The sequence below is a fragment of the Parasphingorhabdus sp. genome (assembly GCF_048267785.1).
GTDB lineage: Bacteria > Pseudomonadota > Alphaproteobacteria > Sphingomonadales > Sphingomonadaceae > Parasphingorhabdus.
The window spans coordinates 1-54,934 of sequence record NZ_JBLWWU010000011.1; the positions used below are offsets into that span (position 1 = coordinate 1).

The following is a 54,934-nucleotide window of genomic DNA, read 5'->3' on the forward strand; positions in this document are numbered from 1 at the left end:
GAAGCTATACGCGTGTTCGCCGTCTGTTAAGACGACCCGCGTGATCAGGCTGCCGGAAAGAAAGAAGCAATGAAGGCGATAGGTTCGAGATGATCTTGTCACCTCTCACGCAGAACTCTCGCCAGACGGTCAATATACACTGCCGCCTTTGCTGCGATGCAACATAGGTGTTTTTGCAATTATGTCAAGCGTTGTGAATTTGGGAAAGGGTTTCCGCTCGAAATTGCTATACCTGATTCATCGCGCTGTATGACTTGTTCGCCAAGGCCGCGTTTAATGCGAAAATTAATGACGTTAATCCGTGCACGGCGATGGTCGCGGCCCGCAAGGAGGTGGCCCAAACATCCAGTTCAGACCATCCCCCAAGAACGGACTTCGACAGTCAGGGGATCGAAGGCTATAACCGGATGGAGAACAAACCGATGGCTAGCTTTAATTTCCGCAGGGCCTGCCTTCATATTCCTTCCGGTTCAAAGCATATTCTTGCCCGTTCCAGCGAATAACGGGGAAACAGAACCCCGGCCCTCCTACCTCTATGTCAGGCCAACCCTCGGAACCTTTTGTCGATAAAAACCGGGGTATTCCGATGCGCTCGTCCATCATCATCCAGTTTCCATCCGGTTTCCGACTTACCAGAGTGTAACCGGTGCCAGCCATTCCGAAGCAGTAAGTCCCGCCTTCCGTGACCAGAGCATCGGGAGACCCGTCATTGTTGAAGTCGCCACGCTGCATTATAGTGCCGGATTCATAGCTCAATGTACCGGGATCTCCGCACTTGCTCCAAGCTCCGTCCGTTTGTTCAAATCCGGCAGCGATGAAAATTTCTTCGTCCGGAACTGACTCGACCATGGTCGCCGCATCTCCCGACGGTTTCTCCTGAGCGCAAGCATTTTGCGGAAGTAAAGCCAAACAGAAAACCAGATGACCGTATCGCATAGCAAGAGTGTCCTGCAAATTTACAACCTCAAGGAATTTATCACTCAATCCGTACCATTGCAATTCCATATAATCAGGCTCAATTTCCACCAGAGTCCATCAGCGGGAGTGTAAACCGGTAGGCTATTATCGTTCCTACTTGATGCGAGAGGCAGACTGGTTAGAGTGAGCCTATCACTGGCCTCGCACCGAGCGGGGAACCAGCCCCTTCGAGACGGATGATCTTATGCGCAATCTACTTGTTTCTACCTTCGCCTTGACCGCACTGGCTCTGCCTCCTGTCCATGCACAGGAAAAAGCCACGCCGGACCAACCATCCTTCGGAATCGGCGCTGGCGGGCGACCGGTGGGCGAGGCCTGGTCGCGCAGTCCGGTGCATGCCCAGCATGGCATGGCGGCGACCGCCCATCCGCTGGCCAGCCAGATCGCGATCGATATTCTCAAAAAAGGGGGCACCGCGGTCGACGCCGCGATTGCGGCCAACGCGGCACTCGGCCTAATGGAGCCGACCGGCAACGGCATTGGCGGAGATCTGTTCGCGATCATTTGGGATCCGAAGACGCAGAAGCTCTATGGCCTGAACGGATCAGGCAAAAGCCCAATGGGAACCAGCTACAAGCAGTTCATCCAGCAGCTCAAGGGCAGCAAGACGATCCCGCCTTTCGGCCCGATGCCGATTACCGTTCCCGGCACCGTCGATGCATGGTTCGAGATGCACGGAAAGTTCGGGAAGCTGAGCATGGCGGATATCCTTGCGCCAACCATTGCCTATGCCAAGGACGGTCATCCGGTCGCGCCGGTAATCGGCTATTATCTCGACAGCAATCTCAAGAGATTCGAGCAAAGCCTGGATATGATTGGAAATTTCGACAATGCGCGGAATACCTATTTCAAAAACGGCGCGCCCAAGGCGGGCGAGATTTTCAAAAATCCTGATCTCGCCAACACGCTCGGCAAGATAGCCACCGGTGGCCGCGATGCCTTTTACAAAGGCGACATCGCGAAAACCATCGACAGCTATTTCAAACGGATTGGCGGCAATCTGCGCTACGAAGATTTCGCCGCTCACAGCAGCAAATGGGTAGAACCGGGCTGCGTCGCCTATCGCAAGGGTTACGAACTATGCGAGTTGCCACCAAATTCACAGGGTTTTGCAGCACTGCAAATGGCGAATATCCTCAAAAATGTCGACCTGACGCAATGGCCGCGTGGCAGTGCCGAGGTGCTCCATTATATTACCGAGGCCAAACGTCTGGCCTTTGAAGATGTCGCCCGTTTTTATGCCGATCCGGATGTCTCCCCTGCCCCGCTGGATTGGCTGCTGTCCGATGATTATGGCAAGGAGCGTTTCGCTTTGATCGATCCGGCCCAAGCCACCCCGGAATTCGGCCCGGGCGAGCCGAAGCTGGAAGGCGAAGGCGATACGACCTATCTGACCGTCGCCGACAAGGATGGCATGATGGTGTCGCTGATCCAGTCCAACTATCGCGGCATGGGCAGCGGTCTGGTCGCCGATGGGCTCGGCTTCATGTTTCAGGATCGTGGCGAACTCTATTCGCTCGATCCCGACCATCCCAATGTCTATGCGCCCGGCAAGCGCCCCTTCCAGACGATCATTCCCGCCTTCATGAAGAAGGACGGCAAACCGTTCATGTCCTTTGGCCTGATGGGTGGTGGCATGCAGCCACAGGGCCATGTCCAGGTGATGATCAACATGGTCGATTATGGCATGAACCTGCAGGAATCCGGCGACGCGGCGCGACTAAACCATGACGGTGGCCGCCAGCCGACCGACGATCTGGCCGGGACCGGTGTCGATCCTTTGGGCGTACTCAATGTTGAACCCGGCATATCGACCGAAACCATTGAACGCCTCAAAGCGATGGGACATAAGGTCGAAATCATAAGCAATGGCGCGATGTTCGGCGGCTATCAGGCGATTAGCCGCGACGCAGAAACCGGCGTCTACACCGGTGCCACCGAAATGCGCAAAGACGGTCAGGCAATTGGCTACTGAAGCACTGTCAGGATTAGCGCCCATATCAAACAGAATTGGAACAAAAATGCAAAACCCCCGCCTCCTGTTATTGCTCCCTCTCCTGGCTCTCACCCAACCCGCCTCGGCTCAGATGGAAAACTTCACAACCGGGCCGGTTTTTGAAGATTTCGGCCCCACCGCGCCGGTCCAGCAGGACGAACCGGTGGCGGCTGACGCGACGTTCAAAATCGCTTTCGACGCCAATAAAGAGGCAGAGCCAGACAAGATCAACCGCACCATCGAAAGCGCTGCGCGTTTTATCAACATGCAGGTCAAAGCCGGGGTAAAAGCGGAAAATGTCGAGCTTGCCATTGTTGTCCATGGCGGTGCCTCGTTCGACCTGACCAATCAGGAATTTTTCGCGGCGCACAAAGACGGTAGGGAAAACGCCAGCGCTGCCGCGATTGCACAATTGCAGCAACATGGTGTCACATTTTATCTTTGCGGCCAAAGCGCTGCGGCGCATGGCATTACCAATGCTGATCTTCTTCCCGGGGTCAAAATGTCCCTTTCCGCGATGACCGCCCATGCCTTGCTGCAACAACAGGGCTATGGCCTCAATCCTTTCTGAGCGGACAAAAATCCTGATGATCAAGGTCGCCAGTTACAATATTCACAAAGCCATTGGTACGGATCGACGACGCAATCCCGGTCGGATCATCGATGTCCTGAATGAAATCGATGCCGATGTCATTGCTCTGCAGGAGGCAGACCGTCGCTTCGGGGCACGCGCTGCTGCAATTCCCGAGAAACTGCTGGAAATGCAGAGCGACTATCGTGCGATCCCGCTGGACGTGCAGATCGATTCCATGGGCTGGCACGGCAATGCGATACTGGTCAAAAAATCGGTGGAGGTGCTGGGACATGACATCATGCACATCCCCTGCCTCGAACCACGCGGCGCGATCATGGCCCATTTTCAAATTAATGGCCAACCGCTGGCCGTTTTTGGTATGCACCTCGACCTGTCGGGTCTGTGGCGCAGACGACAGGCGGCGGCAATCGTGAAACTGGCGCAAGACAAAGAGCAAGACGTCCCGGTCGTGCTGATGGGTGATCTTAATGAATGGAGCGCCGCCCGCGGCTGTCTGAAGGATTTTACACGGGCATTTGAAATCGTGGACTGCGGCCGCAGCTTTCATTCCCGCAATCCGATAGCCACCCTGGACCGGATCATGCATTCAAGCAGCATCCGGTCATCTAGTGCGGGCGTCCATGACAGCCCCACCGCGCGCAAGGCATCCGACCATCTGCCCGTGTGGGCCAATATCATCGTCGACACGGTACAAGATGCATAATAGTATAAGGCCTATGTAGGACTACGTATATTGACTCATTCTGCTTGCTGATAGCGCGGGTCCGACAAAACGGGGAAGGACGTTATGGACAATTTACTGCTGAAGGCTGGCGGATGGCTGGCGCTCGTGTTTCTGGCATTCATTGCGATGGTATTGGCTGTGGACGGCGGCTTCGCCATCCATATGGCAATCATCATGCTTACCTGCCTGATCGCGCTCTGGGTTACCGTGAGCAAGGCCGATTATGCTGCCATCGGTCGCGGAATATTGAAAGCACCTGCCGATCCCGGAAAATATGACGACGATCCGATCCGCTGGGGTGTGATCGCGACAATTTTCTGGGGTATCGCCGGCTTTGCGGTAGGTCTTTATATTGCCCTTCAGCTGGTCTTTCCTGCCCTCAATCTGGGCCTCGAATATACGACGTTCGGACGGTTGCGGCCGCTGCATACGTCTGCCGTCATTTTTGCTTTCGGAGGCAATGCGCTGATCGCGACGTCTTTTTATGTCGTGCAGCGCACCTGCAGGGCGAGGCTGGCCTTCCCCCGCCTCGCCCGTTTCGTTTTCTGGGGTTATCAGCTGTTCATTGTATTGGCTGCCACCGGCTATCTGCTTGGTATCACCCAATCCAAGGAATATGCCGAACCGGAATGGTATGTTGATCTGTGGCTGACAATCGTGTGGATCGTGTATGCCGTGGTATTCATCGGCACGCTGGTGAAACGGACCGAACCGCATATTTACGTCGCAAACTGGTTCTATTTGAGTTTCATTCTGACCATTGCGATGCTGCATGTCGTTAACGGCCTGTCGGTGCCGGTCAGCCTGTTGGGCGCAAAAAGCTACAGCGCCTTTTCCGGCGTGCAGGATGCCCTGACTCAATGGTGGTACGGACATAATGCAGTGGCGTTCTTCCTGACCGTACCATTCCTCGCGATGATGTATTATTTCGTGCCCAAACAGGCGGAGCGGCCGATCTATTCCTATCGGCTATCGATCATCCATTTCTGGTCGCTGATTTTTCTCTACATCTGGGCGGGCCCACACCATCTGCATTATACGGCGCTGCCCGACTGGGCGCAGACGCTCGGCATGGTCTTCTCGATTGTCCTGTGGATGCCAAGCTGGGGCGGGATGATCAACGGCCTGATGACGCTCAACGGCGCATGGGACAAGATCCGCACCGATCCGATCATCCGGATGATGGTGCTTGCCCTTGCTTTCTACGGCATGGCAACCTTTGAAGGTCCGATGCTGTCGATCAAGGCCGTTAACAGCCTTTCCCATTACACCGAATGGACAATCGGACACGTCCACGCCGGTGCGCTCGGCTGGAACGGCATGATCACATTTGCAGCCATCTATTATCTGGTTCCGCGACTTTGGGACAAGCATCGGCTCTATTCGTTGCGCATGGTGAACTGGCATTTCTGGCTCGCGACGATCGGCATCGTGCTTTACGCCGCTGCCTTGTGGGTTGCCGGTATCATGCAGGGCCTGATGTGGCGCGAATATGGTGATGATGGCTATCTCGTCTATGCGTTCAGCGAAGTCGTTTCCGCCATGGAGCCGCTTTATCTGATCCGTGCCGCTGGCGGATTGCTCTACCTCGCGGGAGGCGCAGTCATGGTTTACAACGTCTGGATGACCATTGCCGGTCACGAACGGGCGGAGAAGCCGATGACCGAGACTCCGCATAATGTCGAAACAGACCGGCCGATCGTCGCCGAGCCAGCGGAATAGGGGGCGGAATATGTCAAAACTTGCACATCACCACAAAAAGCTTGAACGCAACATAACCTTGCTGGCCGTCTTTGCCTTTATCGCCGTGGCCATCGGTGGAATTGTCGAGATTGCCCCTCTGTTCTGGATCGACAATACGGTCGAGGAAGTGGAAGGGGTGCGGCCCTATACGCCGCTCGAACTGGCCGGACGCAATATCTATGTTCGCGAAGGCTGCTATACCTGCCACAGCCAGATGATCCGGCCTTTCCGCGACGAAGTCGAACGCTATGGCCATTATTCGCTGGCCGCGGAATCGATGTATGATCATCCGTTCCAGTGGGGCTCGAAACGCACCGGACCGGATCTGGCACGGGTGGGCGGACGCTATTCCGATGAGTGGCATGTCCAGCATCTGACCGACCCGCGCGCCGTGGTGCCGGAATCGATCATGCCGCCTTATGCCTTTCTGGCCGAAAAGAAGCTTGATCCGGGCGATATGGCTGCTCACCTCAGAACCATGACCCGGGTGGGCGTTCCTTACAGCGAAGATGACATTGCAAAAGCCAATGAGGATTTGGCGATACAGGCCGACCCGATGGCCAATTCCAGCGATCTCGAAAAACGCTATCCCAAGGTACAGATACGTGATTTCGACGGCAATCCGAACAAGCTGAGCGAGATGGACGCCGTGATCGCCTATCTCCAGATGTTGGGCACGCTGGTCGACTTTGAAAGTGGAGAAGCACAGGAGCAGCCGAGATGAGCTATGATGCCATGCGGCATTTTGCTGATAGCTGGGGTCTGATATTCATGGGCCTCGTGTTCCTGACCTTTATCGGATGGACATTCCGCCCGAACGCCAGCCGGCACCATAAGGACGCCGCCAATTTGATCTTTGATGATAGCCATGAAGAAGGTGGCAATGATGACAAATAAGAAGCGCATTGACGAACCGACAGGAACAGAAACCGTTGGCCATGAGTGGGATGGTATCGAAGAACTCGATACACCCATGCCACGCTGGTGGCTATGGACGCTCTATGCGACCATTGTCTGGGCCATCGGATATGTGATTCTCTATCCAGCCTGGCCGATGGTACATTCCGCCACGGAAGGCGTATTGGGCTGGAGCAGCCGGGGGCAGCTCGAACAGCAAATGGCCGCACGACAAATGGAACTGGAGCCTATTCGACAGGCGCTGGTGTCGACCGATATGCGCTCCCTCGAAAACAATCCGGACCTTATGCAACAGGCCATTGAAGGCGGAAGATCAGCCTTCAAGGTCCATTGCGTGCAATGTCACGGATTCGGTGCAGCCGGTTCCAAGGGCTATCCCAATCTCAACGATGATGACTGGCTTTGGGGCGGCGATCTCGAAACGATTGAATATACGCTGACCCATGGCATCCGCAATCCCGACCATGACCAGACCCGTTTCTCGCAAATGCCGGCTTTCGGCAGGGATGGCATATTGCAATCGAAAGAGATTCAGGATCTCGTCTCCTATGTACGGGTTTTGTCCGGTCGTGAAAAGGAAAGCGCCGCATCCACGCGCGGAGCCACCTTGTTCGAAGCCAATTGCGCGGTCTGCCACGGAGCCGATGGCACCGGTGACCGCACTCAGGGTGCGCCCAATCTCACCGATGCGATCAGCCTTTACGGCCTCGACCGTGCATCACTGACCGATACGATCACCAACGCACGCTTTGGTGTGATGCCGCGCTGGGGTCAGAGGCTCGATCCCGCGACGATCCGCATGCTCGCTGCCTACGTGCATTCTCTGGGTGGCGGTGAAAAGCTTCCGGCCGCTGAAACAACGGCTGAGGTAAAAACTGAGAGCGGGGATGATGAACAATCCTGAGAATGTCCTGGATCCCGATCTGAAGCTTTACGCGGCGCGCAAGGATGTCTTTCCAAAGGCTGTCAACGGCACATTCCGCCGGCTGAAATGGGCGATTATGGCGATCACGCTCGCCATATATTATATCACCCCGTGGATCCGGTGGGATCGTGGTCCCTATGCGCCTGATCAGGCGGTCCTGATAGACCTCGCCCACCGGCGCTTTTACATGTTCGGCATCGAAATCTGGCCGCATGAATTTTATTATGTCGCCGGTATGCTGGTCATGGCCGGAATCGGGCTGTTCCTTGTTACCTCTGCTGTCGGCCGGGCATGGTGCGGCTATTCCTGCCCGCAAACCGTGTGGACCGACCTGTTCCAGCATGTCGAGCGGGCGATCGATGGCGACCGCAATGCGCAGTTCCGCTTGCAGGATGCCCCCTGGGGACCAAAAAAGATCGGCAAGCGTCTGCTGAAATGGTCGATCTGGCTGTTCATCGGCTTCTGGACCGGCGGCGCGTGGATCATGTATTTCGCCGACGCCCCCACTTTGGTGGTCGACTTCTGGACCGGTCAAGCCGCCTTTGTCGCATATGCGACGGTCGGCGTATTGACGATGACCACCTTCATACTGGGCGGTTTCATGCGCGAACAGGTGTGCATCTATATGTGTCCCTGGCCCCGTATCCAGTCCGCAATGATGGATGAAAAGTCGCTGACTGTCACCTATAAGGACTGGCGCGGAGAACCGCGTGGCAGCGTGAAAAAAGCGGAGGCCAATCCGGGCAGCTTTGGCGACTGCATCGATTGCAATCAATGCGTCGCGGTTTGCCCGACCGGGATCGACATTCGCGAAGGACCGCAAATCGGCTGCATCACCTGCGCTCTTTGCATCGATGCCTGCGACAAGGTGATGGATCAGGTTGGACGTCCCCGCGGGCTGATCGACTATGCGACACTGGAAGATGCCGATCTGGAAAAAGCCGGCAAGCCACATAATCCTGTTCTGAAAACGCTATTTCGTCCTCGTACGATCGCCTATTTCTCGATCTGGGTAGCAATTGGCCTGGCAATGCTGTTTGCGGTTGGCAATCGGACGCGCATCGACATCAGTGCCAACAAGGACCGCAACCCGGTCTATGTACAGCTCGCCGACGGACACGTCCGCAACAGCTACACGATCAACCTGCGCAATATGGAAAACCGGCCACGCGAAATGACGATCGGCATGACGGAACTTAAAGGCGGAGTGATGTGGTCCAATAACGGCTCGCGCGAATCCGCAGGACAGACCCTGGTCACCAAAGTCCCCGCCGATAGTGTATCCCGACTGCGCCTCTATGTTGCGGCACCCGGAGAAGGACCTGTCCGCGAGGACTTCGCCTTTACGGTTACCGCAGTTGACGATGCCGAGGCCACCGATATCGACGAGATATTCTTTGAACGACCGGAGACAGGTGAATGAGCAAGAGTTCCGACGAAGTGAAGAAATTCACCGGTTATCATGCCACGATCATAATCGTTTCGTTTTTTGCGGTCGTTATCACGGTGAATATGATCATGGCGCGGTTCGCGCTTTCGACATTCAGCGGCACGGTGGTCGACAATAGTTATGTCGCAAGCCAGAAATATAATGAATGGCTGAAACAGGCGCGTGATCAAAAAGCCTATGGCTGGACCATTTCACCCGCGCTTCGGAAATCTGGCAAGGCCAGTATTGCCATTACGACCAAGGATGGCCTCCCGTTAAACGATATGTCGATGACCGCCGTCGCGGAACACCCTATCGGTCAATCTGATCCGTTCGAGCTCAACTTCGTCCAGGCAGAAACGGGTGAATATCATAGCACCCGGACATTGCCCGAGGGCCGTTGGAAACTGAAAATCATCATCACTCAGGGTGACAAGAGCATGCGCGTGGTTCGGGATATCTGGTGAATGCCATCGCGCCTATCAGCAGCGACCGGTCGAAGACGGTTGTTTCGCGTTTTGCCGTTCCGGCCATTCGCTGCGCCGGTTGTATTGCGAAGATTGAAAATGGCCTCAAAGACACGCCCGGCATTCTGTCCTCGCGGGTCAATTTCTCGACCAAGCAGGTAGCCATTTCGCATCTTCCGGAACTGGATGATGACCAGCTCAGGCGCAAGATCGAGGCTCTGGGCTTCGAAGCCCAGGTGCTTGCCGACAATCCGCTATCCGAAGAGAAAGGCAGCACCGACAAGCTGATCCGCGCGCTCGCCGTGGCCGGTTTCGGGATGATGAATATCATGCTGCTGTCGGTCAGTGTCTGGTCCGGTGCAACCGGAGTGACCCGTGACCTTTTCCACTGGATTTCCGCACTCATTGCCATTCCCGTGATCGCTTATTCGGGACGCCCATTTTTTGCCTCGGCGGCTATGGCGCTCCGCTATGGACGGACCAATATGGATGTGCCCATTTCGATCGGCATATTGCTGGCGACCGGCCTCAGCATCTACGAAACGGCGACAGGCGGTACACATGCCTATTTCGACGGTGCAGTGATGCTATTGTTCTTCCTGCTCGCAGGGCGAGTGCTGGACGGAATGATGCGGGACCGGGCACGGGAAGGCATTAGCGCGCTGCTCAAGCAAACCGCGCCCGGTGCGATGGTGCTGGACGATGACGGCAAGACCCGCTGGGTGGCTGCCAAGGATCTGCTGCCCGGGATGCAGATGATGGTTGCTGCCGGCGAAAGCCTGGCGGCGGATGGCGTGATCCTATCGGGCTCGAGCAGTTTCGACTGCTCGCTGATGACCGGCGAAAGCGAGCCGCAACCCCTCGAAAAAGGCGATCTTGCCCTAGCCGGCACGCTCAACCTGTCATCGCCCGTCACAATAGAGATCACAGCAACCGGGGAGGATACCAGTGTCTCGGACATCGCGCGGCTGATGGACGAAGCGGGACAGAGGCGTTCTTTCTATGTCCGCATCGCGGATCGCGCAGCCCGCTTTTATGCCCCCGCGGTTCATAGCCTCGCTCTCCTCGCCTTCATATTCTGGATGTTTGCCGGCGCGGGCTGGCACCAATCATTGCTGATTTCGGTCGCAGTGCTCATCATCACCTGTCCTTGTGCTCTCGGGCTTGCGGTGCCGGCGGCCCAGGTCGTGGCTTCCGGCGCGTTGCTGCGCAAAGGAGTGATGGTCAAGGACGGCAGCGCTCTGGAACGTCTCGCGGAAGCGGACTATGTTCTTTTTGACAAAACCGGTACGCTTACGCTGGGCCGTCCCAGTCCGGTCAACCTGGATGATCTTGGCCTCACCCAAAAGCAGGTCGCCCTGGCGCTGTCCCAGGCCAGCCGCCACCCGATAAGCAAGGCCATTCGCGCGGGTTTGCTCGCTCTGGGCATTGAACCGGCCGTGCTGGACGATATCCAGGAATTGCCCGGCAAGGGCATGACTGCCAACTGGGGTGGCGTAGAAGTGACGCTCGGCAAGCCCGAAAAATCCGGCGATCACCTGTCCAGCCAGCTAAGCATCGGAACCGATTCCGTCATACTCCAGCTGCAGGACGAAATCCGGCCGGAAACACCAGAGGCTATTGCAGAATTGCAGGCGCTGGGATTGCCGGCCGCGATTATTTCCGGTGACAATCGACAGTCTGTTTCTCTTGTCTCCCGCGCCCTGGGTCTATCCGCCCAGGCCGGTGCCTCGCCACAGGACAAGGTAGAAGCCATTGCCCGCCTGACCGACGACGGACACAAGGTGCTGATGGTTGGTGACGGCCTGAACGACGGCCCTGCCCTCGCTGCGGCCCATGTTTCCATCGCCCCCGGCACCGCCAGCGATGTCGGCCAGCAGGCTGCCGATGCAGTCTTTACCAGCGAGTCCCTGATGCCGGTCGCACTTTCGGTAAGGGTCGCTCGTCGGACCATGCAGATCGTCCACCAGAATTTCGCCCTCGCCATCGGATATAATATTTTCGCCGTGCCGCTGGCCCTCACCGGCATGGTCACGCCGCTGATCGCCGCGATTGCGATGTCGCTATCGTCGCTGATCGTCGTCGGTAACGCTCTTCGCCTCAATGGATCTGCTAAATGAGCGGTCTGGCAATTCTGATACCGGTCGCCTTGCTGATGGGTCTTGGTGGTCTGGCCTTTTTTTTCTGGGCCATGCGCAATGGCCAATTTGAAGATCTCGACGGCGCTGCCCAGCGTGTGTTGCTCGACGAGGACCGAGACGGGGACGAGGAAGGGGATCAATCATGATCGGCAAGATAAGACGCTCCAGCCTCAGCCAATATGCGATAGCGGTAATCGCACTTCCGCTTGCCACGATGCCGCTGTCAGCCACGCCGGAGATGATGACCCTCTCGGTTTGTACGGCGGATGGAGAAGTCCGCAGCATTTCCATTCCCTTGGACGAAGAGGATGGCGACAATCATTGCGTCAAGCCATGCCATGCCTGCCTGTCGCGCAAGAAGAACCTGAAAAACTGATATTCCGGCGCCGGCTATTTTTTCGGAGCGTTATAGCCCTCACCGTTTTCCGCCGCGAATCCGATACGCAAAGCCCCGGCAAGACTGCGCACACGCAATTTTTCCATCATATTGGCGCGATAGATTTCCACGGTCCGTGGTGAAATGCCGAGATCATAGGCGATTGTCTTGTTGGGGTATCCCGCCATCAGGCCTTCAAGCACATCCCGTTCCCTGCCGGTCAGGCAAGCCAGCCTCACCTCCGCTTCAGAGGCAGCCATTTCCTTGAGATCGCTATTTTCCAGGCGCTGAAACGCCTCTTCCATAGCGGCGATCAAAGCCTCCTTTTCATAGGGCTTTTCAAGGAAATTGATCGCCCCGGCCCGCATCGTCTGAACCGCGATGTCGACGTCGCCATGGCCGGTCAGGATCACCACCGGCATATCGATGCCTTCCTTGATCATCTGCTGCTGTACCTGGGGACCGTCCATATCCGGCATCCGGACATCCAGCAGCACACAACCCCGTTCAGCGTCCTTGGCCAGCTTGAGAAACTCAACCCCTGACTCTACCGGTCGAACCTTGAACCCGGCGTGCCGCAGCATGAATGCGGCTGATCGTCGCACGGAATCATCATCATCAACCACATAGACTATCCGCTCACTCGTCAATTTCCTGCTCCTGCTCCGCCTTCTCCAACGTTATCCTGAAGATGGTTCCCCCATCCGGATTGGGTGTCGCCTGAATCGTTCCGCCATGGGCTTCGATGATCGTCCGGCATATCGAAAGACCAAGACCCATGCCGTCGCCCTTGGTGCTGGCAAAGGGATCAAATATCCGGTCTACCATATCCTCGTCAATCCCCGACCCGCTATCCGAAATGGCAATCGCCACGTGCTTTTCATCGACCGACGTCACGCCAATATGCAGTATCTTCCGGGGGCTATTCGCCATCGCCTCGATACCGTTACGCATCAGGTTGACCATGACCTGCTGGATCTGCACGCGATCGACAAACACGTGATTGGTATCTGGCGCAATATCGATCGAGAACTGGACTCCTTTTTCCTGGGCACCGATCATCCCCAGGACCGTCGCGTCTTCCACCACCTGGGCGATGGACAAAACCCGCCGGTTGATCTCGCCTCGCGATACAAATTCCCGCAGCCGCCGGATAATGACTCCTGCCCGCAAGCTTTCGGTCACGCTTTCCTGCAGCGCCTCGCGGAAAAACTCCCGGTTCTCGTCCAGGTCGCCATCCACCATATCGCGTGCGGCCGACAGATAATTGGCGATCGCGGTCAGCGGCTGGTTGATTTCATGAGCGAGCGAAGAGGCCAATGTTCCGACCGCGCTCAGGCGGGAGGCATGGGCGAGATCGGCCTGAAGCGCCTGCACCTCTGCTTCGGTCTGCTTCTTTTCGGTCAGATCTATGATGAAGCCGGTAAAATATCGCTCGTCGCCAATTTTTGCTTCCCCGACTTCCAGCTGCAGCGGAAAGGTGGTTCCGTCTTTCCTGCATCCGACAACCGTTCGTCCAATGCCGATAATCCGCTTTTCATCGGTCTCGATATAACGCTGCAAATAGCCATCATGCTGGGATCGGAAAGGTTCCGGCATCAGCAGCTTTACATTCTGGCCGATTATTTCGCCATGCCGATATCCGAACATTTTTTCGGCGGTGGCGCTGAAAGAGCTTATCAAACCAGCCTCATCGATCACCACCATTGCGTCGGGTATGGTCTTCAGAATCGATTTCAATATTGAATCGGCCTGATTAAGCTTGTCTTCGGTGGCTCTTTGCGCGGTTATGTCCTGAAAGGATATCAGAACGGCATCAATATCACCCTCGGGATTGGCCAAAGGCACCGGACTACACAATGCAAGCATCAACCGGCCATTCGGCAAGGTCAGTTGCACTTCAAACGGAACGATATTGTCGCCCGGGCGCGCATCAAATGCGCTTTGCGCTGCTTTCGTGAAAAACGCCCGGTGGTGCGGCACCACGCAGGTTTCCGGCGCGCCCTGCGGAAGCTCCGCAAGGCTGGAAATACCCAGAATATCCAAACCGGCGGCACTGCAGTCAACCGCCTGCAGATTACGGTCCACAATCATGACACAATGCGGCAGCCCAGATAGAACGGATTCCAGATAGGAAAGCTGCTTTGCATCAAAGACCGTCGGTTCACGCACTTGCTGTGTCTATCCCCTAGATGTCCGATCGCCAATAGCGAATATCGGCCGCCTGCACAAAATAAGGATATAGTCATAAGCAAATCTGATCTTGCTGGAATGCCATTCCTGATTATTCAGTGAGACACGACAAGCGGTATCGGGCTTTCCTTGAAAAGGTTGCGGGTGACACCGCCAAAGAGAAATTCTCTGGCTCTGCTATGCCCATAGGCACCCATCACCAAATATTCCGCATGGATATTCTTGGCTTCCGACAGGAGCGTGACATCGACCGGAGTCTTGCTTTCGGACGGGCTGTGAACTTCAGATTTGATGCCGTGATAGGCAAGATATTCCGAAGCCGCGAGTTGCGGCAGATCGTGATCTTTCTCTTCCTCGACCGTCAATATATGGACATCGCTGGCCATCTTCAGCAACGGCACCGCTGCTCTCAAGGCATTTCCTGCCTCGAAGCTTCCGTTCCATGCGACCAGAGCCGGACCGCAGGCATCAAATTTCTTTACATTATCGGGCTGCACGACGACCGGAGCGGTCACGTTGAACAGAACATCGCCCAGAATTCCCAGCGGCAAGGCATTTTCCTTGTTGCCGCCGGCCGAGCTTAGAACGATAATATCAGCTAAAGCAGAGTTTTTTGAAATACCCCGAGACGGATCCATATTTTCTTCGCGGTAATCCCACGACACGTCTTCACTGGCCAAATGCCCCTCGATCTTCGCGCGCAGTTGTTTGTTCAGTTCCCGTGACATTTCGCTGACATCGTACATCACCGACATGCCGGTGACGCCATCAAAGGCAAGCGGCGTATTGTAAGGATTCACCCGCAAACAATGAAGATGCCCATTCAACGAACGGGTGAGATCAAGCGCCGCCTGAAGCCGCGCCTCCAAGCCTGTATCATCGGCGATATATAGCAGCACGGACTTCATTCACTGTCTCCTGTTTTCATGCCATCCATTCTGATGAAATGTTATGGATTGGAGATTAGCCGGACCCGGACACCGCCTATATAAGGGTTAATACGGATATAGGCGGATATCCTGCGCCATCAGTCGCCGGATTTGCCATGGGCTGCAATTTTCTTGAGCCAGCGTGCGCGGTGCTTTTCGCTGCGATCGACATTGCCGATCAACGACGTGGTGACCGGATGAATTCCGGTCAGCTTCAAAATATTGCGCTCAAAGCTGCGGACGCTGTGCGCGGCGAAATAGGCGCGATAGAATAACGCTGGCATCCCCATGCTGACAATCAGGCGCGCCGAGCGACCGCGCAGCAATTTCCTGGGCACCTGCTTGCTGCCCTCCTCGCCATAGTCGAGGGCGAAATTGGGACGAAAGGCCTGCTCGATAAACGCCTTGAGCAAGGCCGGCATGTCGCCCATCCACAGCGGATAATAGAAGACGATATGCTCGGCCCATTTGATCGCATCCTGCCCCGGCCGGACGGAAGCAGGTACATCCTCTTCAAGCCATTGCTTGCGGCTTTCCAGAATCGGGATATTCTGGCCTGCCAGACGAATTTCCCGAACTTCATGGCCCGCACCACGCGCCGCTTCAACATAAGCGGAAACAATGGCATGACCAAAGCGGCTGGGGCTAGGATCGGGATGGCCATCGATTACCGCGATACGTTTCAAGGTGCCACGCCTTCCTTGCTTTCACTGGTCGGTGTTTGCCACTGGAAGGCGGTAATCAGTTCCATGATCGCCTCTTGCGCAGCGCTGTCGATTTCCTGTGGATAGGAAGCCGTCAAACGCGCATCCCAATAGCCATAGTCCAGCGCAGTGACGCTAAAATGCCAGGGCACACCATCATTGTCCGCATCAAAAATGCCTTGATAGGCAGCAATATCGGGCCGTCCCGACACGAAATAGTCCCCTTCCGAAAGACTGGCAGCATTGGAATAACGGGAAAGCATGTCAGGCCTTACGATCTTGTAATGATCCTCGGCATTCAGCTCTTCGAGATGAATGATTCCGATTTTGATTTCGATTTCATCATCGTCAAAATCGCGGACATATCCGATCTCGAAATTATTGCCGGAAAAATCGGTTGTCATTTCGCACTGGCGGCGAAAACCCGCGATGGTCGCCGGAAATATGAAGCCGCTTTCCTTGTGAATGATGGCTCCGGGCTCTTTATAGGGCGCAAAGGGATCAAACAGCGGCGCAGATCCGATCACGCATTCCGCTGCGGCAGGACTGCTTGTCATGGTCAGCGCCAGTGCGGCGACCGATGCCAATCCGGTCAAGTTCATTTTCTTCAACATATATCCTCCCCGTGACAAATATGTTGGCCGCTATTCATGACAACTGATGACACGAAACGGCAACTCGCTGCCATCCGCTTCGGTGATGGTCAGATACTCACCCACTTTTAACGGATGCTCCTTGAGCCGGAATATGACTTCATCATCATCTTCACCAACCTTGTAGGAAAAGGCCCAGCCTTTATCCGTGGCGATGACAACGCCGCTCTGATCCGCCTCACCTGGCCAGAAACGCCTTACGACTGGCCGTTTCTCAGCTTTTTTCAGCGCTTCAGGTTCGATGAATCCTTCGTCGTTCAGGGGAACCCGAAAAACGTAAGAATGGGCTGACGAGCCATCGGGATGGTCAGCGGTTCGGGCCAGTTCAAGGCGAATTGTTTTCCAAGTCATCCTCACCATGTGGACGAATGGAAGCGCCCGCGCGATACGCAATATTGCGTAGTCGAGAGATTATTTCTTTGGTGGAAAACCGTGAACGTGGACATCATGGCCGGAATGAGCAGAGAGCAATTCCGTTGCTTTTGCCTCGTCCTCTGCGTGCCACGTCCGTACCCATAGCAGAAGACCGCCTTTTTCCAGTTGATCTGCTATATAATCGGCGTGATGCTGTTTTATGAAGCGCGCCAAGGCGACGCCAAGGGCAGTACCAGAACCGCCAAGGGCCAAGCCTGCGAGAGCGGCGGCCAAAGCGCCGCCCGACGCAACAAGCACAATCCCGGCAAATGCACCGACATACATCAAACTCCCGATAACAGCGCCCTCGGCATCGCCGATCGTCTCAAGCGGGACATACATTTTTGCTGAAATCCCCTGCTCGTCTTCGATATCCGCAACCGATTCAAAGCGATGCCCAAGCTTTTCCTCCACTGCGGTAACGGGTGCCAATACGCTGATTTCAGCGCGATCAAAACCATGGCTCAGCAGATCATCAATCGCGGCCTGCAACGTCTTTTCCGTGTCGAATATTCCGACAGCTTCCCGGACCTCGGCAATATTACCCCCTTCCATATCGATGCTCCTCAAGTCACATCGGTCAGGCGGAGATATGGACGCAACTCCTCCCATCCCTGGGGAAAGCGTTTTTTTGCTTCATCACCCTTGATCGAAGGCGGGATGATGACCTTTTTGCCGGGGCTCCAGTCAGCGGGTGTCGCGATATTCTTTGCATCGGACAACTGCAACGCGTCAATCACTCGCAATATCTCGTCAAAATTACGCCCCACATTCATGGGATAGGTCATCGTCAGCCGGAGCTTTTTATCGGGATCGATAATAAATACCGAACGCACGGCAGCGGTCTCGCTCTCTTCGGGATGGATCATGTCATAGAGTTTGGCAATCTTGAGGTCCTGGTCCGCGACAATCGGAAACTGCAGGTTGGTATGCTGCGTTTCATTGACATCCGATATCCATTTCAAATGTTCCTCTGCGGTGTCCGTCGACAGCCCCAAAGGTTTGGTATTACGGGCCGCAAACTTGTCGGCAAGTTGTGCGGTCCGGCCCATTTCGGTGGTGCAAACCGGCGTGAAGTCGGCAGGATGGCTGAAAAAGAACACCCAACTATCGCCTCCCCATTGGTGAAAGTTAATCTCGCCAATGGTGCTGTCTGCGGTGAAATCCGGTGCGGTGTCGCCAATATGCAATGACATCTGCTGGGGTCCTTTCTGATCTGGATGAATATGGGATTCAGATAGGCATGAAGAAGAGAGGGAAAACTCCGTAATCCTACCTAAATATGACGTGGCCAAATTCTCTCCAGCCTCGCCCCGGCCCGATCAGCGGCCATTTTGAAACCGTCCTTTCCTACATATAACCAAATAGGTTATTATTGGTCTCATTCCACTCAGAAAGGTGTTTGTACCATGCCCAATAATCCAGATGTCGATATGCTGATTGAAAAAGTCATGATCTTGGAAGGGGATTTCTCCGATCATCCCGCCGACCGGGGCGGACCAACCCGGTGGGGAGTGACCGAAGCGGTCGCGCGGGCGCATGGCTACGCTGGCAATATGAGAGATTTTCCGCGCGAAAATGCCGCGGCGATTTACAAACGCAAATATTGGGTTCGCCCCGGCTTTAACCGGATCGCCCGACTTGCGCCGGATATTGCGGCCGAACTTTTTGATACCGGAATTAATATGGGGCCCGGGACGGCTGCTGGCTTTCTTCAGCGCGCGCTCAATGCGCTCAATCGCAACGGCCGCGATTATCCGGATATCGCAGTCGATCGCGACATTGGCAGAAAGACGCTGGCTGCGCTTGACGCCTTTCTCCGCAAACGGGGAACCAGAGGCGAAGCGGTGCTGCTTAAAGCGATCGAAGCGCTGCAGGGCGCACGCTATGTTGAGCTGAGCGAAAAACGGCCCGCCAATGAAGCCTTCCTATATGGCTGGCTCACCAACCGGATCGGCTGAATTCGGCCCCGGATCAATCTTTCTCATAACAGTGTAAAGTTCGTCAGGATTAGCGAGACTCTTCAGACTCCATCTCAACAACCCTCTTAGCGAACCCCGTCCTTGGCCCGAACTTTGACGAACTTTGACATCCACCCCTACGAAAGGAACCTTGAAAAATGTCCATTATCTCAACCCTCGTCGGTCCTCTTTCCAGCATCATAGACAGGATATTACCGGACAAGGAAGCGCGGGACAGAGCGAAGCTTGAACTTATCAAACTGGAAGGTAGCCAGGAGCTGGAAGAAGTTCGCATCCAGATGTCGGCGATTCTTGCAGAGGCGCAATCGACCGATCCGTGGACGAGTCGGGCGCGGCCCAGTTTTCTCTATGTCATGTATTTTCTGCTCCTCTGGTCGGTGCCAATGGGCCTGATTGCCGCGTTCCGGCCAGAGGCTGCCCGCGATATCGCTTCCGGCATGAACGCCTATCTCGCCGGGATACCCGAACCACTCTATGCTCTCTTCGGCACCGGCTATCTGGGCTATACGGTGACCCGGCAATGGGGAAAAATACGCGGAGTCGAGCGATAAGGCCCCGCCTTGCCATCTTGACACGCCCGATTGCCTGAACTGGGTGTCCAAAATCGGGGCGCCAACTGGCCATCTCTCAGATTAATGCAATATTTACGAAATAGGCTTGCCATCTTCATATCTTTCCAGATAAAGGGAAAAGTCTAGTTCATCCAAAGGGGATATATTAAATGACTACCGAAACAAACTTTCGTAAAATGCTCGCTGTAGCTGGTGGCCTTGCACTTGCTGTTCCTGCTCTTTCTGCTTGTGCAGAACAGGCCGACGACGCTGCCGCTGTAGCTGAATGTGCTGCTGAAGAAGCGACATGTGCCGCTGAAGAAGCGACATGTGCTGCTGAAGAAGCAACATGTGCCGCTGCTGAAGCAACGGGCGAAGCTGCTTGTGCCGCTGCTGATGCAGCTGGCGACGCCGCTTGTGCAGCTGAAGAAGCTGTTACCGAGTAAGCTTTAGCTTATTTCGCATTGGAAAATGCATTAGAAAGGCTGTTTGAGCTTACCAGCCAGATAGCTAAAGAGGGCGTCTCGCTAGTACCCAGAGTGGTACCGGCAGACGCCCCTTTCGTTCAATATCAGCATTATCCCAAAGGGGATTGCATCGCGCCTGGCAACAAGTCGCGCTGGTTCTACCATGCGCACAAGCCAGAAGAGCGCGAAGAAGGCGAACATGGGCATTTCCACATGTTCCTGCCTCTCGACATGTTTGACGGTGTCGAACCCTATTATCAGCCACCCGCAAAACTGCCCAATGGCAAAAATACCCAAGGCGTCGTCCATTTTGGGGCGCTGAGCTTCGGCTTGGACGGTATGCCGATCAGTTGGTTCACCACCAATTACTGGGTCACCTATGAATATATGATGCCGGCCGAAGCCATTGCGTCAAGGCTGCGCAACTTCGACATGACGGGCGCGCCTGGCGATCCGCTGGTCAATGACTGGCTAACCGCTGCCGTCCAGCATTTTCATGACCCGATCATCGAAATGGTCCGCCAGCGCGACGAGTTGCTGATGGACAAGAAACAGGAATTTGGATCCGCCGTGTTCGAGAGCAAGAAAGTCGAAATTCTCTCGCGCCAAGCGTTTGATCTCTAGTGATCATGGCCCGGATTGGTGCGCTTCAGCTTGCGCATCAGCCCCGGCCAGACCAGATTGTCGCCCAGTCCTTTCTGAAAGGCGGGAGACGCCTGCTGGAACACGCGATGCCCCATGTCTTCACTATCCTCGTGGAGATGCTCTTCGCCGCCGACCGATTGCGCCAATATCTGAGTCTTACAGGCATTTTCGAGGAGATACATGCGAAGAAAGGCAAGCGCACAATTCTGACCGACAGTCAAAGTACCATGGTTGCGCAAAATCAGCAGATTCTTCTCGCCAAGATCATTGATCAGCCGATCCCGTTCATCCAGATCAAGCGCAATGCCTTCATAGTCGTGATATGCAAGGTCATCATGAATCTGCATCGCAAATTGGGTGTAGCGCCTAAGCCCCGCTTTCTGAACGGAGACGGCAATGCCGTAGGGCGTGTGAACGTGGATCACGCACCCGGCGTCCTCGCGAGCACTGTGAACCGCGCTGTGAATCGTAAAGCCTGCGGGATTGATAAAATAAGGTGTGTCCTGCTTGATATTACCGTCAAGATCGATCTTCACCAATGCCGATGCCGTCATTTCATCAAACAACACGCCATAGGGATTGATGAGGAACCGTTCTTCACCGTCTTCGTCCGGCAAGCGCGCAGAAATATGCGTAAACACAAGGTCGGTCCAGGCGTGCATGGCACATAGCCGGTAGGTGGCCGCCAGATCACAGCGCAACTGCCACTCCATGTCAGACACTTTGCCCCGAAGACTGTCTATATCATGGGGGTCGGGGATCGAGAACCCGGGACCAACGTCGATTGCGGCTTCATGGTTTTGGATCGCGGTTGCCATGATCGGTTCCTTTGTTTGAAATTTGATCGTCAACCCAATTAGCCATGCATTGCACAAAATGGCAACTAAACTATCAATGCCGCGCTGGTGTCAGGCATGACGGCAGATGTCCGGCCGGAGAGTAATGGCTCCGACGACTGGCCCGTTTCAATGCTATTGGCTTGAGCCGCCAAGATGTTTGTCAGATTCCGGCCAGGATATGCTGCGGTCAGACGGTTTTGCTGCGCGCAGATCAATATTCGCCTGCTTGATCCAGTCATCGCATATTCCGACCGCGGGCGAAATCTCGGAAAAGCTGACATCGAGAAAAATGCCGGCGCCCGTTTGATCCATTTTTTTCAAAAACTCCTTCGTTGCCGTCATGGCTTCCGATTGCGTGGTTGATGTGAGGAGAACAGCAAATTGTTTTCCTCCCATCCGTCCGACACAATGCGACGGCTTCAGGCACGCAATCAATGTCCTGATAATTGTTCGGAGCAGCGCGTTGCCGGACAGATGTCCGGAATAATGCCTAACCATTTTGTGCAGGTCTATGTCAAAAAGAACCATTGTGCTTTTGATCTCTTGGCGATCGTACAGGGCAATGGCCTTCTGCACTTTTACCGAAAATCCGCTGCGTGTAAGCGCTCCTGTCAAGCGGTCCTTATCCGCTTGTTGACGCATTTCCAGTTCATGGATCACCAGTTCAGCGAGTTGTTCCAGCAATTCTATTTTCGAATGGGTGAACTGTCGTGGAACGATATCCAACGCGCATAATACTCCAATATTATGCCCATCTGGCGTCGTCAGCGGCACACCGATATAGCTGCGCAAAAAAGGATAGCCAACGACCATCGGACTTTCCTTGAACCGCCGATCAAGGATTGTATCTTCAACGATCATCGTATTATTTTGATTGATGGTATAATTGCAGATTGCAGATTTTCTCGGCATTTCAGGCAATTCAAAACCGATTGTGGATTTGAACCACTGCCGTTCTCCATCGATCATTGAAATCGCGACGATTGGAACGTCGAGAGCTAATTTTACCGTTTGGGCAATATGGTCAAAGCAATATTCCTGCGGAGTGTCCAGAATATCATAACGCTCCAGGGCAAATTGCCGCGCAGCTTCCGCCTCTATTTGGAAGCTCCGGTCTATTTTCATCTCTGTCATCCAATTCACAAACACTATGATGAGAGACGGACATCTGGGAAATAAACTAAGGACCTATCTTGGTTTCTGGTGACCAATTGATATGTGGCAGATTGTGCACGGCAATCAGGATCACGCACTTGAGCAAGGATGCGCGGACTGACATCGCTCTTTCCGGTCACGCTGCCCAGTCCGATATATGGCTCCAATCAGCCGTTGAAGCCCCTGCATAACAAGTGCGCTTAGTTGGCCGCTATTTCTGCCGTTCATAGAATATGGTAAACTCGATGAGGATCGAATGATGACACCCCACACCCATGTGGAACCTGATCAGAGCGGCATTCTTACTGCGGATAGCCGGCGTGCCAATGACCGTGTGGATGTATCTGCAGAAATTTTCGTCCGGCAATCCGATACGCAACTGTTTCGCACCACATTGTCGGACCTTTCCGTGTCCGGTTTCAAAATGCTGAGCTGCACGAGCCTTGATACTGACAAATTGGTTTTTATCACTTTACCCGGATTGCAGACACTCGCCGCTCATATACGATGGGTGCGATATCAGGATTATGGTTGCGAGTTCACCGCTACATTGCATCCGGCCGTCCTCGATCATATTGTTTCAGTTCTTCGAAAGTTTTGAGGCGTTTATCTGCGCGGGCCAACCGATCCATGCTACCGCCGGGAACTAGTGCTCCAGAAGAAACAACCACCCAAAGCGCTTGGCGGGTTGAACAAACTTCATTCTTTTTGGGATTGATTCCGATATACGGAAAATGATCTCATAAACGGCCAGCGCCAGATCCATTGCGCCTTTTATCCTGGATATTCGATTGTCCGATGGGTCGATCGAGAGTATCAAACTGACCATTCTATACATTTTTATAGTTACAATCGGACAATTATAGGACATTGTTAGCACGCTAATGAATGCGATTATGCTTTTTGCAAATAATAGCAAGACCTTGGGGGGCTCTGGAATTGCAGCTAAAAGTTAATGGATAGTGTTGAAGCGGAGGTAGCGGAGCTTCGGTCGACGCTGCAGCATGCAAATGAAAGACTTGAAAAACTGGATAAGCGGATCACAGATTCGAATAAGCGAATTTGCGAAGATCAAATTATCATCGACGAGGACTTAACCCGTCTCGATCTGATTGATCGCGCCAAGAAGCATCTGCATTGGGGAAGATTGAAATCCCGAACACTGGATGCGGGGAACGGTCTGTTCGCGGACTCCTGCTGGAACATGTGTCTCGATATCTACATCTGTGGCCTGAAGGGTGAACGGGTAACTGTTTCGGCAATAGCGCACAGCTCGGGGATACCGATGACGACCGCGATGAGATATATTAACGTCATGGTCGGACAGGGCTTGATTACAAAAACCCCCAACCCTGCGGACAATCGAATGATTTTCGTTTCGACCTCGGAGGACTGCATGAATAAGATAGCATGCCTTCTGTCGAATAGTCCGCTCTGAATTTCACGCCCTGACAAGGCTTGCAAGCATTGCACATTTCAAAATTCAAATGCCGTGCCTGGTCGGATCGTTCGGTCGGTGCGGCTTATATCCACGCGTTCAATCCAGTGTCTGGCACAAATATGGTGAGTCGTTCTCGCTCCAGAACTCCGGGCGCTATATCTGTCTCGTCAGCGCCACCAGTTGAGGTGATCATTGCCTTTGGGAATTTGATGTCACGTCATTAACCCATCTTTAACCATGTTTCTCCATTTCTGACGTTACCAGGTGACGGTTCGAAGATTGCGGGATCTTCGAACCACCCTTCCCCGGCAATTCGGGGTTGCGTGTATATTTGTGATCTGGGTAGCAGAATGACCGATGTTAATTTAGAGACGTTGCTTGCTGAGAAGCTGATCGGCGATAGTCCAAAAATGCGACAATTGCGGACAATCATAAAATTTGCCGGTCGCTGCAATAGCTCGATCATGATCACCGGTCCGTCCGGTAGCGGTAAGGAAGTCGTTGCCGAGGCCATCCACGCCATTTCGGATCGCAACAACGCTCCCAATATTGCAGTGAATTGCGGCGCGCTGCCCGAACAACTGATCGAGTCCGAACTTTTCGGTCACGAAAAAGGCAGTTTTACCGGGGCCGTAAACCAGCACGTCGGGCTGTTTGAGCAAGCCGATAGCGGCACAATATTCCTTGACGAGATTGGCGACATGCCGATCAACATGCAGGTAAAGCTGCTGCGCGTGCTTGAAACACGTATTGTCAACCGGGTTGGAGGCAATCGCAATATTGGCGTCGACGTAAGAGTTATTGCGGCAACGCACAAACATCTCGGGGAATGCATCAAGGGCAAATCGTTCCGCGAAGATCTTTATTACCGTCTTTGTGTTATTCCAATCGAAGTGCCTGCACTAAACGAACGAACAGAGGATATTCCTGCGCTGATTGCGCATTTTCTGCAAAATCAGGATGGGGCAAACCCCCTCCCCATTTTCACGGCAGAAGCCTTGACTGCGATGCAGAGCTATGATTGGCCGGGAAATGTTCGTGAACTGCGCAATGTCGTTGAACGCGCTTCGGTCTTCTTTGCCGGAGAACAGATTTCAGCCAATGACGTTACCATGCTTGTACAATCCGATATAGCGCCGGTTTCTCAGGATTCTGGCGCCAAATCATCGACCGCGACAGAACGGGCAACGACGCCTCAAACCGCCGCATTTTCGGACGAACCCAGCTCCCCCGGTATCGCTCATCAGGACAACAATATTCGGGACTTGAATGAACATCTTCAATCTGAAGAACGTCGCATAATAATGAAAGCACTGGACATGTCACATGGGGTCGTCTCGAGCGCCGCGCGTTCGATCAACATCAAGCGGACCACCATGATCGACAAGATGCGCAAATATAATATCAGCTGGCATGCTGAACAACGTATCGAATCCCAGATCGCGGCCTGATCGCATAGAATATAAACTAGTTGTAAGGTGCGATCGACTCCCAGGCCTTCTCGATTTCGTGGATCATCTCCCGCGCAGATTCAACTCGCTCAATACAGGATTCCTTACCGTCCATCTGGATGCGTTTGGCGGCTTCCGTGTAGACGATGTGCAAAGTCTGGGCCAGGTCTCCCGCAGCTTCAAAGTTCAGCGATTCATCCAGACCGCCTAGAATAGCCAGCGCTTTCCCCCGATATTTGTAGATACGGGCATCGTCATCGCGGCGCGCGCTTTCTATCATCAGATCCAGCGTTTCACGCAATTCGTCGAACAGCACCGCTACAAGTTCATAGGGGTCAGCCGCCAAGACCCGACTTTCCTTGGCAACGGATTGGTAGCTGGATGCTCGCTGAATTCGAGACTGAAATGTCATATTCTGTTACTTTCCTGGATCAGTTATCGTCGTTATAGGCAGCGAATTGTTGCTCAAGATAGGATTGGGTAGAACGCAAGAGCGACAGCTGGCGTTCAAGCCCTGCAAAATTGGCTTCCAATTGTTCGCGCAGTTTTTCACCATCCGCGGTGATCTTTTCACGGGATTCCGCGAGCGAATCGCGGATAGCTTCCAGCCGTTCCTGAGCTGCGGTCAAAGCGCCACCATCGCCTTGCAATGACGTCGAAATCGCTTCGAGCGCGCCTGACAAGCCAATTTTGGTGTCGGTAACCACCACTGGTTCGAGCATCAGTTTAATCGCGCCACTGTCAGATGCGATCGCCGCATCGAGCCGCGTCTGATCGATCGTCAAGGTGCCATCATTTTCTGTACGCACACCAATATCTGCGAGCGTTTTGAATTCTCCGACATCCGTGAGTTGGGTTGACGTCAACTGACTAAGATTGCGGATGGTTTCGCGGGCACCACGGTCGCCCGCCAGGGGACCTGCAGTCGTCCCCTCCAATCCAGGCTTTGTTGCCGCGTTCAGCGAACTGCGCAGTTCGTTATAGGCGGTAACAAACTCGCTCACCAAACTGGAAATATCCAGAGGTTCGGAATCCCCGCTAATCGTGAATTGCGTACCGGGTTCGGCGGCCAACAGGGAAATCTGGACACCTGGAATCGCGCCGGTAATGGTGTTGCTGCTGTTGGTCAGTTCGATGCCATCGACTTTTATAATGCTATCGGTTGCTGTCGCAATATTGGTCAGGTTCATTGCGGGCGAAACCCCGCCTTGTGTCACCGAGAAATTATTCGCGGTACCTTCCTGCGCTTCCAACACGAGCCGGGCACCGGAATTATCCGTCAAGATCATCGCTGTTACGCCGCTATTGCTCGCATTTATTGCGTCTCGCAAACCGGTCAGACTGTTGTTGCTGCTATCGATAACAACCTCGAAGCTGCCGCCACCGTTGTTGATGGTCAGCGTTCGCTCGCCCACGGCGGCGGCGGCGCTGGCAAAGACATCCGATATTTCGCGCTGGGCAGCCGCTGTTTGTATAACCTCAACCGAGGCAGGCAATCCTTCCGGACGAGAATCTTCCAATACCGACGCATTTGCCAGATCGGTACGACTCGAAATCAAATCACCAACAAAACCCTGCCCGTTCAAAGTCTCTTTGACAGCCGCGGCGAATGTCGCGAGGGCCGACTTGGTAGCGGCCATCGCGGATATCCGTGTGGAATTGAGTTGCTGGCGTGTACTGAGTTGCGTGAGTTTCGCACCCTGAGAGGCAGCCAATAGGTCGGTAACCAGTTGCGCCGTGTCAATTCCCGATCCAATACCGAGGCTATTTGCGACATTTGTAAACATGATAAACTTCCTTTGAGTATTATTACGGCGCGTCCGGAAAAGAATTAATGGTTTGGTGAAATCTAAAATTACGCCATGCGTGTCCCATCAACGCCATATTTGACGTCGTCCGGGAGCGATATTTTCGGTTTGTGGATGGGGCTGACCAATTTGGCGTCGAGTTGAATCAGGAAGCTAAGGATCATCGCCACGGCGCCATAAAGGCGATCATCAATCACACTCCCGACATCCGACGTATAATATATCGATCTTGTCAGATCCGGATATTCCATGACGGGCTTGCCCATTTCACCAGCCATTTCACGCATGGCCAGCGCAATCACGTCGCATCCCTTGGCCAGCACAACAGGCGCCATATCCTGTTCGCGATCATAGCGCAGAGCGACGGCAAAGTGGGTCGGATTGACCAGAATGACCGTAGCTTCCGATACAGCCTTGCGCGTGGAATCGTTGAGCATTTCGCTGCGCCGCTGACGCTGGAGCGCGCGAACGTCGGGAGATCCTTCGCTTTCCTTATATTCGTCCTTGATTTCCTGTTTCGTCATTTTCAGCCGCTTGCCGCGCTGGAATAGCTGGATCGGAACGTCAATCATCGCAATCAGCACCATACTGACGCAAATACCCGCCAGAAGCTTCAGGAATAACGACGAGAAACTCTCAATCGCATTGTTGAGGTCCTGCGCGGCGAGCTGCGCCATCTCCTCCAGATGCAGATATAATATCGATCCCCCCACGGCGCCGATCAAAACCACTTTCATCATGGATTTGCCGAGTTCCATCACGCCATTTGACCCGAAAATGCGCTTCAGACCCTTTATCGGATCGAGTTTTGACGGCTTGGGTTTCATCGCCGACCATCGAAAGCCAAATGATCCCAGCATGGCAGGTGTCGCAACCGCAGCAACCATCAACAATGCAAACAGGCTCATAAACTCTGGCAGTATATCGGATAGCAAAGCGGCGCTGCGGCCGCCGACATCGAACGACTTGATATCTTCCGGGTGGATGACGAGCGCACGCGTGACCATGTCCGCCAGCGCGCGGTAAAGCAGACCGCCAAACATCAGAAAACCCATCGTCCCGACAAAGACAATCATGGCACCGCCCAGATCGCGGGACTGGAGAACATCGCCCTTTTTGGAACTATCCTGTAATTTCTTGGGGGTTGGTGCTTCGGTTTTTTCACCGCCACCGGGGCTTTCTTCCGCCACTACACGCCTCCCGTGATGAGCGTAGCCTGGTCAAGGCCCATCCCTAATGCCTGAATGACGGCGTCGCCGATAATGGGTGCTGTCACGGCCAAGGCCACCAGGCCGACGGTAATCGTCACCGGTATGCCAACAGCAAACAGATTGAGCGCAGGCGCAGTCCGGGCAAGAAAACCCATCATTATCTGAACAAGAATGAGAGCGCCGCCAACCGGAAGTGCGATGAGCAATCCCATAGAGAATAAGGTCCCGCCAAACTGGACAATGCTATAAAACATGTCAGCCCCCATCATCGCAAAACCGGGAGGAAGCGCAGCATAGCTTTTTACGATTATCGCGATCAGCAGCAGATGGCCGTCAATGGCAAGCAGCAACAAAGTCGCAAAAATCGTGAGAAACTGGCCGATTACCGGTGTAGACTGACCCGTTTGAGGATCCGACATGCTGGCGAAACCGAGGCCCATCGCGTTGCTGATGGTCTCCCCGGCGATCAGCACGCTGGAATAGCCCAGTTGAAGGGCGAAACCGATCGCCAGTCCGGTGACGACTTCTCCCATGACAAACAGGCTGTTGCCCACGGTGATCGCTGTTTCGGTCGGCAATTCAAAGCTTACGCTGCTCGTCGCAACCATCCCGATCAGGAATGAAAGCAAGATACGGATCTGGACGGGCACGTTGGCAGCGCCAAAAATTGGTGCAACAACCATTGCTGCGCCCGGCCGGATCATCGCCATCAGCCAAATCCACATTTGACCTTCAAACTCTGCAAATCCCGGCGCAATCACAGCAGGAGATCCGGAATGCGATCATAGATTTCACGGGTGAAATCGGCGATCAGCAGCAAGATGGAACCGCCGAAAACCGCGACAACGACAGCAACGACAATCAGCTTGGGAACAAAGCTGAGCGTTTGTTCATTGATAGACGTGGCAGCCTGCACCATGCCCAGCAGAAGCCCGACCAGCAGTGCTGGTATAAGCAATGGGGCGGCGGCGAGCGCGGTAATCCAAAGCGCCTGTTGCGCTATGCCGATAAAGAAATCCGGATTGTCAGTCATGATCTAGACCGCAAACGAGCCGGCAAGCGACCCCATGGTCAAAGCCCAACCATCAATCATCACGAACAATAGCAATTTGAAGGGCATGGAAATAATCACGGGCGACAACATCATCATGCCCAGCGCCATCAAGACGGCCGCCACCACCAGATCAATGATCAGGAATGGAAGGAAAATGAGAAAGCCGATTTGAAAGGCGGTTTTGAGTTCACTGGTCATAAACGCGGGCAGCATGATAGAAAACGGAATCTCTTCGGCCGAGGCGAAACCGTCCTTGTCCGACAGTTCCATGAACAGCTTCAGATCGCTTTGCCGGGTCTGTTTTGCCATGAAGCTGTGCATTATGGTTCCGGATTTTTCAATCGCCTCGGTCAAACCGATCTCGTCGGCCGAATAAGGGGCAATCGCTTGCTCGTTAATCTTGTCGATTTGTGGCGCCATGACGAACATCGACAGGAACAGCGACAAGGCAAGCAAAACCTGGTTGGGTGGTGTTTGCTGCAAACCGAGGGCGTGACGCAATATCGACAAAACGATGATGATCCGGGTAAAGCTGGTCATCATCAGGATCAGCGACGGGAGGACCGTCATCAACCCCATCACGATCAATATCTGCAATGTCGTGCTCAGGGGTTGACCGTCTCCCGAGATATCATCCAGTGCACGTTCGAGTGCTACGGATGCTCCAGGGGTTGCGTCCTGGGCGAATGCCGGATCTGCTGCATAGGCTGTTGCGAAAAACAGCATCACCGCCATGAGGGCCTTCATACTAGTCCGCATGATGTACATCAATCTTCTCGATACCGGTCCGGGTTACCGCCAACAAAATCTGACGACCGCCAAAATCAACCACGGCCAGTTTGCTCTGCACCCCCATGGGAAGCGTTTCGACAACGTTCAAAAGGTTTGAATTTTGCCGCATCATCATCTGAGGCTGATATTTCCGATAGAGCCATAGCGAACCAAAGATGAGCAGGCCGATCAATGGCACCATGATAAACAGCTTTATGATGTAATAGGTCATCAGTTGCGTCTTTCCACACGAGCGCGCGCCATGCCGTTGGATACGATCTCGGCGATCCGCACACCGAATTTATTCTTGACCGGAACCACCTCTCCCCGGGCTACGAGCGTCCCGTTGACATTGATGTCGATCAATTGGTCGACCTGTCTGTCGAGTTCGACCACGGAGCCTTCTCTCAGATCCATAATTTCGGATATTGTCATCGACACATTGCCGACTTCAACCGAGAGTCTGACTTTGATATCGGATAAGAAGCGGTAATGGTCCTGGGCTGGTACCCCCTCGATATCGACGCGTGTCGCAGTGTCCAGCATTTCGCTATCATGAGTCATATCATTCATGTTCTAATCCTATAAAATTTGATTGATTTTGAAGGCTACACCGCCATTTTGTTCACCGATGCTGCCGTGGGCAAAGACCCTGTCCCCGACGACAAGTGGAACATTGTCGGTTGGTGCCACGGGTATAATATCGCCGATAGCAAGTCGGGAAAGTTCCGACAGTTGCATGGTGGGACGGGCAAGTACCGAACGGACAGGTACATAAACCTGCTTGACGGAATCTTTGAGGGCGGCGGTCCAGATCGGATCGGCTTTGTTCGCCGTCCTGTGATGGGGGCGGTTCAATTGTGGTTCAATTGCCACCAGTCCGTCCAATGTCTGGACGACATCGATCGCTGCAATCTGGTGGCCGGAAAGTTCAGCCGATGTAGCGGAAACCAGTACATTGTCATCTTCCAGATTCAGCTCGACATCGTTTTTGGCATAGAAACAGCGATTATAACGAGCCGGCAAATCAAGCAGCGTTGACCAGGCATCGGTCAATGCGGCAGCGATGCCCCCCGCCAACCGATCAATCATCGCAACTTCCGATTGTTTAAGGTCGCCGGTGCTGTGCGCTTCTCCATTGAATTGCCCACCAAAGAAACAATCTACGGACGCAGTCAAAAATATGCGGGCAATCCTAACCAATATCCGGCTCTCTGACGCACCGAGTTGAAATTCGAGATAAACAGAATCGGTTTCCAGACCGGACAGCCAGTCGTTGAACAACAATTTGGCGGCATCGCCCACTTCGACGTTCAGGTCACAATCAATGACGTCGGAAAGATATAATTTCAGAACGGAGTCCAGCTTCCGCTCGACCTTCTTGTAAGCCGATAGCAGAATATCGTCCGGACCGCCCCGCTTGAGCAGGCTGTGGTTTACCGCACCAGCAACATTCTCGTCCGTTGCTCCGGAACCGGCTGGCGATGGTTGGGAATTCGTCATGGTCTTGCTACTTTCCGACGCGCTTACTGGATGACTATGTTGGTAAAATAGACATCTTCAATTCCGCCAAAACCGGTCTTCTCCTTCAGCGTTTCATTGATGACGTCTCGCAACTTTTTCTTCAGTCTGAGCTTGCCTTCCGGCGTCTCGAGCTTAAGCGGATCCTGTTGTGACAATTCCATGAGAACCGCCGACCGAATGGCAATTTCATGATTGGTCACATTTTCGAAAACGCGTTCGTCATAAAATGTAGAAACCGCCAAGGATATCTGGGCGAAGCTGTCCGAATCTGACAGGTTCGATGTAAACGGTTGCTCGATCTGGTGATAGGTCACCTTGAAGGCACTCAGCGCAGTTGATGGCGCGGCGTTCGCCGCTTCCTTGTCACTGACAGCAGTCCCGTCTTTCATGATGATTTTCGGTTTGTTGGGGTCTTCTCCCCCATCATGACCTCCACCAATCATCCCAGCTGCATAAAATCCGCCAGCAGCACCGCCGCCACCGAGCAGTACGATCAGCACAGTGCCAAAGAGCACGGTTTTCAGTTTGCTCTTTTTCTTGCTCTTTGGATTTTCATCATCTGTTTTCGTCTTTGACATTTTGACCTCGGGGTTGATTAAATTTATGAATTCGGGACTGGGTTTCAGGCGTATCGGCTATTATCGGCTGCGGGATCTTTTTCGGCAGCGCTATCAAACGTCTGCGCCATTTGACGGTTCTGTGCCGGGCTCTCTTGCTGTTCCCGGGAGGTGCTATTTTCCTGTTGCGACAGATTTCCGCCGTCGGACCGTGATGACGAGAACATGTTCTCTTTCACGTCAACGCGCAGCGTCACATCGTCGCGTCCCTGGGACTTCAATACTTCCTGAAGCGCTTGACTATGCTGAAGAATAATGTCCTTCGCGGCCCGATGATCGGTTTGAATTTCAACAATCTCCGTTGACCCGCGCGTGGTAAAAATAATTTCCATCCGACCGAGATTGCGAGGATTTATTTCAAATTTCTTTGTTCCCCCATTGCCGGAAATATCTGCGATTTCAGCACCAAGCCGTTCGGCAAGCTGAGGTGAATTCATATCGAATGCAGCGGGCTTCTGAATGCTATCACGAACCGCCAGCTGAGCAGAAGAATTGGCAAGCGGCATTTGCTCCATCGCCGTTTCAAAGCTCTTGATCGCCGGCTGAGCATCGAACTTGACCGGCTCAGTGAATTCGGCATCTGCAATGGTTGATGTCTGCCGGGAAGAAGTAACCACCGGCGAAGCGTCCCGTTGCGACGAACGGAAACCGAACTGGCCCAGCTCGGACCGTGCAGCTTTTTGTTCCTCGCCTGTCGTCAGGAGTGGAGACAGTCCTGCCGCCTGCTTGCCTGCCTCGATCTGACTCTGTGGATCGCTGGAATCGGCGTCGGTAAGTCCCAATTGATTCGATTTCAATAGTTTGGCAGCCGCCCCTGTTAACGCGTTGCTTTCACCGCGAACTTGTTGCTGCAAGCCCTGCAGTTTTCCAAGCCTTTCGTCGGACAGTTGACCATCGACGACATCAGCCTCTCCCGAGGTGGCGCCAATATCAGAAGCAAGTTTCGCGGAATCCTGCCCCCCCTGCCCATCAGCGGCAAAGGCAATTGACGGGATATGGCGCAGCCCCCCCCGATTGATCATCGCATCCTGATTGAACGGAAGCGACGTTTTTCCTTCCGGAACGTCAGATTCAACGGGATCGGTTGCAATCGATCCTGGATCAACATTTCCTGCAAATTGTGCCTGGTTGAACATAGTGTTGCCAAAACCTTGGCTTATAACTGGCAGATCATCGGTGCTGCCCCAAAATTCGGCTGGCACGGCATCGATATCCAACGTGTCGATTTCCATTCCATCGACACCGGCCTGTGACTCGTCCTCAGAAGATCGCAACAGGGAGTCAAAATCAGAATTGAAAGAATTATTTTCCATATCCACAGGTCTTGCAGAAAACATGCCAATTACGGAGTGAGCGGCTTCAGACATGAGTTTACCAATCATCACGACGTTCCCTTCTTTTGTAATTACCTATATTATACAATATGTTACTTGATAAATCCTGTTGCCGGATATCGCGTTTGCGGAGCGAGGAAATCTTCGATTTCAACAACTTCTCCGTGCCATCGTGAATAGCCTGGGCGGCAAGATTTTGCCGCTCTGCAGCGGCAAGATTTTGCATCGCGACTTGAACGGACTCCTCAACCACATCGGAAGCTTTCAGCAAGCGGTCAGACAACTCCATCTTTGCGGCAAGGGAACCTGCCGTCGCCGCCACGTCATTCTGGCGGGTCTCGGCGTGCAGATTTTTAATTCTCTGCGCATTGTTTTCCAAAGAAGCGCAATGGTTGCCCGCTTGCATCAGCGCGCGCTCCTTCAACCGCTTTTGCGTATTGCGAACCTTCAATACTCGCTTCAGGCCCCTGACTCGCTGCTTCATGATGAAAACAGACTGGAAAGCTGGCCAACACTGGTTTGAAAATCTACCAGTTCACGCGGCTTCTGCTTGATAAACTCAATAAGCATTGGCCAGCTCGCCAGGGCCTCATCAATGCTGGAATCATTGCCTGCCTGATAAGCGCCCATCAGAACCAGATCCCGGTTTTCCTCGTAGATTGACCACAGGCGTCTGAAATGGAGCTGTGCTTCTTGATGCTCGGGTTCGATAATATCAACCGCCACGCGGCTGATTGATTTACCCACATCGATCGCAGGAAAAATCCCCTGCTCTGCCAGCGGTCTCGACAAAATGATGTGACCGTCAGCGATGGCGCGGGCACTATCAACCACCGGATCGTCCAGGTCATCGCCATCGGCCAATACAGTATAAATTGCGGTTATAGACCCTCCGCTATCACTGTCATTTCCGGCGCGTTCGATCAGTCGCGGGATCAGGGACAGGGCAGATGGCGGATAACCCTTCATAGTCGGAGGTTCACCGGCGGCGAGGCCGATCTCACGCTGCGCATGCGCGACGCGGGTTAGACTATCTATCACCAGTACCACGGACAGCCCCTTTGACCGGAAATGCTCCGCGATCGCGGTCGCACGATAGGCAGCTTTCAGACGTGAAGACGGTGAATGATCAGCTGGGACAGCGACCGTTACGGTGGGAACTGAACCCTTCAATCCGCGGCGGCGGCTGACAAAATCATTAACCTCGCGGCCACGCTCGCCGATCAGACCGACGACAACGACATCCGCCACGACACCATCCAGTATCTGGTTGATCAACATTGACTTGCCGACACCCGATCCTGCGATAATCGCCATGCGTTGGCCCTGCCCCATGGTGAGCAATCCATTGATTCCACGAATTCCAATGTCGATCGGCCTGGAAACGCTGGCGCGCCGAAGAACATTGTCTTCTTGTCCTGCCAACGGAACGGTCTCAGTGGTCAATATCGGGCCTTTGCCGTCAATTGGCTCTCCCATTGGTCCGATAATCCGCCCAAAAAGAGCTTCACCGACCGCAGCCTGATTGGACTTGGCATATGGCGACACCCGGCTTCCGCTGCGCAGCGGAGCATCTTGCACCATGGGAATCATCAGCGTTTTGGCACCCTTGAAGCCAACCACCTCGGCGCTTATTTCGCGGCCATCAGTAGCGATAACCCGGCCCGAATAACCGATCGGATATTCGAAGCCGGTTACCTCCAGCATACCATTGTCGTGCGCCGACAGTTTGCCGACATAACGCGGTTCATTTCCAATATCATCGAGACGCGCCAACACGTCGCAAACAGATGACGGAGATCCGATGGTTTCGGCAGTCGCAGTGGATATATCAGTCATGACCAGCCGCCGATGCCAAGCCGCTAAACTCGTCGATCAGAGTTCGCAGTTCATCCAGTACAACGTCTGAACCTTTTTCAATCCAACCACCGGAATGGCTGAGTTTCAGATTGCCCCGAAGCATGGTTTCGTCACCGCGCAGGGCCAATTTGCAGAGATCTTTGTCAATAAGGTCTATATCATCGGGATGGAGCACAAGTATGGTTCCTTTTTGATCCCGATCCACGAGTTCTGCCAATTGCGATGCCCAGGCTTGCAACAAGGCTGGATCGGGAATCGCCAGTTCGGAGCAACGCTTGAACAGCGACTCAACCGCCGATAAAATGAATGCATAACTGTCGGGCGATGACAGATCGTTCAAATGCTGGATCGCATCGGCCAATGCATCGCGATTCTGGTTCGATGCAGCATGTTCCTCCTCCAAAGCGGCCTGTCCGTCTTCCCATCCCTTTTTATAGGCGACATCGAATATATCCGCATTTTGATCGACGGCGGGCTCGGCTTTCTCAGGCGGATTGCGGCCGACGAAACCTGTAAAATTTTCGCCATTGCTGTTATTGCCTTCGGCGCCCAGTCCACTGGCCCAGGAAGAGAATTGCCCCTGTTCTGTGGCCATTCGCCACAAAGGTACCACTTCCCCATATTCGAGAGTTTCAGCCGGATTAAGATCAGACATAATCAGCTCCAACGCCGACCATATTTATTTCGCCATTGTCGAGCATCACTTTAGCGACGGAGATAATGGCTTTTTGTGCAGCAACGACGGCATCCATCGGTTGTGGCGGCGCGTCTTCCATATCGTCCTGAATGGTTTCGGCCGCCCGTTTGGACATAGCCCCAAAGATTTTGGTTTTGAGTTCCTTCGGCGCACCCCGCAGGGCTGGGACAAGAATGGTGGCATCGATTTTCCTGACCACGGAACCAATGTCCTTTTTGCTCAAATTCATCAGATCTGCGAAGACAAACATCTCTTCCTCGATCTTCTTCGCGGTTACCTTGTCGCGCTTCATCAATTCTTTCAGCAGCGCCTGCCCCCGTTCTTTCGGGAGATTGTTGATAATAGTCGCGGTATCGAGCACGCCTCCAACCTCCATCGGCGGCAGCACCTCTTCGTCAAGTGGCTTATTTTTCTCCAGAAGAGCATGAAGATGTGCCAGGGCCTTACCGCTGACAGGGCCAAGCGTAGCCACCCGGTACATCAAGTCTGCCTGAATTTCTGACGGCAGCAATTCTATGGTTTCGGCCGCAACCTCGGGTGTTAAAAACGACATCAGAACGGCAGATATCTGCGGCGGTTCGTTGATGATCAGATGCGCGATATCCTTTGCCGGGATCCATTTCAGTATTTCCGCAATATTGCTGGGTCTTTTCGGAGCGAAACGGTTCATGATTGTCTCGGCACGAGAGGTGCCCAAAGCCCGGCGAAAAACGCGACTGACTTTTTCATCCGTCTTATAGGACAAGGTAGTCTGGTTCATGATCAGCATGAGGAATCGATCCAGAGAACCGTCAATCTGCGTTGCATCGACATTGGCAACGCTGAACATCGCTTCGCCCAGGGCTTCAACTTCATGAGGCTCAAGCCGTTCCAGTATTTGGGCGGCTTCATCATCGTTGAATAACAGCATCAATATGGCTGCGGTCTGGCGACCGGTAAGCAGTTCCAACTGCCTGCCTTCTCCCATCGTTTCAATGTCATCTTTCTGTGCGGTATCAGGCATCTGCTTCTTCCAGTTCGTCGGATTCCTTGAGTAATTCCTTCACAACCAAAGCCGCATGATCCGGGTTCTGCTTGACGAAGTTTTGAGTCAGAACGGCACGTTCCTGATAACTTTTGGCGGCTGTAATCATTTCGATGGTCACTGGAGGACCAAGCGCACCCGCCGTCTGGTTCTTGAGCGCTCCCCCATCCTGGGTCGCATCTTGACCAGAACCGTTCATCATATCGCTACCGTCGAAAAGCATTTTTTGATCTGCATCGGAGCGCAAGGCTTTCTCGGACATTTGCCAGCGTTTCAGAACCGGGCGGCCGATGCCAAATATGATCAACAGAGCGACAACGAGGGCAGACAGATTCCGCAACAGCGTGCCGAACCATGATGTTTCATACCAGGTTTCTGAAACCGGTTCGTCAGCGACTGCCTCAAATCGACGCGTGGTGACTGCGATCTGATCCCCTCTATCAACACTATAGCCGACGGTGCCCTTGATCAGCTTTTCAATGTCCTGGATTTCCTTTGGAGACTTTTTGTTTTTCAACGCCCGATCATCAATTGCCACGGCAACGGAGAGACGCGACACCTGACCAGGGGCTTGATTGATGACCGCAATTTCACGGGCGAGTTCAAAGTTCCGGCGATATTCCTCACTGGTTTTCATGGGTTCGGTCGCATTGGCAACCTGTTCTTCGGCGCCCGCCGGCTGTTCTGCAAACTCCGCTGGTTCGGGAGGACGGTTGGCTAACGCTCCAGGAATACCACCTGCGGTATTACCAACAGGCTCATTAGATTTCTGCCCTTGTTCAGAACGCAAGACGGATCCGTCAACCGGATAAGATTCGCTGGTCGCTTGTTTTTCGTCAAAATTGACGTCAGCAGTCACTTCCGCAACAAAATTGCCGTGCCCCACCAACGGTGTCAGCAAGCTGGCAAGTGACTGACGATAACGATCTTCGATCGCGGCTTTGACTTTCAACTGGGCAGCACTTCCAGGGGAAAGTTCATCACTATGGCTCGACAATAATCGACCATTCTGGTCGATTACGGATACGTTGGAAACGGACAATCCCGGTACCGAACTGGCTACCAGATTGAGGATCGCCTGCGTCTCTTTTTCATCAAGCCTCGCCGAGCTCGCGAGATGCAAGATCACCGAAGCCGAGGGTTCATTTCTGTCCCGCAAGAATATGCTGGGTTGCTCAACGGCCAAATGCACCCGCGCCGACACGACACTGTCAATCGCCTCAATCGACCGCGCCAGATCCATTTCACGAGCATTGCGCAGTTTCTCTGATTCAACTGCTCGGCTGGCCCCCATCGGCATGCTTGACATGATAGTGTCGCCGCTCGGTGCGGATCGTGGCAAGCCCTGGCCGGCCAATTCGATCTTGGCGGAGTGATAGTCGTCTTTGCTAACCGTCAAGGTGCCGGTGTCATCGTCAACTTCATAGGGAATATTGGCGACCTGCAAAGCTTGCATAACCGCGGATTTGTCATTGTCCGGCAGACCGCGAAACAGGTCCCGTTGTGGTGCCTCACGCAATACGAGCCACACCGAAATTGCGGCCAATACCACCGCCGACAATATGATGAGTGGCATCGCCCGTGCGATCGCTGGCTGTTTGACGAACGACCGCAGCGATCCGAACAGGCTGCTTGCATCTGCAAAACTACCCGTTGCCGGCAACTGGGCATTGGGGCTGGTGGGCGTCAGTGACTGACCATTTGGTGATTGCTCGGCCATTTATTATACCTGCATGTTCATTATGTCTTTGTAGGCAGACAATAGTTTGTTGCGGACCTGCAACGTGGATTCAAACCCCAGGGATGCTTTGTGCTTCGCGAGCATTACGGCCGCGACATCATTGCTCTCGCCCATCTGATAGGCCTTCATTTCTTCTTCTGCGGTTGCCTGAAGCTTGTTGACTTCCTGAAGCGCACTGGTGAGCTGGTCGGAAAAATCATCCGAACTGTTCGGCTTTTTGGCATCAGAAGTACGCCCCGGTTCGGCCAAGCCGACATTCTTGGCGATATCCTGCAGCGCATTGTTCTGGTTGAGGATGGCGTTCCGTGCGGCCATCAGGATATTCATATTGACTGAAGACATTTTTTAGTTCCTTTCCATGGCGCAAGATCGCATATCGGCCATCCGGTAACGCAAAGTGCGCTCCGAGATGCCGAGTTCTTTTGCGGCGTCACGACGATTGCCATTGGTTTTTTCCAATGTTTGATTAATTGCTTCATATTCGACATTTTTGGAAATCGAGTGCAAATCACGCCCGCGAATGAACCGCGAGGAATGACTGGCTGAAACATCATCCTGCTTCGGCTTTGTTGCTGGCCGGGGTCCTGAAAAGACCAGATCGTCAGCCATAATTCGATCGCCGTCACACATGACCAGCGCACGTTGCAGAATATTGGATAGCTCGCGCACATTGCCCGGCCACTTATGCGCTTTCAGTCGCTCGATGCAGCAACGGGAAAGCGGAATGAATCGTTCGTTGCCCTTTTGAAAATCGATCATCATGAATGCGGCGATGGCAACAATGTCGGCAGGCCGGTCGGCAAGAGGGAGAAGATCAATCGGCATGACGTTCAAGCGCCAATATAGATCTTCACGAAACCGCCTTGCCGCGACCTCTTCGGCAAAGTCGCGGTTGGCCGCGCATATTACGCGAACATCGATTTGTTCGTGGCGAGATGAACCGACGGGAAGGATTTCGCCTTCCTGAAGCACGCGAAGCAGTTTGGACTGGCTTTCCAGCGGCATCTCAGTGATCTCGTCGAGAAATATCGTGCCGCCATCAGCTTCTTTAAACAAACCGACCGCACTGTTATAGGCGCCGGTGAAGGCACCTTTTTTATGGCCAAACAGGATGGACTCGATCATTGATTCTGTAAGAGCGGCACAGTTTACGGTGACAAACGGCTTTTTTGCCCGCTGGCTGTGTTCATGAATGAATCTGGCCATGCCTTCTTTACCGGTACCGGTCTGACCGGTAATCATGACATTGGCATTGCTGCGCGCTACGCGAGCGGCATATTTATACAAAGCTACCGATTTTGGGTCAGCATAAGCCGGCCCCTTGCCACCGCGCATCGATTCAACAATGCAAGACAGACCAAATTCTCTATCCGCTTTGCCGAATTCGATACGCAGTGGTTGGCTGAGGGTAGCCGGAACGAAATGAAATGGTCCATCGCGGTAAACCACGACAGGATCTTTTGCTCCTCTACATTCACCTTTGGATGCTTCGCGGATTGTCCGGGGTAGTTGCGTAGCGGAAGATGAATTGCGAGAGGCCGAGTGCATTGTTTCAACACCCGCCAGCAAATCGACAAGTTCTGGAAACCTAGAGACCAGGCTAGGGTTCAGTTTATCGTTGATCATGGCCATTCCCTCACGTTGCTTATCGAGCGCCGGATCTAGTCCCCCGCGCTCGCCAACCTTCTTTGCAATGGCCGTGCCAGTTTCATAAACGGCAAGAATCTACCGATCGCGGTCTATATACCTGTCGGAAAACCGTCATATGTGTCGGAAATTGGACGCTTTTTCCCTTGGTTGTCAGAAAGCCGACAGTTTGTTGCTTAATTTGCTTGCGGGGCGTCCGTTAACTTCCTCGAGGCCGCTTCATCTGACGAGGTGACCCGCTAGATGAAACGATTACTTAAACTGTGAAAAGGATGATACCATGACTGTAATAGGAACCAACGTTACCGCGATGCGCACCGCCTATGCTTCTAACCAGGCTGAAATGGGTCTCGCAAAATCTATCGAACGCCTGTCAACCGGCAGCCGCGTTAACTCGGCTGCAGATGACGCTGCTGGTTATTCGATTGCTACGCGTATGACATCTGAAGTGCGTGGACTGAATATGGCTGTCCGCAACGCAAATGACGGAATTTCGCTTGCGCAGACCGCTGAAGGCGGCATGAACGAAATTACCAGCATGCTGCAGCGTATGCGTGAACTGTCTGTTCAATCTGCCAACGGCACGCTGTCGGTAGGTGACCGCACCAACCTGCAGGTCGAAGTTGATGCATTGGCCCTCCAGATTCAGGATGTCGCGGATCGGACAACTTTCAACGACGTGGCCTTGCTTGATGGCACGAATGCTACGATCGACATTCAGACCGGTGCCGACGCCAGTCAGACTGTTGCGATCACATTGACCGACGTTAGCGCCGCTACCTTGGCTGTTGACGCACTGGACATCACTACTACGGCTGGCGCAGCGGCAGCATTGACGGCCTTGGATACCGCCTTGGATACGGTAACGACTGCACAGGCTTCTTTGGGTGCTGACCAGAACCGCCTGCAAGCTACCGTTTCCAGCCTGTCTGATCGAATTGCGAACATGACAGAATCCCGTTCGCGGATCATGGATGTTGATTTCTCCGCTGAAACAACCGAGCTGGCCAAAAACCAGATCCTGAGCCAGGCTTCGACGGCTATGTTGGCACAGGCGAACCAGTCTCAGCAGTCTGTTCTCAGCCTGCTTCGGTAAAATCAGAACATAACAAACACGAGAAAGCCTCTTCCCGATTGGGAGGAGGCTTTTTTGTTGGTTATGGACAATTGTCGGCCAGGCAGCGGATGCTAAACAGCAAACTATCTGATAGTCATTGCAGCTTGAAGTTTCTCCAGTGCCCGTTTTTTTATCTGGCATATGCGCACTGACGATACATCGAGTATCGCCCCGATCTCATCAAGCTGCATCTCTTCCACAAAATAGCAATTGAGTATAAGCTGTTCACGCTCGTTCAACTGCTTCAGATTGGCAGAGAGCAGTTCTGCCATCTGCGCCTTTTCCAGTTTTTCGTGCTGGTCATCCTCCTGGTCCGTAAACCAGCTGCTGGAATCACAATATACTTCGTCGAGTGAACCAAGATGCACATCAATTGCCCGATCTGCATGTTTGCGGAAATCACCTGGTTCCATATTCATCGCTTGGGCCAGTTCTGACTCGTCCGGCTCCCGCCCCAGCTCTTGCACCAGCTTGTCCCGACATCCGCGTACTTTCTTGTGCCAGTCGACCGACGCTCTGCGCAAATTGCATGTTGATCTTAACTCATCAATCATTGCGCCGCGAACACGCACATAGAGATACGTACTGAAACTATGTCCCTGATCGACATATTTCTTTGCGGCCTCAACCATTGCAACCAGACCGACCTGGATCAGGTCCTCAATCTCCATCTGATCAGGTGCAAATGATTTCACCTGCCACGCAATCTTTGTGACCAATGACTTGTTCTCTTCAATAAGCCGATTTTCATTAATATTCATCTCGCCATATGCTTCTGATGCGCGACTCTGTGTATTCAACATATCGTGTTTCCGATTAGTGATTAGTTTTGATTTGCATCTGTGACAGCCAATGCGGGGCTGGATTGCGGAACCCCGATCTTGGTCAGTACTTCGATCGATTTATCGTCTGGCAATTCTTGGTAAGAAAGAACGGTAATATCCGGGAAACGCTGCTTCAACAGAGCGCCTAACGGCCGCCGCACAACCGGAGAAGTGATGAGTGCCACGTTGCGGGCTTCCAACGGCAGGTTACGAGCAGCTTCGTCCACGGCCTCGATGATCTTCTGTGCCAGCTGTGGTTCAATCGGATAGCTCGCATCTTCACCGACTTTCAGCGCCTTAACCAACAGGTTTTCCAGTTCTGCATCCAATGTTACAACCGGAAGTGGCAAGCTGATGGGCACCATGGTTTGGACAATCAAATCCCCAATTCTTTGCCGTATTGCATCAACCATTTGCGCGGTGTCGGTGTGCTGGCTGGATGCTTCCAACATCGCCAGACATATTTTCTGGAAGTCCTTGACTGGCACCTTGTCGGCGAGCAGGTCACGACATATCGCGGTAATAGCGTATAGCGACAAAGGTTGCGGGGTCAGGCTGTCCACCAGTTGCGGTGAAGATTCCTTGAGGAAATCCAGCAGTTTTTGTGCTTCATCCATGCCGAATAGTTGCGCTGCATTGCGCCGGACAACATCGTTGAGATGGGTTGCCATGACCGTGGGCGCATCGACAACCGTATAACCGGCAGCAATCGCCTGGGATTTTTTATCCGCGCTGATCCAAAGCGCATCCATGCCAAATGTCGGATCCTTGCACGGACGGCCCTCGATGACCGAATCCACATTGCCATCATCCAGGGCGATAAAATCGTTGGGCCAGACCGTATCTTCGCCTAAAACCACTCCCCCCATCATGATCCGGTAACCATTTGGTTCCAACGTCAGATCATCCTTGATCCGAACGAGCGGTATGACAAAACCAAGCTCCTTGGATATCTGGCGACGAATGCCGGTGATCCGTTTCATCAACGGCGCACCCTTGCGGTCTTCCACAAGCGGAACCAGACCATATCCGATTTCGATACCAAGACGTGCCTTTTCGGATACATCGTCCCAGTCTATCTGTTCCGGGTTTTTCTCAATGACTGGTTCCGCGACCATGTCCACCGGCTTCGGCTTCCGGATCAGATAGACAGCAATGCCACCGGCAACCACCGCCGCAGAAAGAACGACAACATGCGGCATGCCCGGCAGAATGCCGAGAATCGTCAGAATGACCGCAACCGGAATCCATGCAGCGCCGGAACCAAACTGTCCCGTGATCTGATCTGCCAAATTCTGGGTTGATGAAACCCGCGTTACAATGGCCGCCGCAGCAATTGACAATATCAGCGCGGGAACCTGTGCAACCAAAGCATCACCAATCGCAAGCATGGAATATGTGCTGGCGGCTTCGCCGAAAGAAAGATCATGCGTCGTCAGCCCCAGAATGATGCCACCGATAATATTGACAGCCAGAATGAGAATACCGGCAACGGCATCCCCTTTTACAAATTTTGAAGCGCCATCCATTGAACCGTAAAAATCGGCTTCGGTGGCAACTTCGGACCTCCGTGCCTTGGCTTCCTCAGGTGTGATAAGCCCGGCATTCAGGTCAGCATCAATCGCCATTTGTTTGCCAGGCAAGGCATCCAAGGTAAAACGAGCCGAAACTTCTGAAACCCTGCCGGCACCCTTGGTGATAACGATAAGGTTGATAATCATCACGATACAGAACACGAAGATGCCGACAACATAATTGCCGCCCAGCAGCAGCCCGCCGAAAGCCTCGATTATCTGCCCTGCGGAATCGCCGCCTGCATGGCCTTCAACAAGCACCACCCGGGTAGAGGCAACGTTCAACCCCAGTCGCAGCAAGGTTGCGAACAATAAAACTGTTGGAAAGCTCGAAAAATCTAGCGGCTTGCTTGCGTTGAGCGCGACCATCAGAATAGCAAGCGAGATCATGATATTGGTGATAAAACCAATATCCAGCATTATCGTCGGCAGCGGCAACACCATGAATATGACCAACAGCAGCGTTGCCATCGGGAGCAATCCGGACTTGAGGTGATCCGCCATTTTATTCAACGCGAAAAGTTTCTGTATCATGTTCATTTATAATCCAAGAGAGGCGAGCATCAGATAAGCAACCCGGGCCGATTCATTGAGCGGCTTGGACTTGTCTGAATTGCCCTGATCATTGATGTGGTTTTTTGCGATCCGGAGATAATCGGCTGGCTGGACCATCGGCAGCGATTCCCGGGCTTGCGGCAAGTTTTTGCCCACTGCCGGAAAATCATTGCCGCTTCCCGCCAACGTGGATGCATTGTCCAATTTTCTGGCAAACAGGTTCCGGATATCTTCAAAGCTACGAGCGTCGCCAGCCTTGGTATAGAATATAGACCGATTGGATCGCGCCGCATTGGCAAAAGAAGGGGCGGCGGGAGCGGCCGGATTGCTATCAAAAGCGTTCAGGAACTTTCCGGCACCCGCAGGCCCCAGGAAATGGGCTAGATAGAGATCAACCGATTCCGGTTCACGACCGATCCTGTTCTCAAGATAAGCACGATTGTCCCGCGCAAATTCCCCCGCCAGATTGGCAGAAAGAACGGGATCGTTTCTCAGTCCGAGAATGCTGGATTTCTGCGCCTTGTCGGCAATGGTGAACTTACCATTCCGGTTTTGGGAAATCGCATCCTGCGCCCAGCCAAGACCATAATCTCCGCCCTTTTCCTTGACCAGGCCAAGCCATGTTTGCTCGACAAACTGGTAAAGACCGGTGGCGGAGGATGTACTCGCCTTGGCATCCGAACGCATTCCGCTTTCAAGCTGCGCCTGCGCCATCAGATATTTGAAATCAATGCCGTTCCGCTGTGCGGATTGCGCGATCACATGCGGCAAACTGCGGCGTTCATAATTTTGGGTAATGGATAGGTTTGACATGTTTTGCTCGAATTCTCCTGTTAAAGAGATAAGCAATGATCATGCCAATATTTTGCTTGGCTGGTAGCTACCGAGTATATCTCAGGCTTTTGCGAATTAACGCCGGCTTGTGTGGTTGGAATATGTGTCTGCGTGATTGACCCGCCATCCCGACAGCAGTTGCAAGCGGGATGAGCTATGGTCTCGCAAGAAACGAAGCCGGTAGATTGATGCCTGCATCAATTCGTCGACTTCTGAAATAATGGGCCGCAAAGATTGCTCAACATCGGCCGATTTCAAAGTCCCTAACTTCGAAACAGCATCACTGAGTTCTTTACTGGCTCGAAAAATCGCATCACTGTCATGTCCATCCAATGCGGAGACCAGGGTATTCTGCGAATTTCGGAACGATTCAACGATCGGGTTCATTTTTCTGAATCCACTCCAAGGACACCGGCATCAAGCATTTTTGCAGCCAGCGCGTCGGTATCAACCTTATAGGTGCCGGACGCAATTTGCTGTTTTATATCTGACACTTTCTGTGCATCAAATGGTGGTTTCTCCATCGCCAGCTGTGACGCCGTCGTTGAAATACCGCTGGATGCCTTCGCATTCACGATAGGGGAGGAATCATTGCTGGCTTTCGCGGCGCCATCGTTCAATGCCGGGCGATCCAAGCGCGTATTAATCGCCGAATAGCTATCAACAGGTTTCATATCATTTCATCCTTACTGCGCCAGATTGGCAAATTTGTGGTTTGCGCTATCCTGAACGGCGGTGCTTATAACTTCTTTCATAACCATTTACGGCTTGTTGGGAAAAAATTAAGTAGTTCGCGAAAGTTTTTTAATGAGCCATTTCAACTTCACCCGGACCGGATATTCTCGCCATTAATTCCTTGGATTTCCGGTCAGACCGAACAGGAATATAGTCACCCATCCCACCACTTTTTTGGGCGACGACGCCATAGCTTATGCTAAAATTTGAACGCCGGATAACAAGAGTGACCGGCTGATTTCTTTGCACCAGTGGTTCCTCTGAAACGCTGTTGTCCTGGTTAATGCCATTACTGCCTAGCCGAACCGGAACGAATATTCTCCACCCGAGGTCTCGGCAACTCACGAGCAACGCACTTCTGTTTGTCTCGGATATATCGACAGCAGTCGGACAGCGCTTGAGTTTGAGCTTGGAGTCTATCGCGGCATGGGCGCCGCCAGCGTCTCCTACTTCAGCGCCCAAATATGATGCAACCTGCCGATCAAGAACGGCGGTATCTTCAAAGGGCGAGCTAGCCGCCATCGATAAGATGGCTACAATGGGTAGTGCGAAATAATGGTGGGACATAAATTTGATCCTATTCTCTAATCAAACGAACCACGCAGATATCATGCCAGTTTCACCAGAAACGGACATTCGCTCGCAATCAATCTGCTTCTGGAGGCAGAAAGGTCAAATTTATGGTTTGTCTTTTTCGAGGTTTGGAAATCAGTTTCTGTGGTACTTTCAAAACAATCATCTCGCCGTTCTGGCCAGCGGATTCAAAGGCATCCGCGATAGCCGCGGTGCGTGCGGACACAGTCTCCCATTGCCGCAGACGCGACCCATTTTGAATCTCCGGTGCAGCGGCAACATCAATGACCAGCAACTGCTTTTGCTGAACCGTCATTATCTCCGTGATTTCCGCTTTTGCAAAGTCGGTGAGCATCGCGTTGCTATCACCGAAAAAATCGGAGGCCATAAAGCTATAGGAACCCAGCGTCGCTGGAGATCGTACGCCCGCCTCAGCCATTTTTTTTTGCGTCTCTCCATCTGCTATATTCACAAAATGCGTATAGGCGAACGCGCTGAGTAACATCAGTGCGAGGTCCAGAAAGGACAAGGTAGTGCGCCCGGCGTTCATCGATCACACATTATTCTTGATTGGATTAGCAGGTACAAAATGTACCGGGCTAACAGCGTCCAACTCCCGGATCGCTATGTTGACCGTATGCTGGACGACCTTTGATCTATAAGCGTGCAGCACTTCTGCTCTCGCATGCAAACGCACGTAGATCGGGAAGGCAATTATATGCGAGATAAACAGGCCATATAGACTGGTAAGCAACGTGAAGCTCATGGCGGGTCCCATTTTCAAAGGATCAATCCCGGTTGCAAATAGCTGAATGAGCCCGGTGATCGTACCAATCAGGCCGATTGCCGGGGCAATCTCCGCCGCCGAAAGCCAGTAGCTGGCCGCCATATTCTGTTTCGTTTCGGCCACATGTTCTTCCAGATGCACCCATTCCTCAAAACTTTTTGAATCCTTTGCATCGACCAGATGGTGCAGGATTCGAGTTACAAATGCATCTTCGCTATGCAATGTTTCCAGACCGGAAAGTCCCTGCTCCCGTAAAATGAAATCAATCCTGCGGCACATATATGTTGCGTTTTCACCGCTCGCCTCAAACGGATTCCCACTGCTGTTCCCCAGCGCTGCGAAGCCGCGAATAATAGAATGACGACCGTTTTGAATCCAGGCCATGATCAAGACACAACCCAAAACCACGCCGAATAAAACTGGATCGAAAAACCGCCAAATGTTCGTCAATAGAATATCCATCGGTTCCAATCCTGATTTGAGCGGCAAAAACTTGCCGCTCAGCGGCAGGATCTTGCCGCTTCGGCAAAACCCTTAACAAAATACCCCGGAACATTGGCTGCAAGCCCAGACAAACTGACACTTTCCAGGCACCCTGTAGAAACTGGCACACCCTTTGCATCGTCATGTTCGAGTACCCAATACCGGTGTATCTCATGAACAGGAACGGTCGTTGGGCCGCCAAATTAATACGGGATCAGAGACAATGCCCAGTTTGGACAAGATATTTGCATTAAACGGTGACGCCTTACAGCTTCGCTCTCAACGCCTTAATATGCTGGCGTCGAATATCGCAAATGCCTCTACTCCCGGGTATAAGGCAAAAGATCTCGATTTTGACCTGGCCATGAAGCAGGCACAGGGTGGAAAATCGCTCGACAAAGCCATGGGCGATCACACGGGTTACCGGGTTCCGCTGCAATCGTCGCTGGATGGAAACACCGTGGAACTGTCCGTCGAACAAACGCTCTTTGCCGAAAACGCTATCCAGTATCGCACGACCCTGTCCTTCCTGCAGGCGCAGGTGTCTTCGATCCGGCGTGCATTAAAAGGAGAATGAACATGGGTAATATGAGTGTCTTTGATGTGGCCAGCCGGGCGATGTCTGCGCAGATGGTCCGGTTAAACACCACCGCTTCCAATCTGGCCAATGCGCGGACAGACTATACCAGCGAAGACAAGGCTTTTCGCGCCATGCGTCCGGTTTTCCGTTCCGTGGTCGAAGATAATCTAGCCACTGTGGACGTCGATCGCGTCGTCCAGACGGATGCTGCACCACAAAAGCGCTACGATCCGACAAATCCGATCGCGGACCCGGACGGCTATGTCTGGGAGGCCGCTGTTGATGAAACAGCCGAGCTGGTCGACATGCTCGAAACCGCGAGAAATTACCAAAATAACGTGCAGGTTCTGCAGACAGCAAAGTCTCTAATTCTCGAAACAGTTAGGAATCAATAATGACCACTACTTCAGACATTTTCCAGACATCCAGCACAAATTATGCTGGCCTGACGCAGGCGCAGCCGGAAAATGCCACAGGTGACAATACACTCGATCAGGACTCTTTCCTGCGCCTGATGACGACCCAACTGAAATTCCAGGACCCTTTTGATCCGATGGACAACCAGGCAATGGTTGCCCAGCTGGCCCAATTTTCCAGTGTTGCCGGTATTTCGGAAATGAAGCAGTCTTTGTCAGAGATCGCGGCTGTTCTGGGCAACAATCAACTTTCTGAAGCCAAAGAATGGATTGGTCATTCGATACTGGTTCCCGGCAACATTTCGGTAGCTGATAAAAATGGTCAATATTCCGGCGAATTCGAACTCACCAGTGCGACAGACAATCTTTCCATCGATCTGCTCAACGATGCCGGTGAAATCGTAATGTTTGTCGAACTTGGCCAGCAAGACGCCGGTCCTGTGGAGTTTAACTTCGACAGCAAGGATGAATCGGGACAACCCCTGGATCAGGGACGCTTGCGCGTTCGCATCAACGGCGGATCGGCATCCAATTTGGCAACATGGGTGCCCGTGGCATCCGTCAAAACGTCGGAAAGCAACGGCCCTCCCATTTTGGTTACGCCCATCGGCAATGTTTTTCCCGCCGAAGCCCTGAAAATCGGATAATTTTTATAACCCCACTGCCTATTCAACAATGGAGAAGATAATATGTCATTCTTTACCTCACTAAGTGGTCTGAAAGCGGCCCAGACTGACTTGAATGTAATATCGAATAACGTCGCCAATACAAATTCAACCGGGTTCAAGAAAAGCCGGGCGCTGTTTGGGGATCTTTTCACCGCCTCTCCGACCCAGGCGACCAGTTCTATTGCGGGCCAGGGTGTGCGTCTCAACGGCATAACCCAACAATTTACGCAGGGTACAATGCAGCCGACCGACAAGACACTGGATCTGGCGATTGCCGGTGACGGATTTTTTGCGGTGAAAAGCCAGCCACCAAGTGATCAGGTGACTTATTCCCGCAACGGCGCATTTACCGTGAACGACGATCACGAGGTGGTCGACACTATTGGCTCAAAAGCCCAATTGCTGCCGGTCGATGCAAATGGCGTGGTGACGTCTACCAACGCCGCCGACTTGTATGACTTTGTAATACCGGAGTTCGACCCTCTCGATCCAGCGGCTCTGCTTACCAACATAGCAATCAACAATGAAGGCGTTGTCTCGGCAACATTCTCAAACGGTAACCAGATGAATCTCGGTGCCATGGCGATGGCAAGTTTCCCTGCCCTGGAAGGCCTTCGTCCGATGGGAGATTCACATTGGCAATCGACGGGTGATTCCGGGCTGCCCCAATTCAACCAGGCGGGAAGCGGCGCGCTCGGACAAGTCCGGTCCGGCTATCTGGAACTAGCGAACGTCGATATCACAGAGGAACTGGTCTCGCTGATTTCAGCACAGCGCAATTTCCAGGCGAATGCCCAGGCGATTGAAACGTCCAGCACCCTTACCCAGACAATTATGAACCTTCAGATCTAAATTCTGATCAATTGAAGGAATGAACCATGGATAAGCTTGCATATACCACCGTCAATACCATGAAATCGCTGATGAACCGCCAGGCGGCCATCGCGCACAACATGGCCAACTCGGACACCGTGGGATTCAAGGCCGATATGGTCTCGGCGAAAGCCGAATATCTCACGGGTCCTGGACACGACAGCCGTTCCATGGCTGTCGAACGGGATATGCGAGCAGATATGAACGGGGGGGCGATCACACAGACAGATCGCCCACTCGACATCGCTTTTGAAGGCGATGCCATGCTCGCGGTTCAGGCCGCAGATGGCAACGAAGCTTATACACGCCGCGGAGATTTGCAAATCGGTCCTTCGGGCGCAATGCTCACGGGCGATGGTTTCCCCGTTTTGGGAGAAGGTGGCCCGATCACCCTGCCCCCGGCTGACCGCGTCGACATCGGCGCTGATGGTACGATTTCTTATGTCCCTCGGGGTGGCGACCCAACGTTACCGCAACAGCTTGACAAGTTAAAACTTGTAAGTGCGACCGGCAGTGAAATGTCGAAAGGCGCCGATACACTGTTCCACGTTGCCGACGATGGCATTTTGCCGGTCGATGAAAATGCGAAAGTCGTAGCCGGTGCTTTGGAGCAGTCAAACGTCAACATGACCAGTGCTCTGGTGGATATGATCGAAACCAGTCGGGCATGGGAAACACAGGCCCGGTTGCTCAGAACGACCCAAGAACTTGATGAAAGCGGCGCAGGCATAATGTCCCTGCCGCAAGGATAATCGGATGCAGGAGAAAATGAGATGAGTAACGCTGCCCTACAAGTTGCGCGCACCGGACTGGATGCGCAAAATACCAAGATGCGCGTGATCGCCAACAATCTGGCGAACGTGAACACGACCGGCTTCAAACGAGACCGGGCTGATTTTGAAACGCTGGCCTATCAGAATATCGTTACGCCTGGCGCACCTTCCGACGCGCAGAACCGCTTTGCCAGCGGCGTGCAATTGGGCACCGGTGTCCGGCTGGCCGGCATTGGCAAAATTGCCACTCAAGGCACTTTACAGACGACGGAAAACGCAATGGATATGGCCATTGAAGGCGCTGGCTATTTCCAGGTCGAGATGCCGGACGGTACGATCGGTTATACCAGAGCGGGCAATTTCAGTCTCACCGCCGAAGGCAATATGGTCACCAGCGATGGCTTGCCACTGATACCAGCCATTCAGGTGCCGGAGGGTGCCACCGCTATAACCATCGGCAATAACGGAGTGGTTACCGCCTCTCTGGCCGGACAAAGTGAGCCGAGCGAACTTGGGCAAATCGAATTGGCCAATTTCACCAATCCGGCAGGTCTTCTTTCGGTGGGCAATAATGTGCTTACCGAAACCGCTGCAAGCGGCGCGCCCCAGGTGGGTGAAGGCGGACAGGATGGCCTGGGGAATATCCGTCAGGGTAGTCTGGAAGGATCCAACGTCAATATCGTCGAAGAACTGGTCAATATGATCGAGACGCAGCGCGCCTATGAGGTCAATTCCAAAATGATTTCGGCAACCGATGAAATGCTGCAATTCGTGAACCAGCAAATCTAATTTTAGCGCAGGAAAGAAGTCTATCCATCATGACCTATAAACCGTTTTCAAAACGAATCCTGCTGATTGGCGTCACGCCATTTTTGCTGGTCAGTTGCATGGGATCGAATGCCGCCATTTCAGCGCCGGAATTTGCCCCCGTCACAGCCGCACAAACTTCGGCGCCGGTCGCTGAAAATGGCGCAATTTTTCAGGTTACGTCCGGATATTCGGCCCTGACAAGCGGAACCCGGGCAAGCCGGAAAGGCGACATAATCACCATATTGTTGGTGGAAAGGACAAGCGCTTCAAAATCTAACAGCGCCTCAAAGGATCGCGATGGCGGCTTTTCTCTGACACCGCCAACGACTGGTATATTCTCGTTATTTTCGCCGAGCGATGTTGCCTCCAGCGGCAGTCAGAATTTTTCCGGCAGCGGCAGCGCAGACCAGTCAAACAGCCTGCAAGGCCAGATTAGTGTGACGGTCGCGGAAAGCTATCCGAACGGAACAATGCTGGTGCAGGGTCAGAAATTGACATCCCTGAACCGTGGCGATGAACATACACAGTTTCGCGGGATTATTCGTGCCATTGATGTGTCCCCCGACAACACCATCCCGTCGACCAAAGTGGCCGATGCCCGGATCATCTATGGTGGCACCGGAGAAATTGCGTCAGCCAGCAAACAGGGCTGGCTGCAAAAATTCTTCTCCTTTGTTTCACCATTTTAGCCCCAAGCATAAGAGATTATATGACCCACTCATCAAAAATCTACCAGCCGATACGGTGGCTAGCCACGTTGCTGACATTGGTATCAGCGGCTGTCATGGTAACCCCGCCTGTCCAGGCCGAACGGATAAAAGACATCGGCAGCTTCGCCGGACTGCGGAGCAACCAGCTGGTTGGTTACGGGATCGTCGTCGGGCTTGCCGGAACCGGAGATGATAGCCTAGAATATGCTACGGTTGGCCTGAAGGGTGTCACAAACCGCTTTGGCTTGTCCTTACCTCCCGGCGTCAATCCTGCCTCCAAAAACGCTGCAGCAGTCATGGTAACGGCGGAAATGCCCCCCTTTGCGAAACCCGGCCAACGTCTGGATATTACCGTGTCAGCGATCGGCAAAGCAAAATCGCTGCGCGGTGGCACGCTCATCCTGATGCCGCTCTACGGTGCGGATCAGCAGATATATGCCATGGCCCAAGGAAATCTGGCTGTCGGAGGCCTGGGTGTATCCGCTGCGGATGGTTCACGGGTCACGGTCAACATCCCATCGGTGGGGCGGATCGCCGGCGGCGCTTCTATTGAACGGACCGTTGCCACGGGATTTGAAAGCCAGCCATTTCTCAGCTTCAACCTGACTGACGCAGATCTTACCACGTCGTTGCGCGTGGCAGACGCCATCAATGAGGCTCTGGGCGCACCTATAGCGATCGCGGCCGATGCGGTCACCGTACGGATAGCGGCACCAATCGGCGCGCAGGAGCGCGTCATGTTAATGGGCAAGATTGAAAATTTAACGGTCAAACCCGCCGATGCACCCGCTCGAATCATTGTCAATGCACGAACCGGAACGGTCGTCATCAATGGCGCGGTGCGTATTGGCCCTGCAGCGGTCAGTCATGGAAAACTGACCGTGCGCGTCGACGAAAATCCAACGGTTGTTCAACCCGCCCCGTTCAGCCGCGGCAGGACCGCTACTGAACAAAATAGCGATATCGCGATTGAAGCAGCGAGCAACAGGGCGTTTGAAATTGGACGGCGTGCATCGCTCTCCGAAATTGTCGAAACTATTAATTCTCTCGGCGTTCCACCGTCTGACTTAACAGCAATATTGGAGGGCTTGAAACAGGCTGGCGCATTGTCAGCGGAGCTGATTATCATATGACCACGATTCTACCCACATCTATTGCCACAAACTCGCCCGGGGCTTCGGTCAATCCGGTCGCCGACAAGCAACGGGCCGAGATCAAGTCAATGGCCGCTGATTTCGAGGCGATTTTTGTCCGGCAAATGCTGAAGACAATGCGATCGTCCTCTCTTGGCGAGGGATTGTTTGATGGTCAGGGAATGGAGCAGTTCCGCGATATGCAAGATGCCAAAGTGGCTGAAACTATGGGAGAAAAGGGAGTCTTTGGCATAGCACAAATGCTCACTCGCCATTTGGAGAGCAAAGATGTCTGAACTTCTCAATATTGGTAGAGCGGCGATCCAAGCCAATGCCCGTGCGTTGGAAATCGTCGGTTCGAACGTCGCAAATGCAGAGAATCCTGACTACGTCAGGCGAACTCTCAGCATCAGCGATACCACACTCTCTGGCAGGACCAATCCGATTTACAACAGCCAAGGCGGAGCCGGAAGCGTTGAAGTCAA

67 protein-coding genes (1 of these 67 cut by a window edge) are annotated in these 54,934 nt (G+C 53.3%); 30 read left to right on the forward strand and 37 right to left on the reverse strand.

The window, feature by feature from the left end:
- Positions 1-432 precede the first annotated feature (432 nt).
- On the reverse strand, positions 433-1,026 hold the full coding sequence (locus tag ACN0VD_RS10255; RefSeq protein ID WP_417593880.1) for a hypothetical protein: 594 nt from the start codon (positions 1,024-1,026) through the stop codon (positions 433-435).
- A 136-nt stretch (positions 1,027-1,162) separates the two neighbouring features.
- On the opposite strand from ACN0VD_RS10255, the gene ggt reads away from it, so the two are divergent.
- The 12 genes from ggt to ACN0VD_RS10315 all read left to right on the forward strand — a co-directional run bounded on the left by ggt (position 1,163) and on the right by ACN0VD_RS10315 (position 12,292).
- On the forward strand, positions 1,163-2,953 hold the full coding sequence (gene ggt, locus ACN0VD_RS10260) for a gamma-glutamyltransferase (protein ID WP_417593882.1): 1,791 nt from the start codon (positions 1,163-1,165) through the stop codon (positions 2,951-2,953).
- Positions 2,954-2,999: 46 nt separating this feature from the next.
- Positions 3,000-3,545: a DsrE family protein gene (locus ACN0VD_RS10265; protein WP_417593884.1), complete on the forward strand. Its 546-nt coding sequence runs from the start codon at positions 3,000-3,002 to the stop codon at positions 3,543-3,545.
- Complete coding sequence (locus tag ACN0VD_RS10270) at positions 3,526-4,272, forward strand: endonuclease/exonuclease/phosphatase family protein (protein WP_417593886.1); 747 nt, start codon at positions 3,526-3,528, stop codon at positions 4,270-4,272. The genes ACN0VD_RS10265 and ACN0VD_RS10270 overlap by 20 nt, the downstream gene beginning before the upstream one ends.
- 84 nt (positions 4,273-4,356) lie before the next feature.
- Entirely contained in the window at positions 4,357-6,015 is a 1,659-nt protein-coding gene (gene ccoN / locus ACN0VD_RS10275; protein WP_417593888.1) for a cytochrome-c oxidase, cbb3-type subunit I, read from the forward strand.
- A 10-nt stretch (positions 6,016-6,025) separates the two neighbouring features.
- Entirely contained in the window at positions 6,026-6,760 is a 735-nt protein-coding gene (ccoO, locus tag ACN0VD_RS10280; RefSeq protein ID WP_417593890.1) for a cytochrome-c oxidase, cbb3-type subunit II, read from the forward strand.
- Entirely contained in the window at positions 6,757-6,933 is a 177-nt protein-coding gene (locus ACN0VD_RS10285) for a cbb3-type cytochrome c oxidase subunit 3 (protein ID WP_417593892.1), read from the forward strand. The genes ccoO and ACN0VD_RS10285 overlap by 4 nt, the downstream gene beginning before the upstream one ends.
- Positions 6,923-7,858 carry a cytochrome-c oxidase, cbb3-type subunit III gene (gene ccoP / locus ACN0VD_RS10290; protein ID WP_417594114.1) on the forward strand — a complete coding sequence of 312 codons (936 nt, stop codon included), beginning with the start codon at positions 6,923-6,925 and terminating at the stop codon, positions 7,856-7,858. The genes ACN0VD_RS10285 and ccoP overlap by 11 nt, the downstream gene beginning before the upstream one ends.
- A complete protein-coding gene (gene ccoG / locus ACN0VD_RS10295) occupies positions 7,845-9,302 on the forward strand; it encodes a cytochrome c oxidase accessory protein CcoG (RefSeq protein ID WP_417594116.1) in 1,458 nt (485 codons plus the stop codon). The genes ccoP and ccoG overlap by 14 nt, the downstream gene beginning before the upstream one ends.
- Complete coding sequence (locus tag ACN0VD_RS10300) at positions 9,299-9,775, forward strand: FixH family protein (protein ID WP_417593894.1); 477 nt, start codon at positions 9,299-9,301, stop codon at positions 9,773-9,775. The genes ccoG and ACN0VD_RS10300 overlap by 4 nt, the downstream gene beginning before the upstream one ends.
- Entirely contained in the window at positions 9,772-11,895 is a 2,124-nt protein-coding gene (locus ACN0VD_RS10305; protein WP_417593896.1) for a heavy metal translocating P-type ATPase, read from the forward strand. The genes ACN0VD_RS10300 and ACN0VD_RS10305 overlap by 4 nt, the downstream gene beginning before the upstream one ends.
- The gene (ccoS, locus tag ACN0VD_RS10310) at positions 11,892-12,062 is read left to right on the forward strand and encodes a cbb3-type cytochrome oxidase assembly protein CcoS (protein ID WP_417593898.1); all 171 of its coding nucleotides are present in this window, start codon (positions 11,892-11,894) and stop codon (positions 12,060-12,062) included. The genes ACN0VD_RS10305 and ccoS overlap by 4 nt, the downstream gene beginning before the upstream one ends.
- Positions 12,059-12,292, forward strand: coding sequence for a hypothetical protein (locus ACN0VD_RS10315; protein WP_417593900.1), 234 nt, complete (start codon positions 12,059-12,061; stop codon positions 12,290-12,292). Before ccoS ends, ACN0VD_RS10315 begins: the two co-directional genes overlap by 4 nt.
- Before the next feature lie 14 nt (positions 12,293-12,306).
- Here ACN0VD_RS10315 and ACN0VD_RS10320 read toward each other — a convergent pair whose 3' ends face one another.
- From ACN0VD_RS10320 to ACN0VD_RS10355, 8 genes are all read right to left on the reverse strand, one after another.
- Positions 12,307-12,942 carry a response regulator transcription factor gene (locus ACN0VD_RS10320; RefSeq protein WP_417593901.1) on the reverse strand — a complete coding sequence of 212 codons (636 nt, stop codon included), beginning with the start codon at positions 12,940-12,942 and terminating at the stop codon, positions 12,307-12,309.
- Positions 12,932-14,464, reverse strand: a complete 1,533-nt coding sequence (locus tag ACN0VD_RS10325) for a PAS domain S-box protein (protein ID WP_417593903.1) — start codon at positions 14,462-14,464, stop codon at positions 12,932-12,934. Before ACN0VD_RS10325 ends, ACN0VD_RS10320 begins: the two co-directional genes overlap by 11 nt.
- A gap of 116 nt (positions 14,465-14,580) precedes the next feature.
- Positions 14,581-15,393, reverse strand: a complete 813-nt coding sequence (locus ACN0VD_RS10330) for a universal stress protein (protein ID WP_417593905.1) — start codon at positions 15,391-15,393, stop codon at positions 14,581-14,583.
- Positions 15,394-15,512: 119 nt separating this feature from the next.
- Positions 15,513-16,100: an NAD(P)H-dependent oxidoreductase gene (locus tag ACN0VD_RS10335; RefSeq protein ID WP_417593907.1), complete on the reverse strand. Its 588-nt coding sequence runs from the start codon at positions 16,098-16,100 to the stop codon at positions 15,513-15,515.
- Positions 16,097-16,732 carry a hypothetical protein gene (locus ACN0VD_RS10340; RefSeq protein ID WP_417593909.1) on the reverse strand — a complete coding sequence of 212 codons (636 nt, stop codon included), beginning with the start codon at positions 16,730-16,732 and terminating at the stop codon, positions 16,097-16,099. The genes ACN0VD_RS10335 and ACN0VD_RS10340 overlap by 4 nt, the downstream gene beginning before the upstream one ends.
- Before the next feature lie 30 nt (positions 16,733-16,762).
- On the reverse strand, positions 16,763-17,122 hold the full coding sequence (locus tag ACN0VD_RS10345; RefSeq protein ID WP_417593911.1) for a hypothetical protein: 360 nt from the start codon (positions 17,120-17,122) through the stop codon (positions 16,763-16,765).
- 60 nt (positions 17,123-17,182) lie between these two features.
- Entirely contained in the window at positions 17,183-17,740 is a 558-nt protein-coding gene (locus ACN0VD_RS10350) for a hypothetical protein (RefSeq protein WP_417593913.1), read from the reverse strand.
- 11 nt (positions 17,741-17,751) lie between these two features.
- Positions 17,752-18,381 (reverse strand): peroxiredoxin, encoded by a 630-nt coding sequence (locus ACN0VD_RS10355; RefSeq protein ID WP_417593915.1) that lies wholly within the window; start codon positions 18,379-18,381, stop codon positions 17,752-17,754.
- Positions 18,382-18,594: 213 nt separating this feature from the next.
- Between ACN0VD_RS10355 and ACN0VD_RS10360 the strand changes: the two genes are divergently transcribed.
- The 4 genes from ACN0VD_RS10360 (at position 18,595) to ACN0VD_RS10375 (ending at position 20,809) form a co-directional block, all read left to right on the forward strand.
- On the forward strand, positions 18,595-19,146 hold the full coding sequence (locus ACN0VD_RS10360) for a glycoside hydrolase family 108 protein (protein ID WP_417593917.1): 552 nt from the start codon (positions 18,595-18,597) through the stop codon (positions 19,144-19,146).
- Between the two features lie 158 nt (positions 19,147-19,304).
- Complete coding sequence (locus tag ACN0VD_RS10365) at positions 19,305-19,718, forward strand: holin family protein (RefSeq protein ID WP_417593919.1); 414 nt, start codon at positions 19,305-19,307, stop codon at positions 19,716-19,718.
- Between the two features lie 170 nt (positions 19,719-19,888).
- A complete protein-coding gene (locus ACN0VD_RS10370; RefSeq protein ID WP_417593921.1) occupies positions 19,889-20,164 on the forward strand; it encodes a hypothetical protein in 276 nt (91 codons plus the stop codon).
- 18 nt (positions 20,165-20,182) lie between these two features.
- A complete protein-coding gene (locus ACN0VD_RS10375; RefSeq protein WP_417593923.1) occupies positions 20,183-20,809 on the forward strand; it encodes a DUF6969 family protein in 627 nt (208 codons plus the stop codon).
- On the opposite strand, the gene ACN0VD_RS10380 is transcribed toward ACN0VD_RS10375, so the two are convergent.
- Together ACN0VD_RS10380 and ACN0VD_RS10385 are read right to left on the reverse strand one after the other, a co-directional pair.
- Positions 20,806-21,648 carry a class II aldolase/adducin family protein gene (locus tag ACN0VD_RS10380; RefSeq protein ID WP_417593925.1) on the reverse strand — a complete coding sequence of 281 codons (843 nt, stop codon included), beginning with the start codon at positions 21,646-21,648 and terminating at the stop codon, positions 20,806-20,808. The genes ACN0VD_RS10375 and ACN0VD_RS10380 overlap by 4 nt on opposite strands.
- A 153-nt stretch (positions 21,649-21,801) precedes the next feature.
- Entirely contained in the window at positions 21,802-22,794 is a 993-nt protein-coding gene (locus tag ACN0VD_RS10385; protein ID WP_417593927.1) for a diguanylate cyclase domain-containing protein, read from the reverse strand.
- A 286-nt stretch (positions 22,795-23,080) separates the two neighbouring features.
- Here ACN0VD_RS10385 and ACN0VD_RS10390 point away from each other — a divergent pair, with 286 nt between their 5' ends.
- The 3 genes from ACN0VD_RS10390 to ACN0VD_RS10400 all read left to right on the forward strand — a co-directional run bounded on the left by ACN0VD_RS10390 (position 23,081) and on the right by ACN0VD_RS10400 (position 25,716).
- Positions 23,081-23,425 (forward strand): PilZ domain-containing protein, encoded by a 345-nt coding sequence (locus ACN0VD_RS10390; RefSeq protein ID WP_417593929.1) that lies wholly within the window; start codon positions 23,081-23,083, stop codon positions 23,423-23,425.
- A gap of 354 nt (positions 23,426-23,779) precedes the next feature.
- Positions 23,780-24,262: a MarR family transcriptional regulator gene (locus ACN0VD_RS10395; protein ID WP_417593931.1), complete on the forward strand. Its 483-nt coding sequence runs from the start codon at positions 23,780-23,782 to the stop codon at positions 24,260-24,262.
- Positions 24,263-24,615: 353 nt separating this feature from the next.
- Entirely contained in the window at positions 24,616-25,716 is a 1,101-nt protein-coding gene (locus tag ACN0VD_RS10400) for a sigma-54 interaction domain-containing protein (protein ID WP_417593933.1), read from the forward strand.
- Positions 25,717-25,732: 16 nt separating this feature from the next.
- On the opposite strand, the gene fliS is transcribed toward ACN0VD_RS10400, so the two are convergent.
- From fliS to ACN0VD_RS10490, 18 genes are all read right to left on the reverse strand, one after another.
- Positions 25,733-26,128 (reverse strand): flagellar export chaperone FliS, encoded by a 396-nt coding sequence (gene fliS, locus ACN0VD_RS10405; RefSeq protein WP_417593935.1) that lies wholly within the window; start codon positions 26,126-26,128, stop codon positions 25,733-25,735.
- 19 nt (positions 26,129-26,147) lie between these two features.
- Positions 26,148-27,503 carry a flagellar filament capping protein FliD gene (gene fliD / locus ACN0VD_RS10410; RefSeq protein WP_417593937.1) on the reverse strand — a complete coding sequence of 452 codons (1,356 nt, stop codon included), beginning with the start codon at positions 27,501-27,503 and terminating at the stop codon, positions 26,148-26,150.
- Positions 27,504-27,571: 68 nt separating this feature from the next.
- Positions 27,572-28,714, reverse strand: a complete 1,143-nt coding sequence (locus ACN0VD_RS10415) for an EscU/YscU/HrcU family type III secretion system export apparatus switch protein (protein WP_417593939.1) — start codon at positions 28,712-28,714, stop codon at positions 27,572-27,574.
- Positions 28,714-29,496 carry a flagellar biosynthetic protein FliR gene (gene fliR / locus ACN0VD_RS10420; RefSeq protein WP_417593941.1) on the reverse strand — a complete coding sequence of 261 codons (783 nt, stop codon included), beginning with the start codon at positions 29,494-29,496 and terminating at the stop codon, positions 28,714-28,716. Before fliR ends, ACN0VD_RS10415 begins: the two co-directional genes overlap by 1 nt.
- Positions 29,493-29,768 carry a flagellar biosynthesis protein FliQ gene (gene fliQ, locus ACN0VD_RS10425; RefSeq protein ID WP_417593943.1) on the reverse strand — a complete coding sequence of 92 codons (276 nt, stop codon included), beginning with the start codon at positions 29,766-29,768 and terminating at the stop codon, positions 29,493-29,495. The genes fliR and fliQ overlap by 4 nt, the downstream gene beginning before the upstream one ends.
- 3 nt (positions 29,769-29,771) lie before the next feature.
- Positions 29,772-30,548, reverse strand: a complete 777-nt coding sequence (gene fliP / locus ACN0VD_RS10430; RefSeq protein WP_417593945.1) for a flagellar type III secretion system pore protein FliP — start codon at positions 30,546-30,548, stop codon at positions 29,772-29,774.
- Entirely contained in the window at positions 30,538-30,792 is a 255-nt protein-coding gene (locus ACN0VD_RS10435) for a FliO/MopB family protein (protein ID WP_417593947.1), read from the reverse strand. Before ACN0VD_RS10435 ends, fliP begins: the two co-directional genes overlap by 11 nt.
- Positions 30,792-31,133, reverse strand: coding sequence for a flagellar motor switch protein FliN (gene fliN, locus ACN0VD_RS10440; protein WP_417593949.1), 342 nt, complete (start codon positions 31,131-31,133; stop codon positions 30,792-30,794). The genes ACN0VD_RS10435 and fliN overlap by 1 nt, the downstream gene beginning before the upstream one ends.
- Positions 31,134-31,142: 9 nt before the next feature.
- Entirely contained in the window at positions 31,143-32,063 is a 921-nt protein-coding gene (locus ACN0VD_RS10445; protein WP_417593951.1) for a FliM/FliN family flagellar motor switch protein, read from the reverse strand.
- Positions 32,064-32,086: 23 nt separating this feature from the next.
- Entirely contained in the window at positions 32,087-32,662 is a 576-nt protein-coding gene (locus tag ACN0VD_RS10450; protein ID WP_417593953.1) for a flagellar basal body-associated FliL family protein, read from the reverse strand.
- A 44-nt stretch (positions 32,663-32,706) separates the two neighbouring features.
- A complete protein-coding gene (locus ACN0VD_RS10455; protein WP_417593955.1) occupies positions 32,707-34,083 on the reverse strand; it encodes a flagellar hook-length control protein FliK in 1,377 nt (458 codons plus the stop codon).
- Positions 34,073-34,441, reverse strand: a complete 369-nt coding sequence (locus tag ACN0VD_RS10460) for a hypothetical protein (RefSeq protein WP_417593957.1) — start codon at positions 34,439-34,441, stop codon at positions 34,073-34,075. Before ACN0VD_RS10460 ends, ACN0VD_RS10455 begins: the two co-directional genes overlap by 11 nt.
- A gap of 74 nt (positions 34,442-34,515) precedes the next feature.
- Complete coding sequence (locus ACN0VD_RS10465) at positions 34,516-35,874, reverse strand: FliI/YscN family ATPase (protein ID WP_417593959.1); 1,359 nt, start codon at positions 35,872-35,874, stop codon at positions 34,516-34,518.
- Entirely contained in the window at positions 35,867-36,550 is a 684-nt protein-coding gene (locus ACN0VD_RS10470) for a hypothetical protein (protein ID WP_417593961.1), read from the reverse strand. The genes ACN0VD_RS10465 and ACN0VD_RS10470 overlap by 8 nt, the downstream gene beginning before the upstream one ends.
- Positions 36,543-37,595: a flagellar motor switch protein FliG gene (locus ACN0VD_RS10475; protein WP_417593963.1), complete on the reverse strand. Its 1,053-nt coding sequence runs from the start codon at positions 37,593-37,595 to the stop codon at positions 36,543-36,545. The genes ACN0VD_RS10470 and ACN0VD_RS10475 overlap by 8 nt, the downstream gene beginning before the upstream one ends.
- Positions 37,588-39,336, reverse strand: a complete 1,749-nt coding sequence (fliF, locus tag ACN0VD_RS10480) for a flagellar basal-body MS-ring/collar protein FliF (protein ID WP_417593965.1) — start codon at positions 39,334-39,336, stop codon at positions 37,588-37,590. Before fliF ends, ACN0VD_RS10475 begins: the two co-directional genes overlap by 8 nt.
- A gap of 3 nt (positions 39,337-39,339) precedes the next feature.
- On the reverse strand, positions 39,340-39,699 hold the full coding sequence (gene fliE, locus ACN0VD_RS10485) for a flagellar hook-basal body complex protein FliE (RefSeq protein WP_417593967.1): 360 nt from the start codon (positions 39,697-39,699) through the stop codon (positions 39,340-39,342).
- Between the two features lie 3 nt (positions 39,700-39,702).
- A complete protein-coding gene (locus ACN0VD_RS10490; protein WP_417593969.1) occupies positions 39,703-40,983 on the reverse strand; it encodes a sigma-54 interaction domain-containing protein in 1,281 nt (426 codons plus the stop codon).
- A gap of 301 nt (positions 40,984-41,284) precedes the next feature.
- On the opposite strand from ACN0VD_RS10490, the gene ACN0VD_RS10495 reads away from it, so the two are divergent.
- Entirely contained in the window at positions 41,285-42,100 is an 816-nt protein-coding gene (locus ACN0VD_RS10495) for a flagellin (RefSeq protein ID WP_417593971.1), read from the forward strand.
- A 104-nt stretch (positions 42,101-42,204) separates the two neighbouring features.
- Here ACN0VD_RS10495 and ACN0VD_RS10500 read toward each other — a convergent pair whose 3' ends face one another.
- From ACN0VD_RS10500 to ACN0VD_RS10535, 8 genes are all read right to left on the reverse strand, one after another.
- On the reverse strand, positions 42,205-42,924 hold the full coding sequence (locus ACN0VD_RS10500; protein ID WP_417593973.1) for a sigma-70 family RNA polymerase sigma factor: 720 nt from the start codon (positions 42,922-42,924) through the stop codon (positions 42,205-42,207).
- Positions 42,925-42,944: 20 nt separating this feature from the next.
- Entirely contained in the window at positions 42,945-45,053 is a 2,109-nt protein-coding gene (flhA, locus tag ACN0VD_RS10505; protein ID WP_417594117.1) for a flagellar biosynthesis protein FlhA, read from the reverse strand.
- Positions 45,054-45,059: 6 nt separating this feature from the next.
- On the reverse strand, positions 45,060-45,887 hold the full coding sequence (locus ACN0VD_RS10510) for a transglycosylase SLT domain-containing protein (RefSeq protein ID WP_417593975.1): 828 nt from the start codon (positions 45,885-45,887) through the stop codon (positions 45,060-45,062).
- 96 nt (positions 45,888-45,983) lie between these two features.
- Positions 45,984-46,295: a hypothetical protein gene (locus ACN0VD_RS10515; protein WP_417593977.1), complete on the reverse strand. Its 312-nt coding sequence runs from the start codon at positions 46,293-46,295 to the stop codon at positions 45,984-45,986.
- Positions 46,292-46,582, reverse strand: a complete 291-nt coding sequence (flgM, locus tag ACN0VD_RS10520; RefSeq protein WP_417593979.1) for a flagellar biosynthesis anti-sigma factor FlgM — start codon at positions 46,580-46,582, stop codon at positions 46,292-46,294. The genes ACN0VD_RS10515 and flgM overlap by 4 nt, the downstream gene beginning before the upstream one ends.
- Before the next feature lie 130 nt (positions 46,583-46,712).
- On the reverse strand, positions 46,713-47,210 hold the full coding sequence (locus ACN0VD_RS10525; protein WP_417593981.1) for a flagella basal body P-ring formation protein FlgA: 498 nt from the start codon (positions 47,208-47,210) through the stop codon (positions 46,713-46,715).
- Between the two features lie 79 nt (positions 47,211-47,289).
- On the reverse strand, positions 47,290-47,766 hold the full coding sequence (locus tag ACN0VD_RS10530; protein WP_417593983.1) for a hypothetical protein: 477 nt from the start codon (positions 47,764-47,766) through the stop codon (positions 47,290-47,292).
- A 3-nt stretch (positions 47,767-47,769) separates the two neighbouring features.
- A complete protein-coding gene (locus ACN0VD_RS10535) occupies positions 47,770-48,465 on the reverse strand; it encodes a MotA/TolQ/ExbB proton channel family protein (RefSeq protein ID WP_417593985.1) in 696 nt (231 codons plus the stop codon).
- A 244-nt stretch (positions 48,466-48,709) separates the two neighbouring features.
- Between ACN0VD_RS10535 and flgB the strand changes: the two genes are divergently transcribed.
- From flgB to flgK, 10 genes are all read left to right on the forward strand, one after another.
- Positions 48,710-49,063, forward strand: a complete 354-nt coding sequence (gene flgB, locus ACN0VD_RS10540; protein ID WP_417593987.1) for a flagellar basal body rod protein FlgB — start codon at positions 48,710-48,712, stop codon at positions 49,061-49,063.
- Positions 49,064-49,074: 11 nt separating this feature from the next.
- On the forward strand, positions 49,075-49,461 hold the full coding sequence (gene flgC / locus ACN0VD_RS10545; protein WP_417594119.1) for a flagellar basal body rod protein FlgC: 387 nt from the start codon (positions 49,075-49,077) through the stop codon (positions 49,459-49,461).
- On the forward strand, positions 49,461-50,129 hold the full coding sequence (locus tag ACN0VD_RS10550; protein WP_417593989.1) for a flagellar hook assembly protein FlgD: 669 nt from the start codon (positions 49,461-49,463) through the stop codon (positions 50,127-50,129). The genes flgC and ACN0VD_RS10550 overlap by 1 nt, the downstream gene beginning before the upstream one ends.
- 42 nt (positions 50,130-50,171) lie before the next feature.
- Positions 50,172-51,002, forward strand: coding sequence for a flagellar hook-basal body complex protein (locus ACN0VD_RS10555; RefSeq protein ID WP_417593991.1), 831 nt, complete (start codon positions 50,172-50,174; stop codon positions 51,000-51,002).
- A 26-nt stretch (positions 51,003-51,028) separates the two neighbouring features.
- Positions 51,029-51,775, forward strand: coding sequence for a flagellar basal body rod protein FlgF (locus ACN0VD_RS10560; RefSeq protein ID WP_417593993.1), 747 nt, complete (start codon positions 51,029-51,031; stop codon positions 51,773-51,775).
- A 21-nt stretch (positions 51,776-51,796) separates the two neighbouring features.
- Complete coding sequence (flgG, locus tag ACN0VD_RS10565) at positions 51,797-52,585, forward strand: flagellar basal-body rod protein FlgG (RefSeq protein WP_417593995.1); 789 nt, start codon at positions 51,797-51,799, stop codon at positions 52,583-52,585.
- Between the two features lie 98 nt (positions 52,586-52,683).
- Positions 52,684-53,295: a flagellar basal body L-ring protein FlgH gene (locus tag ACN0VD_RS10570; RefSeq protein ID WP_417594121.1), complete on the forward strand. Its 612-nt coding sequence runs from the start codon at positions 52,684-52,686 to the stop codon at positions 53,293-53,295.
- A gap of 20 nt (positions 53,296-53,315) precedes the next feature.
- Positions 53,316-54,449: a flagellar basal body P-ring protein FlgI gene (locus ACN0VD_RS10575; RefSeq protein ID WP_417593997.1), complete on the forward strand. Its 1,134-nt coding sequence runs from the start codon at positions 53,316-53,318 to the stop codon at positions 54,447-54,449.
- Positions 54,446-54,745 carry a rod-binding protein gene (locus ACN0VD_RS10580; protein WP_417593999.1) on the forward strand — a complete coding sequence of 100 codons (300 nt, stop codon included), beginning with the start codon at positions 54,446-54,448 and terminating at the stop codon, positions 54,743-54,745. Before ACN0VD_RS10575 ends, ACN0VD_RS10580 begins: the two co-directional genes overlap by 4 nt.
- Positions 54,738-54,934, forward strand: the beginning of a protein-coding gene (gene flgK / locus ACN0VD_RS10585; protein WP_417594001.1) for a flagellar hook-associated protein FlgK. Its footprint extends 1,135 nt past the window's final position; the window shows 197 of its 1,332 coding nt (coding positions 1-197); it begins with the start codon at positions 54,738-54,740; its stop codon lies beyond the right edge, outside the window. Before ACN0VD_RS10580 ends, flgK begins: the two co-directional genes overlap by 8 nt.

Excerpts from the sequence above, each read along its gene's own strand:
- ggt (WP_417593882.1), top strand. The coding sequence starts at position 1,163 with ATGCGCAATCTACTTGTTTCTACCTTCGCCTTGACCGCACTGGCTCTG.
- ACN0VD_RS10265 (WP_417593884.1), top strand. The coding sequence starts at position 3,000 with ATGCAAAACCCCCGCCTCCTGTTATTGCTCCCTCTCCTGGCTCTCACC.
- ACN0VD_RS10270 (WP_417593886.1), top strand. The coding sequence starts at position 3,526 with ATGGCCTCAATCCTTTCTGAGCGGACAAAAATCCTGATGATCAAGGTC.
- ccoN (WP_417593888.1), top strand. The coding sequence starts at position 4,357 with ATGGACAATTTACTGCTGAAGGCTGGCGGATGGCTGGCGCTCGTGTTT.
- ccoO (WP_417593890.1), top strand. The coding sequence starts at position 6,026 with ATGTCAAAACTTGCACATCACCACAAAAAGCTTGAACGCAACATAACC.
- ACN0VD_RS10285 (WP_417593892.1), top strand. The coding sequence starts at position 6,757 with ATGAGCTATGATGCCATGCGGCATTTTGCTGATAGCTGGGGTCTGATA.
- ccoP (WP_417594114.1), top strand. The coding sequence starts at position 6,923 with ATGACAAATAAGAAGCGCATTGACGAACCGACAGGAACAGAAACCGTT.
- ccoG (WP_417594116.1), top strand. The coding sequence starts at position 7,845 with ATGAACAATCCTGAGAATGTCCTGGATCCCGATCTGAAGCTTTACGCG.
- ACN0VD_RS10300 (WP_417593894.1), top strand. The coding sequence starts at position 9,299 with ATGAGCAAGAGTTCCGACGAAGTGAAGAAATTCACCGGTTATCATGCC.
- ccoS (WP_417593898.1), top strand. The coding sequence starts at position 11,892 with ATGAGCGGTCTGGCAATTCTGATACCGGTCGCCTTGCTGATGGGTCTT.
- ACN0VD_RS10315 (WP_417593900.1), top strand. The coding sequence starts at position 12,059 with ATGATCGGCAAGATAAGACGCTCCAGCCTCAGCCAATATGCGATAGCG.
- ACN0VD_RS10330 (WP_417593905.1), bottom strand. The coding sequence starts at position 15,393 with ATGAAGTCCGTGCTGCTATATATCGCCGATGATACAGGCTTGGAGGCG.
- ACN0VD_RS10340 (WP_417593909.1), bottom strand. The coding sequence starts at position 16,732 with ATGTTGAAGAAAATGAACTTGACCGGATTGGCATCGGTCGCCGCACTG.
- ACN0VD_RS10345 (WP_417593911.1), bottom strand. The coding sequence starts at position 17,122 with ATGACTTGGAAAACAATTCGCCTTGAACTGGCCCGAACCGCTGACCAT.
- ACN0VD_RS10350 (WP_417593913.1), bottom strand. The coding sequence starts at position 17,740 with ATGGAAGGGGGTAATATTGCCGAGGTCCGGGAAGCTGTCGGAATATTC.
- ACN0VD_RS10355 (WP_417593915.1), bottom strand. The coding sequence starts at position 18,381 with ATGTCATTGCATATTGGCGACACCGCACCGGATTTCACCGCAGACAGC.
- ACN0VD_RS10360 (WP_417593917.1), top strand. The coding sequence starts at position 18,595 with ATGCCCAATAATCCAGATGTCGATATGCTGATTGAAAAAGTCATGATC.
- ACN0VD_RS10365 (WP_417593919.1), top strand. The coding sequence starts at position 19,305 with ATGTCCATTATCTCAACCCTCGTCGGTCCTCTTTCCAGCATCATAGAC.
- ACN0VD_RS10370 (WP_417593921.1), top strand. The coding sequence starts at position 19,889 with ATGACTACCGAAACAAACTTTCGTAAAATGCTCGCTGTAGCTGGTGGC.
- ACN0VD_RS10380 (WP_417593925.1), bottom strand. The coding sequence starts at position 21,648 with ATGGCAACCGCGATCCAAAACCATGAAGCCGCAATCGACGTTGGTCCC.
- ACN0VD_RS10385 (WP_417593927.1), bottom strand. The coding sequence starts at position 22,794 with ATGAAAATAGACCGGAGCTTCCAAATAGAGGCGGAAGCTGCGCGGCAA.
- ACN0VD_RS10390 (WP_417593929.1), top strand. The coding sequence starts at position 23,081 with ATGATGACACCCCACACCCATGTGGAACCTGATCAGAGCGGCATTCTT.
- ACN0VD_RS10395 (WP_417593931.1), top strand. The coding sequence starts at position 23,780 with ATGGATAGTGTTGAAGCGGAGGTAGCGGAGCTTCGGTCGACGCTGCAG.
- ACN0VD_RS10400 (WP_417593933.1), top strand. The coding sequence starts at position 24,616 with ATGACCGATGTTAATTTAGAGACGTTGCTTGCTGAGAAGCTGATCGGC.
- fliS (WP_417593935.1), bottom strand. The coding sequence starts at position 26,128 with ATGACATTTCAGTCTCGAATTCAGCGAGCATCCAGCTACCAATCCGTT.
- fliD (WP_417593937.1), bottom strand. The coding sequence starts at position 27,503 with ATGTTTACAAATGTCGCAAATAGCCTCGGTATTGGATCGGGAATTGAC.
- fliQ (WP_417593943.1), bottom strand. The coding sequence starts at position 29,768 with ATGACTGACAATCCGGATTTCTTTATCGGCATAGCGCAACAGGCGCTT.
- fliP (WP_417593945.1), bottom strand. The coding sequence starts at position 30,548 with ATGCGGACTAGTATGAAGGCCCTCATGGCGGTGATGCTGTTTTTCGCA.
- ACN0VD_RS10435 (WP_417593947.1), bottom strand. The coding sequence starts at position 30,792 with ATGACCTATTACATCATAAAGCTGTTTATCATGGTGCCATTGATCGGC.
- fliN (WP_417593949.1), bottom strand. The coding sequence starts at position 31,133 with ATGAATGATATGACTCATGATAGCGAAATGCTGGACACTGCGACACGC.
- ACN0VD_RS10445 (WP_417593951.1), bottom strand. The coding sequence starts at position 32,063 with ATGACGAATTCCCAACCATCGCCAGCCGGTTCCGGAGCAACGGACGAG.
- ACN0VD_RS10450 (WP_417593953.1), bottom strand. The coding sequence starts at position 32,662 with ATGTCAAAGACGAAAACAGATGATGAAAATCCAAAGAGCAAGAAAAAG.
- ACN0VD_RS10455 (WP_417593955.1), bottom strand. The coding sequence starts at position 34,083 with ATGATTGGTAAACTCATGTCTGAAGCCGCTCACTCCGTAATTGGCATG.
- ACN0VD_RS10460 (WP_417593957.1), bottom strand. The coding sequence starts at position 34,441 with ATGCAAGCGGGCAACCATTGCGCTTCTTTGGAAAACAATGCGCAGAGA.
- ACN0VD_RS10465 (WP_417593959.1), bottom strand. The coding sequence starts at position 35,874 with ATGACTGATATATCCACTGCGACTGCCGAAACCATCGGATCTCCGTCA.
- ACN0VD_RS10470 (WP_417593961.1), bottom strand. The coding sequence starts at position 36,550 with ATGTCTGATCTTAATCCGGCTGAAACTCTCGAATATGGGGAAGTGGTA.
- ACN0VD_RS10475 (WP_417593963.1), bottom strand. The coding sequence starts at position 37,595 with ATGCCTGATACCGCACAGAAAGATGACATTGAAACGATGGGAGAAGGC.
- fliF (WP_417593965.1), bottom strand. The coding sequence starts at position 39,336 with ATGGCCGAGCAATCACCAAATGGTCAGTCACTGACGCCCACCAGCCCC.
- fliE (WP_417593967.1), bottom strand. The coding sequence starts at position 39,699 with ATGTCTTCAGTCAATATGAATATCCTGATGGCCGCACGGAACGCCATC.
- ACN0VD_RS10490 (WP_417593969.1), bottom strand. The coding sequence starts at position 40,983 with ATGATCAACGATAAACTGAACCCTAGCCTGGTCTCTAGGTTTCCAGAA.
- ACN0VD_RS10495 (WP_417593971.1), top strand. The coding sequence starts at position 41,285 with ATGACTGTAATAGGAACCAACGTTACCGCGATGCGCACCGCCTATGCT.
- ACN0VD_RS10500 (WP_417593973.1), bottom strand. The coding sequence starts at position 42,924 with ATGTTGAATACACAGAGTCGCGCATCAGAAGCATATGGCGAGATGAAT.
- flhA (WP_417594117.1), bottom strand. The coding sequence starts at position 45,053 with ATGATACAGAAACTTTTCGCGTTGAATAAAATGGCGGATCACCTCAAG.
- ACN0VD_RS10510 (WP_417593975.1), bottom strand. The coding sequence starts at position 45,887 with ATGTCAAACCTATCCATTACCCAAAATTATGAACGCCGCAGTTTGCCG.
- ACN0VD_RS10515 (WP_417593977.1), bottom strand. The coding sequence starts at position 46,295 with ATGAACCCGATCGTTGAATCGTTCCGAAATTCGCAGAATACCCTGGTC.
- flgM (WP_417593979.1), bottom strand. The coding sequence starts at position 46,582 with ATGAAACCTGTTGATAGCTATTCGGCGATTAATACGCGCTTGGATCGC.
- ACN0VD_RS10525 (WP_417593981.1), bottom strand. The coding sequence starts at position 47,210 with ATGTCCCACCATTATTTCGCACTACCCATTGTAGCCATCTTATCGATG.
- ACN0VD_RS10530 (WP_417593983.1), bottom strand. The coding sequence starts at position 47,766 with ATGAACGCCGGGCGCACTACCTTGTCCTTTCTGGACCTCGCACTGATG.
- ACN0VD_RS10535 (WP_417593985.1), bottom strand. The coding sequence starts at position 48,465 with ATGGATATTCTATTGACGAACATTTGGCGGTTTTTCGATCCAGTTTTA.
- flgB (WP_417593987.1), top strand. The coding sequence starts at position 48,710 with ATGCCCAGTTTGGACAAGATATTTGCATTAAACGGTGACGCCTTACAG.
- flgC (WP_417594119.1), top strand. The coding sequence starts at position 49,075 with ATGAGTGTCTTTGATGTGGCCAGCCGGGCGATGTCTGCGCAGATGGTC.
- ACN0VD_RS10550 (WP_417593989.1), top strand. The coding sequence starts at position 49,461 with ATGACCACTACTTCAGACATTTTCCAGACATCCAGCACAAATTATGCT.
- ACN0VD_RS10555 (WP_417593991.1), top strand. The coding sequence starts at position 50,172 with ATGTCATTCTTTACCTCACTAAGTGGTCTGAAAGCGGCCCAGACTGAC.
- ACN0VD_RS10560 (WP_417593993.1), top strand. The coding sequence starts at position 51,029 with ATGGATAAGCTTGCATATACCACCGTCAATACCATGAAATCGCTGATG.
- flgG (WP_417593995.1), top strand. The coding sequence starts at position 51,797 with ATGAGTAACGCTGCCCTACAAGTTGCGCGCACCGGACTGGATGCGCAA.
- ACN0VD_RS10570 (WP_417594121.1), top strand. The coding sequence starts at position 52,684 with ATGGGATCGAATGCCGCCATTTCAGCGCCGGAATTTGCCCCCGTCACA.
- ACN0VD_RS10575 (WP_417593997.1), top strand. The coding sequence starts at position 53,316 with ATGACCCACTCATCAAAAATCTACCAGCCGATACGGTGGCTAGCCACG.
- ACN0VD_RS10580 (WP_417593999.1), top strand. The coding sequence starts at position 54,446 with ATGACCACGATTCTACCCACATCTATTGCCACAAACTCGCCCGGGGCT.